This is a genomic window from Streptococcus sp. HMSC056C01 (assembly GCF_001811305.1).
Classification (GTDB): Bacteria; Bacillota; Bacilli; order Lactobacillales; family Streptococcaceae; genus Streptococcus.
Genome location: NZ_KV804201.1, coordinates 70,098 through 127,768 on the forward strand (window position 1 = coordinate 70,098; position 57,671 = coordinate 127,768).

The 57,671-nt window shown below is 37.8% G+C and carries 46 protein-coding genes, 2 tRNA genes and 1 pseudogene (1 of these 49 only partly in view); 11 read left to right on the forward strand and 38 right to left on the reverse strand.

The annotated features are described in order from the left end of the window. Nucleotides 1-203: 203 nt before the first annotated feature. From HMPREF2795_RS05625 to HMPREF2795_RS05655, 7 genes are all read right to left on the reverse strand, one after another. Nucleotides 204-1,691: an ABC transporter substrate-binding protein gene (locus HMPREF2795_RS05625; protein ID WP_075228422.1), complete on the reverse strand. Its 1,488-nt coding sequence runs from the start codon at nt 1,689-1,691 to the stop codon at nt 204-206. Nucleotides 1,692-1,800: 109 nt separating this feature from the next. Continuing rightward, nucleotides 1,801-2,721, reverse strand: a complete 921-nt coding sequence (locus tag HMPREF2795_RS05630) for a carbohydrate ABC transporter permease (RefSeq protein WP_001074703.1) — start codon at nt 2,719-2,721, stop codon at nt 1,801-1,803. A 13-nt stretch (nt 2,722-2,734) separates the two neighbouring features. Then, a complete protein-coding gene (locus tag HMPREF2795_RS05635; protein ID WP_049530327.1) occupies nt 2,735-3,664 on the reverse strand; it encodes an ABC transporter permease in 930 nt (309 codons plus the stop codon). A 206-nt stretch (nt 3,665-3,870) separates the two neighbouring features. Further along, nucleotides 3,871-5,751 carry a beta-N-acetylhexosaminidase gene (locus HMPREF2795_RS05640; protein ID WP_075228423.1) on the reverse strand — a complete coding sequence of 627 codons (1,881 nt, stop codon included), beginning with the start codon at nt 5,749-5,751 and terminating at the stop codon, nt 3,871-3,873. Continuing rightward, on the reverse strand, nt 5,745-6,614 hold the full coding sequence (locus HMPREF2795_RS05645) for an ROK family protein (protein WP_075228424.1): 870 nt from the start codon (nt 6,612-6,614) through the stop codon (nt 5,745-5,747). Before HMPREF2795_RS05645 ends, HMPREF2795_RS05640 begins: the two co-directional genes overlap by 7 nt. Before the next feature lie 84 nt (nt 6,615-6,698). Then, entirely contained in the window at nt 6,699-9,344 is a 2,646-nt protein-coding gene (locus HMPREF2795_RS05650) for an alpha-mannosidase (protein ID WP_075228425.1), read from the reverse strand. A 76-nt stretch (nt 9,345-9,420) separates the two neighbouring features. After that, nucleotides 9,421-10,701 (reverse strand): glycoside hydrolase family 125 protein, encoded by a 1,281-nt coding sequence (locus tag HMPREF2795_RS05655; RefSeq protein ID WP_075228426.1) that lies wholly within the window; start codon nt 10,699-10,701, stop codon nt 9,421-9,423. 171 nt (nt 10,702-10,872) lie between these two features. Here HMPREF2795_RS05655 and HMPREF2795_RS05660 point away from each other — a divergent pair, with 171 nt between their 5' ends. Beyond that, a complete protein-coding gene (locus HMPREF2795_RS05660) occupies nt 10,873-12,957 on the forward strand; it encodes a GH92 family glycosyl hydrolase (protein ID WP_075228427.1) in 2,085 nt (694 codons plus the stop codon). 425 nt (nt 12,958-13,382) lie between these two features. Continuing rightward, nucleotides 13,383-14,831, forward strand: a complete 1,449-nt coding sequence (locus tag HMPREF2795_RS05665; RefSeq protein WP_075228428.1) for an APC family permease — start codon at nt 13,383-13,385, stop codon at nt 14,829-14,831. 116 nt (nt 14,832-14,947) lie between these two features. Here the strand turns inward: HMPREF2795_RS05665 and polA are convergent, their stop codons facing one another. From polA to HMPREF2795_RS05710, 9 genes are all read right to left on the reverse strand, one after another. Beyond that, entirely contained in the window at nt 14,948-17,581 is a 2,634-nt protein-coding gene (gene polA, locus HMPREF2795_RS05670) for a DNA polymerase I (RefSeq protein ID WP_075228429.1), read from the reverse strand. A gap of 64 nt (nt 17,582-17,645) precedes the next feature. Next, nucleotides 17,646-18,779 (reverse strand): N-acetylmuramoyl-L-alanine amidase family protein, encoded by a 1,134-nt coding sequence (locus HMPREF2795_RS05675; protein WP_075228430.1) that lies wholly within the window; start codon nt 18,777-18,779, stop codon nt 17,646-17,648. Nucleotides 18,780-18,880: 101 nt separating this feature from the next. Further along, complete coding sequence (locus HMPREF2795_RS05680) at nt 18,881-19,147, reverse strand: Veg family protein (protein WP_000128621.1); 267 nt, start codon at nt 19,145-19,147, stop codon at nt 18,881-18,883. Then, nucleotides 19,144-20,502, reverse strand: a complete 1,359-nt coding sequence (dnaB, locus tag HMPREF2795_RS05685) for a replicative DNA helicase (RefSeq protein ID WP_000852500.1) — start codon at nt 20,500-20,502, stop codon at nt 19,144-19,146. Before dnaB ends, HMPREF2795_RS05680 begins: the two co-directional genes overlap by 4 nt. A gap of 42 nt (nt 20,503-20,544) precedes the next feature. After that, complete coding sequence (gene rplI / locus HMPREF2795_RS05690) at nt 20,545-20,997, reverse strand: 50S ribosomal protein L9 (protein WP_000864204.1); 453 nt, start codon at nt 20,995-20,997, stop codon at nt 20,545-20,547. Beyond that, on the reverse strand, nt 20,994-22,967 hold the full coding sequence (locus HMPREF2795_RS05695; RefSeq protein WP_000739181.1) for a DHH family phosphoesterase: 1,974 nt from the start codon (nt 22,965-22,967) through the stop codon (nt 20,994-20,996). The genes rplI and HMPREF2795_RS05695 overlap by 4 nt, the downstream gene beginning before the upstream one ends. A gap of 148 nt (nt 22,968-23,115) precedes the next feature. Continuing rightward, complete coding sequence (hpf, locus tag HMPREF2795_RS05700) at nt 23,116-23,658, reverse strand: ribosome hibernation-promoting factor, HPF/YfiA family (protein ID WP_000599097.1); 543 nt, start codon at nt 23,656-23,658, stop codon at nt 23,116-23,118. 79 nt (nt 23,659-23,737) lie between these two features. Continuing rightward, nucleotides 23,738-24,400 (reverse strand): ComF family protein, encoded by a 663-nt coding sequence (locus HMPREF2795_RS05705; protein ID WP_000649950.1) that lies wholly within the window; start codon nt 24,398-24,400, stop codon nt 23,738-23,740. Further along, the gene (locus HMPREF2795_RS05710; protein ID WP_000867727.1) at nt 24,397-25,695 is read right to left on the reverse strand and encodes an ATP-dependent helicase ComFA; all 1,299 of its coding nucleotides are present in this window, start codon (nt 25,693-25,695) and stop codon (nt 24,397-24,399) included. Before HMPREF2795_RS05710 ends, HMPREF2795_RS05705 begins: the two co-directional genes overlap by 4 nt. Nucleotides 25,696-25,750: 55 nt before the next feature. Between HMPREF2795_RS05710 and HMPREF2795_RS05715 the strand changes: the two genes are divergently transcribed. From HMPREF2795_RS05715 to cysK, 3 genes are all read left to right on the forward strand, one after another. Beyond that, on the forward strand, nt 25,751-26,386 hold the full coding sequence (locus HMPREF2795_RS05715; protein ID WP_000456747.1) for a YigZ family protein: 636 nt from the start codon (nt 25,751-25,753) through the stop codon (nt 26,384-26,386). Between the two features lie 16 nt (nt 26,387-26,402). Then, nucleotides 26,403-26,846 (forward strand): PH domain-containing protein, encoded by a 444-nt coding sequence (locus HMPREF2795_RS05720; protein WP_075228431.1) that lies wholly within the window; start codon nt 26,403-26,405, stop codon nt 26,844-26,846. A 96-nt stretch (nt 26,847-26,942) separates the two neighbouring features. Next, nucleotides 26,943-27,869: a cysteine synthase A gene (gene cysK, locus HMPREF2795_RS05725; RefSeq protein WP_001029455.1), complete on the forward strand. Its 927-nt coding sequence runs from the start codon at nt 26,943-26,945 to the stop codon at nt 27,867-27,869. A 119-nt stretch (nt 27,870-27,988) separates the two neighbouring features. On the opposite strand, the gene tsf is transcribed toward cysK, so the two are convergent. The 13 genes and pseudogenes from tsf to yfmF form a co-directional block, all read right to left on the reverse strand. After that, nucleotides 27,989-29,029: a translation elongation factor Ts gene (gene tsf / locus HMPREF2795_RS05730; RefSeq protein ID WP_075228432.1), complete on the reverse strand. Its 1,041-nt coding sequence runs from the start codon at nt 29,027-29,029 to the stop codon at nt 27,989-27,991. A 78-nt stretch (nt 29,030-29,107) separates the two neighbouring features. Beyond that, complete coding sequence (gene rpsB, locus HMPREF2795_RS05735) at nt 29,108-29,890, reverse strand: 30S ribosomal protein S2 (protein ID WP_000268462.1); 783 nt, start codon at nt 29,888-29,890, stop codon at nt 29,108-29,110. Between the two features lie 435 nt (nt 29,891-30,325). Further along, nucleotides 30,326-31,541, reverse strand: a pseudogene (locus HMPREF2795_RS10920) (aminoacyltransferase). Between the two features lie 198 nt (nt 31,542-31,739). Beyond that, nucleotides 31,740-32,957: a peptidoglycan hydrolase PcsB gene (gene pcsB / locus HMPREF2795_RS05745; RefSeq protein WP_000726993.1), complete on the reverse strand. Its 1,218-nt coding sequence runs from the start codon at nt 32,955-32,957 to the stop codon at nt 31,740-31,742. Between the two features lie 91 nt (nt 32,958-33,048). Next, entirely contained in the window at nt 33,049-33,543 is a 495-nt protein-coding gene (gene mreD, locus HMPREF2795_RS05750; RefSeq protein WP_001237921.1) for a rod shape-determining protein MreD, read from the reverse strand. Continuing rightward, a complete protein-coding gene (gene mreC, locus HMPREF2795_RS05755) occupies nt 33,540-34,361 on the reverse strand; it encodes a rod shape-determining protein MreC (RefSeq protein ID WP_001078962.1) in 822 nt (273 codons plus the stop codon). The genes mreD and mreC overlap by 4 nt, the downstream gene beginning before the upstream one ends. 21 nt (nt 34,362-34,382) lie before the next feature. Then, nucleotides 34,383-35,177 (reverse strand): energy-coupling factor transporter transmembrane component T family protein, encoded by a 795-nt coding sequence (locus tag HMPREF2795_RS05760; RefSeq protein ID WP_000369587.1) that lies wholly within the window; start codon nt 35,175-35,177, stop codon nt 34,383-34,385. Further along, nucleotides 35,170-36,009, reverse strand: a complete 840-nt coding sequence (locus tag HMPREF2795_RS05765) for an energy-coupling factor transporter ATPase (protein WP_000511391.1) — start codon at nt 36,007-36,009, stop codon at nt 35,170-35,172. Before HMPREF2795_RS05765 ends, HMPREF2795_RS05760 begins: the two co-directional genes overlap by 8 nt. Next, nucleotides 35,994-36,821 carry an energy-coupling factor ABC transporter ATP-binding protein gene (locus HMPREF2795_RS05770; protein WP_075228433.1) on the reverse strand — a complete coding sequence of 276 codons (828 nt, stop codon included), beginning with the start codon at nt 36,819-36,821 and terminating at the stop codon, nt 35,994-35,996. The genes HMPREF2795_RS05765 and HMPREF2795_RS05770 overlap by 16 nt, the downstream gene beginning before the upstream one ends. 2 nt (nt 36,822-36,823) lie before the next feature. Next, entirely contained in the window at nt 36,824-37,363 is a 540-nt protein-coding gene (gene pgsA, locus HMPREF2795_RS05775; protein ID WP_000711962.1) for a CDP-diacylglycerol--glycerol-3-phosphate 3-phosphatidyltransferase, read from the reverse strand. A gap of 11 nt (nt 37,364-37,374) precedes the next feature. After that, nucleotides 37,375-38,199, reverse strand: a complete 825-nt coding sequence (rodZ, locus tag HMPREF2795_RS05780) for a cytoskeleton protein RodZ (protein ID WP_001227967.1) — start codon at nt 38,197-38,199, stop codon at nt 37,375-37,377. A 37-nt stretch (nt 38,200-38,236) separates the two neighbouring features. Then, nucleotides 38,237-39,520, reverse strand: a complete 1,284-nt coding sequence (yfmH, locus tag HMPREF2795_RS05785) for an EF-P 5-aminopentanol modification-associated protein YfmH (protein ID WP_000197955.1) — start codon at nt 39,518-39,520, stop codon at nt 38,237-38,239. Beyond that, nucleotides 39,517-40,767 (reverse strand): EF-P 5-aminopentanol modification-associated protein YfmF, encoded by a 1,251-nt coding sequence (gene yfmF, locus HMPREF2795_RS05790; RefSeq protein ID WP_000424581.1) that lies wholly within the window; start codon nt 40,765-40,767, stop codon nt 39,517-39,519. Before yfmF ends, yfmH begins: the two co-directional genes overlap by 4 nt. Before the next feature lie 161 nt (nt 40,768-40,928). On the opposite strand from yfmF, the gene yaaA reads away from it, so the two are divergent. Together yaaA and recF are read left to right on the forward strand one after the other, a co-directional pair. Continuing rightward, nucleotides 40,929-41,297 (forward strand): S4 domain-containing protein YaaA, encoded by a 369-nt coding sequence (gene yaaA, locus HMPREF2795_RS05795; RefSeq protein ID WP_000455869.1) that lies wholly within the window; start codon nt 40,929-40,931, stop codon nt 41,295-41,297. A gap of 2 nt (nt 41,298-41,299) precedes the next feature. Then, complete coding sequence (gene recF / locus HMPREF2795_RS05800; protein WP_000266314.1) at nt 41,300-42,391, forward strand: DNA replication/repair protein RecF; 1,092 nt, start codon at nt 41,300-41,302, stop codon at nt 42,389-42,391. Nucleotides 42,392-42,442: 51 nt separating this feature from the next. On the opposite strand, the gene guaB is transcribed toward recF, so the two are convergent. Both guaB and trpS read right to left on the reverse strand, forming a co-directional pair. Further along, a complete protein-coding gene (gene guaB, locus HMPREF2795_RS05805; protein WP_000073399.1) occupies nt 42,443-43,921 on the reverse strand; it encodes an IMP dehydrogenase in 1,479 nt (492 codons plus the stop codon). A 161-nt stretch (nt 43,922-44,082) separates the two neighbouring features. Then, a complete protein-coding gene (gene trpS, locus HMPREF2795_RS05810; RefSeq protein ID WP_001039668.1) occupies nt 44,083-45,108 on the reverse strand; it encodes a tryptophan--tRNA ligase in 1,026 nt (341 codons plus the stop codon). Between the two features lie 206 nt (nt 45,109-45,314). On the opposite strand from trpS, the gene HMPREF2795_RS05815 reads away from it, so the two are divergent. Both HMPREF2795_RS05815 and HMPREF2795_RS05820 read left to right on the forward strand, forming a co-directional pair. Then, complete coding sequence (locus tag HMPREF2795_RS05815; protein WP_000958799.1) at nt 45,315-46,937, forward strand: ATP-binding cassette domain-containing protein; 1,623 nt, start codon at nt 45,315-45,317, stop codon at nt 46,935-46,937. A 61-nt stretch (nt 46,938-46,998) separates the two neighbouring features. After that, nucleotides 46,999-49,548: a YfhO family protein gene (locus HMPREF2795_RS05820; RefSeq protein ID WP_075228434.1), complete on the forward strand. Its 2,550-nt coding sequence runs from the start codon at nt 46,999-47,001 to the stop codon at nt 49,546-49,548. 31 nt (nt 49,549-49,579) lie between these two features. Here the strand turns inward: HMPREF2795_RS05820 and HMPREF2795_RS05825 are convergent, their stop codons facing one another. Then, entirely contained in the window at nt 49,580-52,243 is a 2,664-nt protein-coding gene (locus tag HMPREF2795_RS05825) for a YhgE/Pip domain-containing protein (protein ID WP_000472054.1), read from the reverse strand. 128 nt (nt 52,244-52,371) lie between these two features. Between HMPREF2795_RS05825 and HMPREF2795_RS05830 the strand changes: the two genes are divergently transcribed. Continuing rightward, nucleotides 52,372-52,914, forward strand: a complete 543-nt coding sequence (locus tag HMPREF2795_RS05830) for a TetR/AcrR family transcriptional regulator (protein WP_001158257.1) — start codon at nt 52,372-52,374, stop codon at nt 52,912-52,914. A gap of 218 nt (nt 52,915-53,132) precedes the next feature. Here HMPREF2795_RS05830 and HMPREF2795_RS05835 read toward each other — a convergent pair. The 6 genes from HMPREF2795_RS05835 to rlmH all read right to left on the reverse strand — a co-directional run bounded on the left by HMPREF2795_RS05835 (nt 53,133) and on the right by rlmH (nt 56,313). Then, nucleotides 53,133-53,206: transfer RNA gene (locus HMPREF2795_RS05835), tRNA-Asn, on the reverse strand. Between the two features lie 120 nt (nt 53,207-53,326). Beyond that, entirely contained in the window at nt 53,327-54,079 is a 753-nt protein-coding gene (gene comE / locus HMPREF2795_RS05840; protein WP_000866056.1) for a competence system response regulator transcription factor ComE, read from the reverse strand. Next, nucleotides 54,076-55,395 (reverse strand): competence system sensor histidine kinase ComD, encoded by a 1,320-nt coding sequence (comD, locus tag HMPREF2795_RS05845; protein WP_001054986.1) that lies wholly within the window; start codon nt 55,393-55,395, stop codon nt 54,076-54,078. Before comD ends, comE begins: the two co-directional genes overlap by 4 nt. 30 nt (nt 55,396-55,425) lie before the next feature. Further along, on the reverse strand, nt 55,426-55,551 hold the full coding sequence (locus HMPREF2795_RS05850) for a ComC/BlpC family leader-containing pheromone/bacteriocin (RefSeq protein WP_007555225.1): 126 nt from the start codon (nt 55,549-55,551) through the stop codon (nt 55,426-55,428). A 165-nt stretch (nt 55,552-55,716) separates the two neighbouring features. Beyond that, nucleotides 55,717-55,790: transfer RNA gene (locus HMPREF2795_RS05855), tRNA-Arg, on the reverse strand. Between the two features lie 43 nt (nt 55,791-55,833). Then, nucleotides 55,834-56,313 carry a 23S rRNA (pseudouridine(1915)-N(3))-methyltransferase RlmH gene (gene rlmH, locus HMPREF2795_RS05860; protein ID WP_000695941.1) on the reverse strand — a complete coding sequence of 160 codons (480 nt, stop codon included), beginning with the start codon at nt 56,311-56,313 and terminating at the stop codon, nt 55,834-55,836. A 183-nt stretch (nt 56,314-56,496) separates the two neighbouring features. On the opposite strand from rlmH, the gene HMPREF2795_RS05865 reads away from it, so the two are divergent. Beyond that, a protein-coding gene (locus tag HMPREF2795_RS05865; protein ID WP_000793272.1) for a serine protease HtrA crosses the window boundary here: on the forward strand, nt 56,497-57,671 show its 5' portion. 10 nt of this gene lie beyond the right edge of the window; the window shows 1,175 of its 1,185 coding nt (coding positions 1-1,175); it begins with the start codon at nt 56,497-56,499; the stop codon falls past the right edge of the window.

Genomic DNA, 57,671 nt, shown 5'->3' on the forward strand with positions numbered 1-57,671 from the left:
AGTTTGCTCTTTGATTTTCATTGAGTATAAGATGGTATTTTTTCATATGTCTATAACCAATGTTAAATGTAAGAGCAAAACTCTGAACAAAATACAAATAATTATATGTATTTATTATAAAAAGAATCACCACCTTATCTAGAAGGCTCTAGACAAGGCAGTGATCGCTCTTTTTAGGAATGAATACACGAAATCAATCTATCTTATGATTTTTTGCTTTTCAAGAATTCGTCGTATTGTTTTTGCATTTCATCCAATACTTTTTGGTAAGCACCTTCAGATTTAAGTTTTTCCATCAATTCTGGAATAGCTTTTTCTGGGTCTACAGTACCAGTGTTGATAGCTGTATCGAATTGTTGCATAGTGTTAGTGATAGCTGAGATTTCAGATTTCACATTGTCAGTGTTAAAGATGAATCCAAGCGCTGGAGATTCTTTTGCAGTTTCCAAGTCTTTCTTAGATTGTGCAATTTGCTCATCTGTTACGTTTTCGTTGATGTAAAGAATCCAGTTGTTACCAGTGTTCCATCCTGACATGTGAGTGTTTCCTTTGTATCCATCAAGGACTTTAACACGATTTTCTTTACCTGCAACTTTCTCCCAGTTCTTGCCTTCTGGTCCATAAACAAGTCCGTTCAAGAGTTCTGGGTTAGTGTTCAAGAGGTTCAACACTTCCATTGCTTTTTCTTTGTTCTTAGAGTTGTTAGAAATTACAAAGTTAGCAACTTGAGTTGTTTGGTTTTTCTTGATGAAGTTAGTAAATGGTTTGATTTGGATGTTTCTGTTAGCAACACGAGAAAGCAAGCTGCTACCGTAGTCAGCTGGTCCTACTGTTTCTTCGCGAGCAAACCAAGTATCTTGAGTAAGGTCATATGAAGTTTCGCTTGTTGCTACGTCTTTTGGAATGTATCCTGCTTCATAGAATTTGTGAAGAGTCTTCAAGTGTTCTACGAAACGAGGCACTTCGTAACGGTTAACGATCTTAGTAGTGTCGCCTTCAAGGTCGATGACGAATGGAAGTCCATTTGCAACTGGGTAGTCAAAGTTTTCTGATGGAATAAAGTTTTTACCAACAGCGAATGGCATTACATCTGGAGCTTTTTCTTTGATTTGTTTCAAGACTGGTTCAAGTGTTTCGTATGAAGTTACACCTGAGATATCGATTCCATATTTTTCAAGAAGTGGGCCGTTGAAAGCAAAGTTTTGTGAAGATGCAACGTTAGCTGCAACTGGAACTGCATAGATTTTACCGTTTACAGTGTTACCTTTGATGTAAGCTGGGTCAAGAGCTTTGTAAAGGTCAGCTCCTTCTTTCTTGTACAATTCTGTCAAGTCAGCATAAGCACCTTTTTGAGCGTTTACGACATAGTTATCTGCAAAGGCGATATCATAGTTTTCACCTGATGAAGTGATAACTGACATTTTCTTGCTGTAGTCACCCCAACCAAGGTATTGGATATCCAATTTAGCGCCAACTTTTTCTCCGATGATTTTGTTTGCATTTTCTAGCAATTCATCCAAGTTATCTGGTTTGTCACCGATTTGGTACATTTTGATAACAGTTGTATCACCTGATGACGATGATTCAGCAGCTTTTTGGTTGTTTCCTTTAAGGTTTCCACAAGCAGCAAGGCTAGCAGCTAAAGCGACAAGGCTAGCAGATGCAAAAGCATATTTTTTCCAGTTTTTCATTATAAAAACTCCTTTTTTTATTTTTAAAGTTATTAACAAATTGAGATTGTTGATTTTCCTTTGCCAGAAAAATCAGAGTTAGAGAAGAAACATTGTTTCTTAGACTTCCTTACTCTTTAACACCACCGATAGTCAAACCTTTTACAAAGTAGCGTTGGAAGAATGGGTAGAGGATCGCAATCGGAACAGTCGCAACTACGACCATGGCCATACGACCTGTTTCTTTTGGTAGGGCAACCGCAAGTTGTCCTGACATACCAACTGACTTAGCAATGTAATCCATGTTGTTTTGAATTTGCATGAGCAAATATTGCAATGGATACAAGTTGTCACTCTTGATGTAAAGAAGGGCGTTAAACCAGTCATTCCAGAATCCAAGCGCTGTCAATAGTGTAATCGTTGCGATACCTGGTAGTGAGAGCGGTAAACAGATTTGGAAGAAGATACGAGCTTCACTAGCTCCATCGATACGAGCTGATTCGAGGATTGCTTCTGGGATGGTTTTCTTGAAGAAGGAACGCATCAACATGATGTTGAATGGTGATAGAAGCATTGGAACAATCAAGGCCCAAATAGTATCACCAAGGTGAAGCAATTGAGTCACCACGATATAGCCTGGTACCAAACCAGCATTGAACAACATACTAAGAAGAGCGAAGATTGTAAAGAATTTACGATACTTAAATGTTGAACGTGAGATGGCATAGGCGTAAGTTGTAGTGATAAAGACGTTTGTCAATGTACCGACAACTGTCACAAATACTGAGATAAAGAGCGCTTGTAAAATCTTATCTTTGAACTGAGCCAAAAACTCAAAACCATCTAATCCAAATTGTGATGGGAAGAAGCTATATCCATATTGAACGATACTCTTCTCATCTGTAATCGAGATAATGATGACAAAGATGAAAGGCAAGATACAAGAGAAGGCCAGCAAACCAGAAATGATACTAAAGAAGATATCTGCTTTCTTGCTGAAGGAGTGTATGCCAACATTATCAATTTTTTCTTTTTGAATTTTTTTTGCCATATGCTCCTCCTTTCTAGAATAGTGCTGAGTTAGGATCAACACGTCTTGCAAGTAAGTTTGATAGGATAACCAGAATCAAACCGACGACTGACTGATAGAGACCGGCTGCTGAAGCCATACCGATGTCTGCTGTCTGTGTCAAACCATTAAAGACATAGACGTCCAATACGTTTGTTACGCTATAGAGCTGACCAGCGTTGTGAGGGATTTGATAGAAGAGACCGAAGTCTGCACGGAAGATGTTTCCGACTGCAAGGATGGTCAATACTGTCACAAGTGGTGTCAACTGAGGGATGGTTACGTTGCGAATACGTTGCCATTTGCTAGCACCGTCCACTGTCGCTGCTTCGTAGTAAGTTGGGTCAATACCCATGATTGTAGCGTAGTACATAACACTACTGTATCCGAAGCCTTTCCAGATACCTAGGAAAAGGAGGAGGTAAGGCCAGATACTGATGTCTGCGTAGAAGTTAATCCCTTTCATTCCGAGAGCTTCTAAGGTGTGATTGATAAGCCCTTTATCGATATTTAGGAAAGCATCTGTAAAGAAACTGATGATAACCCAAGATAGGAAGTAAGGGAACAACATAGATGTTTGGTAGATTTTAACCATTTGCTTAGAGCGAAGTTCACTAAGGATAATAGCGATACCAACTGACACGATCAAACCGATAAAGATAAATCCAAGGTTGTAAAGGACAGTGTTTCGAGTGATGACAAAGGCATCTTTGGAACTAAACAAGAATTTAAAGTTATCTAGTCCGACCCATTTACTATTTATAATACTGTGAACGAATCCTTCACCAGTCATATGGTAGTCTTTGAAGGCAACCACATTTCCAAATACTGGGATGTAGAAGAATAAAATCAACCATAATGTCCCTGGTAAAACCATTAAGAGAAATATCCAATTATCTCTCAAAGTTTTTGAAAACTTGTTCATAATTTCCTCCCTTTTTATTTTTCTAAAACTTGATAATCTCATAATTTTTAGATTTGATAACGTTTACAAAAATAGTATACTCTTATTTTAAGGATAGTTTAAACTACTAATTATAGAAAAAACTCCACAAATTATTTTATGTGGAGAACTTTTTTTATAATAAGAAGTGTGTTTCACGAGAAACTTTCTTCCTGAATAGAGTTTTTCTAGGTCGTATAAATGGTCGAAGCTGTCGCAATGGTGTGCCACTGGTTGGCTGTCGTTGCTGCGAAGTCCTTATCTCCGTAGAAATCATTAAATGGCAAGATGTCTACTTCTAGTTCTTCGATGCGGTCAATTTGACCAGCAAGATAAGCCTCGATACGACTTTCTGCTCGCTTGATCCGCTGCAAGAGTCCACCCATACGGATGTCCACTGTATCCAAGCCAAAGACCTTGTTCTCTTTTAGCCATTGTTGGCTAAAGAGCTTGTGGAAGTTTTCAATCTGGCTTCGGAGTTTTGGTAATTCTTCTCTGGCAATTTGTTTCAAGCTGTCTTTATCATCTGCTTGATAGGCTTGGCGAATGCGTCGTCCCACATCAACCTTGCTGCTTAAAATCTGGTTCAACTGAGCCTGAGTTTCGAAAAGATACGCGTAAACTCCAGCTTTTTCTTTAATGTCAGAAAGAGTCTCAGCTGCCTGGGCAAAGTGAGGCTTGTCCTGTTCAGGTGTCATGTGCTGATCAAGAATTGGGCAAAGAACATCCTGATAAAAGGTATAGCGGTTAGGGTTGATACCACTAAGATTTCCTGGTAGGTCTGGCAAAAGATTAGCAAGGTCAAGTTGCATGAAGTCCTCAACCGATAGACCAGTATTAGTTTTGAAGTGTGCAGATAAGCGCTCTAAATCATTGCGATAGCTGAGTTCCGCCCAGATTTGTAGACTTGGCAGAATAGAGAACTGGGCTGTTTCACCACCATTATCTCCCCAACCAGTCACAATGACTTCTTTAATCTGATTGGCACGGCAGGCTTTATTAGCCTCAATAGCTACTAGACGGCTGAAATGGTTGTGAGGCGTAAAACCGATCCATTTCCAAGCCCCACCTGCAAAGGCGATATCTTGGCTAATCTTGTGGTGATTGCGGAAGTTACGGTTGTATTTTTCTTCGCTATCCTGATAATAATCCCAGTAAACCAAGGTCACACGGTCTTTAAGACGATCTAAGTAAATACGAGTTTCTTCTGGAATTTCCACATCACGGTCGTACTGTCCATCTGCTGACATTAGCTTGAAGAACATATCGCTCCACATCTGACAATGGAAACCATACTTATCTGCGATATCTAGCACACGCTCCAAGTGTTGGCACATAAGGAGGCTACGATCAACAACGCCATTTAGGATGAGGTAGCGTCCCAAACCAACCAAATGGGCTTCGTCCATACCGATATTGACCTTGCGAGTTTGCAGTTTAGACAGAGTCGCAAACATGCCGTCAATCAGATCGTAGACTTTTTCTTCGCCGATAAGGAGGATGTCCTCTACATCACGAAGTTGCTGGACTTCTTTGACACCCCATTTGACAAAGGCTGACAAGTGAGCCAAGGTCTGAATACAAGGAACAAAAGTCATATCAAACTGTTGGGCGTAGGCTTCAATTTCCTGTAACTCTTCAGCTGAGTATGCTCCACGGAAATAGCCAAAGTATGGTTGCCCCTCGATTTGATAAGTGTCTTCCATGTAGAGCTCAAAGGTTGAATAACCCATCAGAGCTAAGACTTCAATCATCTGCTTGGCAGATGCGACATTGAGCACGGCATTGCGCGAACAGTCAGCCATATAGGCTAAATCTTCGTAAGCAGCCTGTTCTTCAATCTCTACTTTGTCTCCTTCTGTTAAAGCTGTTGCTAGCACAGACAAGGCACGGTAGAGTTGATGAGGTTTACGGTAGGTCAGTTGATACTGCCCATTCTCACCCTTGATAGAGATAGAAGCTTGGTCAGACTGAGCAACTGCCACTTCTACATCCGGTAGAGAAATGTGATTTTTTAAGACTTCGATAGCTTGGGCTTGTTTGGGACTAAGTCCTGTAAAACTTACCATTGGTTTTCCTCCTGTAACCAGTTGACAAGGGCACCGTATAGATTGGCATCTGCATGATAGGTGCAAGCTTGAATGACTGGAGCGATAGTATATTCTTCATATCTTTCCACAAAGGCGTCTACTGCTTTTTGAACGCCTTTGATAAAATCTGGGTTCTGACTGATAGAACCACCTAGGCTAATGACATCTGGGTCGATTAAGTACTGGATATTGAGCAGGCCTTGAGCTAGGTTACGGTTCATGCGTTCAATGGCTTCTTGGCAGAGGGCATTTCCTGCTGCAGCCTCTTGGTAAATCTTACGGCCATCCCAGTCAGACTGACCTGATTTCTCAATCACATAACGAACCATGTTTCCCGTAGAAGCTAGTAGCGACCAGTTGTTGAGCTTTTCTGCAGGCTCGATGGTTGTCATGTAGCCAAACTCACCGCCCAAGCCATGACGACCTCGGTGAAGTTTTCCATTGATAATCATGGCTCCACCGATTCCTGTGCCAATCACGACACAGGCTGCATTTTCAATCTCAGGATGAGCTAGCAATTCACTGAGCCCAACACAGTTGGCATCATTTTCTAGGTGGACAGGAAGCTTATGATGAGCAAGGGCCTCATACCAAGAAAAACCATGGATGTAAGGAATGGCGCTAATTCCCTCAATCACTCCTGTTTTTTGGTTAACTGCACCTGGCACACTCATAGCAATCCCACGATAGTCTTGTTCTGACAAACGTTGGTCCAACCAAGCAAGCAACTCTTCTAGAGTCTCTGGGGTTGGTGTGCTGTTCTTATCTAAAATCTTTCCATCAGGAGTTAGACTAGCAAACTTAATGCCAGTTCCTCCAATATCAATGGTTGCAAGGGTCATGGCTTTCACCTGTAAAAAGGAGCGAATCAGCAGTTGGTTCTTACTTTTTCGCTCCTCCTTTCTGTTTATGTTTTCTTTTTGAAATTAAATTTCTTCTTTTTTAATCAATTCTGTACGAATTTCTTGTGGCGCCAATAGTCCTGAATGAACTGGATATGGTCGTTCCAATAAGTCAAGAATGGTTTGTTGTTTGTCAGACACGCGAACATTTTCTTGACTCATATTGTAATAACGAAGGACGTAGCCTTCTTCATTTTCGGCAACTTTAAAGGCTGTTGGGCAGACTTGTGGCAAGTTCAGTGCCGCATGATTGAAGAGACTACCTGTTGCTGCGACGCTACCTTCTTGTTTTGCAACTTGAAGAGCTGTAAATGGCACCTGGAAGGCTTTGGCGCGACGGAAGGCTGAGAAACGTTCGCCTGCTTGATGGCATTCTACTGCAAACTCAACTTCGATATCGCGCAAGCACTGGGCTTCTGGCGTTGGGAAGTAGCCCCAGTCACCTAGCTCACCTGAAGCACGGAGAAGAGTTACAGCCATGGTGTCGTCTCCAAGGATTTCGTATTCGTGCAATCCTTTATTGGATACGGTCACTCCTTTTACATCATCATACAAACTGACAAAGGCTTGTTGGTGTTGTGGATTTTCAGGATTTTCCCAAGAAGCTGCCGGTTTATTTGGTCTTGTCACAACTTCATAGATGCTTTCAGAATCATTACTTGGGCGTGTGTTATGAGTTTTGACCAAGAGACGAATGCGGTGGTCTTTGGCTGTATTGGTAAAGCGAGTCTTGAAACGAATCTGTGGATTGTCCACAAAGACAGTCATCTCTGTTTCAAGAGGAATGGTTGTCAACTCTTCTGAACGACCTGCGTCTCGTTTCATGAATTCGATGATTCCTCTTTGTTCAGCATCCAATTTTTCATCTGCACTGACTGGGATAGTCAAGTCGTGTTTGAGCAAGACCTTAGCATAGCGAGCATTGTTTTCTAGAACTTCATAACCTTTCAGTTGCGCAAAGATTGGCTCTGTTCCTTTTGGTTGGAAGTAAATGTACTCGTTACCGATATCACCACGGTCCTCAAATTGGATGAAATCTTCATAAGCTTCGTTTGTAGTCTTGTCGTAGACTGTAATTCCTTGGTCTACACTCACAGTTACGAATGGTGTATCAATGACTCCATTTTGGTAAATACCATCACGGTGATTTACTTGACCTTCAACCAATTGGAAGCTTGCCCAAGAAAGAGGAGCAAGGTGAACTGGGATTGTCACGCGCACTTGACGTGCAATATATGGCTGACGGAATTTATCCTTTGGCAAAGTATAGCCAAAACTTGCTCCCAAGTCTTCAATCTTGGCTTCAATGACATGACCATCCAAATCTTCAACGTGATAATCTGGCAAGGTCACAGCTGCCATCTTCTTGTAGCCTTCAGTCGGATGCAATTCTTTGAAATCACAAGTGACAACATCCACTACAACACTAACCGTATCAACCTTGTCATGTAAAGCTGTGTTGACAACGGTAAAGAGGTGGTCACTTTGCGCTTCTTGAGTTGCTATTTTGTGTTTCCATTCATTGAGAAGGTTTGTTTTGACAAAGTTTCCGACTTGATTGACCTTGGCAAAGCGAGTTTCCATTTCACGGTGTACTTCATCAATACTACATCCACAGATGCTATCGTGTGGTGCATTTTGCAAAAGTACTTTCCAAGCATAAGTTAATTGATTCTTGTGGTTATGTCCACCTGTGAGAATAGTCAACGGTTCCACGATCTGCTCTAACAGGTTGCTGTTTTCTTGGAAGGCTTGTTTGAGATAAACGCGTGAAGAAGAGGTGTTAGCAAGAGTGTACCAACCATCTGTTTCTTGGCTAGTCAACTCACCTGTAACTGTTGATAGGTGTTCAGGAAGTGCACTTTCCACTGCTTGAACGTATTCATCAAAGGAGCTGTGAATAAAGGTCACGTCTGGGAAGAGTTCATTGGCCACACGAATAGCTTCACTAATATTTCTCTGTACTGGTTGGTGGTCACAACCATTCATCATCAACCATTGGTTAGTAGAAGCATAGTCACGTACGTCTGCCAATTTTTGTTTCCAGAAGGTCAAGGCTTCATCTTTATCCACTGGAATTTCGTTCCCGTTACTGTACCAGTTAGCAAAGAGAATACCAAGCACACGGCTACCATCAGCACCCTGCCAGTACATCTCAGAAAATTGAGAGGTGAATTGCTCATCTTCGAGAACTTGGTTGTCAAATCCGATTGGTTTAACACCGCGACCAAAGGCTGCTACGTGAATGCCTGATTTTTGAAGAATTTGAGGAGCTTGCCCCATATTTCCAAAGGTATCTGGGAAGTAACCAATCTGCGTAGATTTGCCCCATTTAGCACATTCAGCTTGTCCAATCAAGGTATTGCGGACGTTAGCTTCGCTGGAGATCAAATAATCATCCTGCAAGATATAGAAAGGACCAATCTTGAGCTTGCCTTCGTCGATATAGCGCTGAACCTTGTCACGGTTTTCAGGGCGAATTTCTAAATAGTCATCAAGGACAATGGTTTGTCCATCCAAATGGAAACTCTTGAACTCAGGGTCATTTTCAAAAAGATCAAAAAGATTGTCAAAAAGTTCCACCAATTGCATACGATGACTTTCAAAAGGTAAGTACCACTCACGATCCCAGTGGCTGTGAGAGATAATATGTACAACAACATTTTCCATGAGTAAAACCTCATTCTAACTTAAATTTAAAAATATATTTGTGATTCTGTACAAGAATCTGTCGAGCAAAAGCTCATTAGCGGATATCCAAGTAATCCAAGACTAATTCGCAGAACATCATGTTGGCCCATGAGAACCATTCGCGTGAGTAGAGTGTCGGGTCGTCTACGTGGAAGCTTTCGTGCATCACACCTGTTCCACCATCACAGGCAACCAACTGATCTAGCAAGAATTTCTTCTCTGCCTTATCCGTCGTTGTCAATCCTTGGATAGATAGAGCAATCGGCCAGATATAACGGTAGAAGGTATGTGAACTTCCGAGTCCACTTGCGTACTCTCCTTGGTAGAAATATGGATTTTCAGGGCTCAGGATAGTGCGACGAGTTGCTTGATACACTTCATCGTTAACATCACAGTAACCCAGATACGGAGCCGCCAATAAGCTTGGCACGTTTGGATCATCCATGATACTAGCATTTCCTAAACCGTCTACCTCAAAGGCATAGATTTTCTCGCCCTTACTGTTTGTAGTGTAGGAGTAGTTCTCAATTCCTTCTTGAATCTCAGCTTGGAGTCGTTTGGCATCAGCAATGATGCTCTTGCTATCAGCTAGATTCAATTCTGCAAAGATTTCTTGGACATAACCTAAGACAACCACTGCAAACATATTTGATGGAATCAAGTAGCTGTACTGACAGCAGTCATCACTTGGACGGAAGGCTGACCAAGTCATCCCTGTTACGGCGAAGTCTGGCCCAAAACCATCATTTACCAAGGTATCTTCCTTGCGATCAGTATCACGGACAAAGCGATAAGGAGAGTTCTTGTGGTCTTGTTCTACCGTCCACAGATGAAGAATTTCCTTGGTCGCTGTAACAAAGGTTTCATCAAATTGGCTAGTTTCACCAGTTTCTTTCCACAGAAGATATGCTAACTGCAAGGGGTAGCAAAGCGAATCCACTTCATACTTGCGCTCCCAAATCCAGCCATTGAGGTCTGTATGATCTGTCTCGTGGTGACCCTTCCAGTTCTCCTCAATATTGAAAGAATTAGCATAGGGATCTTTGAGAATCAAAGTCATCTGGCGTTTGACCAAACCTGCAATAGTCTGACGTAAACGAGGGTCTCTTTTTGCCACATGAAGGTATGGTCTAAGCTGAGCAGTCGAGTCCCGAAGCCACATAGCTGGGATATCCCCCGTCAGCACAAAGGTCGAGCCATCTTCTAAGATTTCAACTGTATTGTCTAAAGTGTCTGTGTAACAACGTTCAAAGACATCCACCCATTCCGGATGATCTTTAGCACGCTCTGCTACCTCATCTAGCCACTCTCTGACAATTTCTTTTGAATAAACCATAAACTATTTTGCCTCTTTCAAACAAATTTTCATTTTCAGTATATAGCTTTTAGTCCAGAAAATATATACACAAATGTTAGTCATTATTCTACAAAATTGTTATATTTGAAAGTCATTTTCTAAAAGTATCCTTTTTCTGATATAATGTAGAAAACTACTGAAGGAACTACTATGAAACCTATACTTGAAACCATTGATACGCGTTTTGGAACAGCCAGTAAACACGCTTTTTCGCGAGGAAACACCCTACCCTACACAGGTGTTCCTTTTGGGATGAATTACTTTGTACCCCAGACTAGTGACCAGGAAGGATCTTGGTTCTTTGATCCCCATCTTCCTATCTTTCAGGGTATTCGACTAACCCACCAACCTAGCCCTTGGATTGGCGATTACTCCTGGCTCTTGCTGACACCAATTACAGGAGAAATCAGCGGCGATACTCTCTTTCATCGTCAATCTTCTTATAATCTTGAATGTGCTATTTTTAATCCTCATTTTCTAAAGATTTTTTCTGAGCGTTACCAGATTGAAACGCAACTAAGTCCTACTTGCTATGGTGCTTCCCTTCAGATAAGACAAGGACAAGGAAAGAACCTCTCCCTCTATCTTCATGCCGCAGATGAACTGACAGTCGAACAAGTCCATAAGCGTACTCTGGCCCTGAGACAAGCAGGAGAAACCGAAACCAATAAAAGTCCCCTAGCCATGTTCACTGCCCTCACATTTTCAGTAGAAATCTTATCTATCAAGCAAGAGGGACAGGACTGGCGTATTGACTTGGCTGGAGCGGAAGCTCAGGTTCAACTGGCGACTTCCTTTATTTCCAAAGAACAAGCCCTCTTTAATCTTCCTAAACAAGATTTTGAAGAAACGAAAATAAACGCTAAAGCGAGTTGGGAAGATCTTCTAGATCGTTTTGATGTCGTGGAAACTGGACCAGTAGATCGAACATTTTTTGATCACTGCCTCTACAGACTTTTCCTCTTCCCACAAACCTTCTATGAGGTAAATGAGCAAGGCGAGACTATTCATATAGACCTTGCTTCAGGAACGATCAAGCCTGGTCTACTCTTTACCAATAATGGTTTTTGGGATACCTTCCGTACTTCATTCCCACTCTTTGCCTTGATTATTTCGGAATACTATCGCCAATTTCTTGAGGGCTTCCTCAATAGCTATCGTGATACTGGATATCTGCCTAAGTGGCTTGCCCCTGACGAAAGAGGAATGATGCCTGGAACCCTGATTGATGGCCTTATTGCAGATAGTGCTTGCAAAGACATGGCGCCTGAGCTTGAGGATGAATTTCTCAAAGCCATGATTGAAACTGCTACTAAGGCAGATCCAAAAGCTATCAACGGGCGACACGGCCTGGCCCAATATCAAGAACTTGGCTACCTATCCACAGATTATCATGAAAGTGTCAGTCACACACTAGACTATGCTTACAGTGATTTTTGTATCTCTACTTGTGCAGCAAGATTAGGTCAAGAAGAAATAGCCCAAACTTATGCTCAATATGCTAAGAATTATCAGAACCTCTTTGACTCTGAAACAGGCTACATGAGGGCGCGTGATGTAGATGGCAACTTCCGTCCTGACTTTTCTCCTTATAGTTGGGGGCGGGACTATGCCGAATGCTCAGCTATTCAAGCCAGTCTCGGCGTCTTGCACGATATTTCTGGACTTGGTCAACTAATGGGTGGAAAAGAAGCCTTTAGCAACTATCTCTTAAAAACTTGTCAAAGTCTCCCACTCTTTGAAACGACGGGTTATGGATATGAAATCCATGAGATGAGCGAAATGGCAACAGCGCCATTTGGGCAACTAGCCATTTCAAACCAACCAAGCTTTCACATCCCTTATCTCTTCCGCTATAGCAATTATCCTCAATACACCAGTCTCTTAATCAAGACTCTCCGTCAAAAAGCCTTTCGAGCTGGCTGGGATGCTTATCCAGGAGATGAGGATAACGGTAGTTTATCGGCTTGGTATGTCTGGTCTGCTCTTGGGCTTTACCCAACTTGCCCAGGAAAAGCAAGCTATGATCTTGGGATTCCACTCTTTGGCCACCTTCGTATCTATCTGACAGAAAAAAATCAGTGGTTGGATATTCGTACACAACAAAATCATGAACACTTCCACTTTGTAAAAAACTGTCATCTTGACGGAAAAGAGAAACAAAGCATCAGCCATCAGGAACTGCTCAATGCCAAGACTCTTGACTTTACCCTCAGCTGGTTACCAAATCACTAATAGTTCAAATCCCTTTGTCATGTACAAGGGGATTTTCTGATTTATACCAAATCCTCCACAAAGTTATCCACAGATTGTGTATAACTTTCAATTAACTTTCAAATCAATTTCATGTACTTACAAACGATTTCTCTCAACTATTTTTTTGACATCCTAAACTAAAACACCCTCAATATCCTGTTCTATCAGTCTTTATAACCGACTAGCTTAGTACCCAACTCATACATTCTATCTCTTTTTTCTAAACTAACATTTGGAAAACAATTTTTTATTTCACAAAGTTATCCACAGATTGTGTATAACTTTTACTCAAGTACAAACTCCAGCTGATAAATTCCCCCTACATTTTTTATAGGAAATTTCGGATTTTGTTAGGCGCTTTCAAAAAAACATGATATACTGAAACTAATAGAAAAGGAGACATTATGAAAAAAGATCAACACCAACTTAATTGGCTGATGGTTTCTCTGATTGCCTTCAACATGGTTTGGGGGCTAGGAAACGTCGTCAACAACTATTCTCAACAGGGAATTTCAGTCGTCGTATCTTGGATTTTAATCCTCGCACTCTACTTTATCCCCTATTCCCTCATCGTTGGACAACTAGGTTCTACCTTTAAGGAAAGCGGAAGCGGTGTTAGTGACTGGGTTGAAAAAACATCAACCAAACGTCTCGCCTACTTTGCTGCTTGGACCTACTGGGTTGTGCATATCCCTTATCTCGCACAAAAACCTCAAGGAATTCTAATTCCACTTGGTTGGGCCTTACAAGGTAACGGACAATTCCTTAAACAAATCGACATCCACTGGATCGTTATTCTCTGCTTGCTAATCTTTGGACTTTTCCTCTACCTTTCTACAAAGGGATTGGCAACTCTAAAAGTCATTGGTAGCTTGGCAGGAAGTGCTATGTTGATTATGTCTTTACTCTTCGTGCTTTTGGCTGTCGGTCTGCCTTTCATCAAGCCAGATATTCAGTTTGCGACACCACACATGGATCAACTAAGCACCTATATTCCAAACTTTGATTTTTCTTATTTTACAACGATTTCACTACTGGTCTTTGCAGTTGGTGGTTGTGAAAAAATTTCCCCTTATGTGAATCAAACTCGCAACCCTGCAAAAGAATTTCCAAAAGGTATGATTGTCATGGCCATCATGGTGGGGCTCTCTGCTATCCTCGGATCAGTTGCCATGGGAATGCTATTTGATGGCAATAACATCCCTGAAGACCTCATGCGTAATGGCGCTTATCAAGCCTTCCAAATGTTAGGAAATTCTTGGGGAGTTGGAAACCTCTTTGTCGTGATCTACGCTCTTACAAACATGGTCGGACAAATCGCTGCGCTTGCCTTCTCTATTGACGCACCATTGCAAATCCTTCTCAATAACGCTGATGAAAACTATATCCCAAGCTGGCTTCGTAAACGTACTGAAAAAGGTGTCCTCATTAACGGCTACCTTCTTACAGGTATCCTCGTTAGCCTTATCATCATCCTTCCAATTTTTGGTATTCAGGAAATTGACGGACTTGTAAAATGGATGACCAACCTCAATTCTATCGTAATGCCAATGCGTTACCTCTGGGTATTCCTTGCCTACATGATGCTTAACCGTGCTTGGAAGACATACAAAAATGCCGAATACAAGTTTGTGAACAATCCTAAACTTGGCTTTGTTATCGGTACTTGGTGCTTCCTCTTTACAGCCTTTGCTTGTATCCTTGGTATGGTTCCAAAAATTAACTACGCTGAGAATCCAACAGCTTGGCAATTCTCTCTACTTACAAACATCTTGACTCCAATTATTCTGATTGGATTAGGTGTGATTCTACCAGTACTTGCCAAAAAAGAACAAAAGAAACAAATCAAATAATGCTACTATTAGTTAGATAAAATCGATTTTATCTTTGCTTACAAAAATTTTCTCAGCAAAAATCCCCTTAAACGTTACTGTTCAAGGGGATTTCTTTTTGTTTAATAGTCTATTTTCTACTTGGCCTCATACCAAGTTGCGCCTTCATTTTCATCAGCAATGAGGGGCACACTGAGTTGAATAGCTTCTTCCATGGTTTGCTTGACGAGTTTTTTGATGGCAGCTAATTCTGACTTAGGCACTTCAAGAACGATTTCATCATGTACTTGTAGAAGCATCTTAGTCTGATAACCACCCTCTACCAAGGCTTTATCTAGCTGAATCATAGCGATTTTGAGAATATCTGCAGCTGATCCTTGGATAGGTGAGTTGATGGCTGTACGTTCCGCAAAACCACGAATGTTAAAGTTGCGCGAATTGATATCTGGCAACTCACGACGACGTTTGAAGAGGGTCTCTACATAACCCTTATCACGCGCCTCACGTACCACTTCATCCATGTAGTTTTTGATTCCTGGGAAGCGTTCAAAGTAGGTATCAATGTAGGCCTTAGCCTCTTTACGGCTGATACCTAGATTATTCGATAAACCAAAATCTGAAATTCCGTAAACCACTCCAAAGTTAACCGCCTTGGCATTACGACGGTCGTTTGGAGTCACATCCTCAGGACGTTCAATTCCAAAAACCCGCATGGCTGTTGAAGTATGGATGTCAGCCCCCTCTTGAAAGGCCTTAATCAAGTGCTCATCTTTAGAAATATGGGCCAAAACTCGTAGCTCAATCTGTGAGTAGTCCGAGCTGAGAAGGACACTATCCTCCCATTCTGGCACGAAAGCCTTACGGATAAGTCGCCCTTGCTCCAAACGAACAGGAATATTTTGCAAGTTTGGATCCACACTAGACAGACGCCCTGTCTGAGTCAAATCTTGTACATAGCGCGTGTGAATCTTGCCATCAGCTAAAATCCAGTCCTGTAAACCAATCACATAAGTGGATTGAATCTTAGCAATCTGACGGTAATCGAGAATTTTCTTGACGATTGGTGCAATAGGAGCTAGACGCTCCAATACATCCACGGCTGTCGAGTAGCCCGTCTTGGTTTTCTTGGTATATTCGAGAGGGAGACCTAGTTTTTCAAAAAGAAGGACACCCAACTGTTTAGGTGAATTGATATTAAATTCCTCACCTGCTAGGTCATAAATCTCTTGCGTCAGCTTTTCAATGACAAGCTCATTTTCGGCCTGCATCTCAAGCAAGGTCTCTTTTTTAACTTTAATTCCAGCGATTTCCATCTTAGCAAGGACAAAGGCTAGAGGTTGCTCCATATCATAAAGAAGGTCAAGTTGTCCGTTTTCGCTTAATTTTTCAAGTAAAATAGGCTCTGTCTCAACCAATACAGCAACCTTACGAGCCAAGTGCTCCAAGAATTTTTCTCGCTCTGGAATAGCTTTCTTAACGCCCTTACCATAGAAGGTTTCATCATCGACCAAGTATGTTTGACCGTAGAGACTAGCAATGGTTGAGATTTCATTATTCTCGACTGTTGATAGGAGATATTTTGCTAAGCGGCTGTCAAAAGCAGGAGCCTGCAAATTCAAACCAAAGCGATTTAAGAGAACTTTTGCTTTCTTAAAATCATACACTTTCAGAGCTGTTTTTTCTAGAAAATCCTTAAGAATCGGCTCCTGCAAGAGTTCCAGCTTTTCTGTAGCATAGAGTTTGTCTCCGCACGACCAAGCAAAACCAATCAAGTCATCTGTATGGTAGTTTTCTCCAAAGAGTTCAAAGTGGAAGATGGAGTCCGCGCTTAGCATATCTTGACTGACTTGGTCAACAATAGTAAAGTCCAAACTCTCAGCCACATCAGCTGATGATACATTTAAAGCCTGCTTGAGTCGTTTGAAGCCCATCTCATCGTAGAATTTCCCAAGATTTTCCACATCTGGACCGCTATAAACCAAATCATCCAGTCCGATCTCAATCGGCGCTTTCGTGTCGATGGTAGCCAGTGTTTTAGATAGGAAGGCTTGTTCCTTGTCGTTAATGAGATTTTCCTTCATCTTAGAAGCCTTCATCCCATCGATATTTTCATAAATACCTTCGAGCGAGCCATGTTCTAGCAAAAGCTTGATCCCAGTCTTTTCACCAATCTTAGTTACACCAGGGATATTATCTGACTTATCTCCCATGAGGGCTTTAAGATCAATGAACTGAGTTGGTGTGATGCCCATCTTTTCCATGAGATATTCTGGTGTAAATGCCTCAAACTCAGCTACACCTTTCTTAGAAATCTCAACCACTGTATGTTCATCTGTCAACTGGATCAAGTCCTTGTCTCCACTGACGATCGTCACATCAAAAGAATCCTTCTCAGCCAAACGACCAAGAGTCCCGATGATATCATCTGCTTCATACTGGGCTAACTCATAATGACGAATCCCAAGATGATCTAGCAACTCACGAATAAAAGGGAATTGCTCACGAAACTCATCCGGAGTTTTGGCACGACCACCCTTGTAGTCTGCATACATCTCGGTACGGAAAGTCGTTTTACCCGCATCAAAAGCAACCAAGATATGACTCGGTTGAACACGCTCCAACAGGTGATTTAGCATCAAATGAAAACCGTAGATTGCATTGGTATGTAGTCCATTGTCATTTTTAAAACGATCCAGTTGCTGGTAAAGTGCAAAAAATGCTCGGAAAGCAACTGAAGAGCCGTCAATCAATAATAATTTTTTCTTGTCCATACACCCATTATAAAGGAAAGCAGGGAAAAATACCATTAGGAAGAGCCCAAATGCTGAATAACACTTATGAGACTGGTTTTTCTACTCGAACTCCATCAGCATCAACTTGAAATCCATCGATAGTCGTATTTACTGCCAATTCTCCAGATGCATTTACATAGTAATGTTTTCCTGAAACCTGGAACCACTGACTGGTTTTCATAGCTCCAGAACTTTCCAGATAATACCAAATACCTTTATCCTTTAACCAACCTGTCTGCATTTCACCAGATGACTTCAAGTAATACCAATTCGAACCTTCTTTTAACCAGCCTGTCGTCATTCTACCATCAGCTTGCAAATGATACCAATTCCCATTAATCTTCTTCCAACCGACTGCTTTTTGACCATTGTCATAGTAGTACCAACTTGTTCCCTCTTTTGCCCAACCATTTTTAGAGCTACCTGTTTTAGTTAAGGGGATATAACGTCTGTTTCCACTTCGTGAAATATAACTAATCCATTTATAGCCTTCTTTTTCAAAGGTTTGATCATAATGAACACTCATTCCAGCTTCGTAGTAATCAATGACAGTAGCTGTCAGTGTCGGCTGATCCATAATAGCTGCTTTTTCCGTAAAGTAATGTGTCCCACTAGAAGCTAGTAGAGACTGATGATGCCCTACACTAGCATTCCCAACATCTTTAAAGTGAATAAAACCAGTCATAGAACTCGCTTTTACAATTCTACGATGATACGTTTCTGTATAATCGTAATTGTACTCCTCAATTTCAATCATGTCTCCAATCACGTTAGATACCCAAGCTACGTGACCATATTGCCCTCTTGTACTCCAAGCAATCGCACCAATTGCTGGTTGCTGGTCCACACGATAGCCTTCTTTTTGGGCTCGATAACCCCATTGATTAGCATTCCCATAAGCAGCTGGTAGCTCAAAACCATTGACGCTACTTAAACGAAAAGCAGCAAAAGAGGTACACTGTCCTGAGTACATGCGCCACTTATCAATTTTTTGACTTCCATTTTTATAATAATAGGGATAATCATCTCCACGTGCCTGTGATCCATTGTTTGCCTGGTTGGCATGAACAGTTCCTCCACCAAATAAAAAAGCTCCTGCTAGTAATAGTGAAGCTGATCCTACAGCTGTCTTTCTGAGAAAAATTCCCTTTTTATGTCCTGCTTTAGTAAATGTCATTCATTCTCCTTCAAATAATTAGATTTTTGAGGTTGACCTCATCTATATCATTCGAAAGAAAATAAAAAAAGTGAGAAATCTTCTCACTTTCATGATTATCCTTAATCCAAATAATGAATTAAGTTCTTTTCTGTCAAAATATCTGAATAGGTGAAAGATTCAACATAGACATTAGCCTGTTTGTCTCCTTCAACATTTCCAAACTCAACGATGAAGAGCGATGGATAAACCTCAATTAGTTTTCCCAAACGATTCTTTTGACGTTTACGACCATTTTCTAAGGTCATTTCCACCACTTGTCCCTCATGCGCCTTAATCTCTTCTTTGATTTTTTTCATTTTAGCCACATCTGTAAATGCGTCTGTCATCTTGGTTCCTCCATCTTAGAAATACTTGAAAATTTATTATATTCTTTTTGGAAAATCAATTCTACCGTTCCGCGAGCACCGCTACGGTTTTTCTCGATAATCACTTCTACTTTATTATTTGGAATGCCTTCCTCCTCTTCACCACCGCGCTCATAATAGTCATCACGATAGAGAAAGGCTACGATATCAGCATCCTGCTCAATAGATCCAGATTCACGAATATCAGACAAAACTGGTCTCTTATCTTGACGTTGCTCTACACCACGAGAAAGCTGACTAAGAGCTATAACTGGAACTTTGAGTTCTTTTGCTAAGATTTTCAACTGACGGGAAATCTCAGATACTTCTTGTTGACGATTTTCTCGACCAGTCCCTGTGATCAGCTGAAGATAGTCAATCAAAATCAAGCCTAGATTACCTGTTTCTTGAGCTAGTTTACGGGAACGAGAGCGAATTTCTGTGATCCGAATCCCTGGTGTATCATCAATGTAGATACTTGCATTAGCCAGATTACCCTGAGCAATCGTATACTTGCGCCATTCTTCCTCAGTCAATTGACCTGTACGGATAGAATGCGACTCTACCAACCCTTCCGCAGCCAGCATACGATCGACCAAACTTTCAGCACCCATTTCCAGAGAGAAAATAGCAACTGTCTTGTCTAGTTTGGTTCCGATATTTTGCGCAATATTCAAAGCAAAGGCTGTCTTACCAACCGCAGGACGAGCTGCCAAAATAATCAATTCTTCCTCATGCAGACCTGTCGTCATGTGATCTAAATCTCGATAACCTGTCGCAATACCCGTGATATCTGAAGTCTGTTGCGAACGAGCTTCTAAATTCCCAAAGTTGATATTCAATACATCGCGAATATTTTTAAAGCCATTTCGATTGGCATTCTCACTAACGTCAATCAAGCCTTTTTCTGCACGAGCAATAATTTCGTCAGCAGGTTGAGAAGCTTCATAGGCTAGGTTTACAGACTCTGTCAACTTAGCAATTAGACGTCTAAGCATAGCCTTTTCTGCTACAATTTTAGCATAGTATTCCGCATTGGCAGAGGTTGGCACCGAATTGACAATCTCAACCAGATAAGACAAGCCTCCGATAGTTTGTAAATCACCCTGGCTATCTAGTATCGTCCGAACTGTGGTTGCGTCAATAGCATCTCCACGATCAGACAAATCAACCATAGCTTGAAAAATCAAACGGTGAGCATACTTAAAGAAGTCCTGTGAATCGATATATTCTCGGACAAAAACGAGTTTAGTCTCATCAATAAAAATGGCTCCTAAAACAGATTGTTCTGCCAGTATATCTTGAGGCTGAACACGCAGTTCTTCAACTTCTGCCATCAGACTTTCCTTCCTTTTACAATATTGTCAACCAATCGTAAATTAAGCTTCCTTGACACGAAGATTGATTACACTTGTTACATCTTGATAAATCTTAACCGGAACATCAATCAAACCAACTGCTCGGATTGGTGATTGAACTTGAATGTGGCGTTTATCAATTTTAATACCAAATTGTTTTTGCAATTCTTCTGCAATCTTCTTGTTAGTAATTGACCCAAAAGTTCGTCCGTCTGGACCAACTTTTTCGACAAACTCAACGATTGTTTCTTCTGCTTCCAGTTTTGCTTTAATTTCCTTCGCTTCTGCAAGCATCTCTGCATGTGCTTTTTCTTCTGATTTTTGCTTACCACGCAACTCACCAATGGCTTGAGCTGTAGCTTCCTTAGCAAGGTTTTTCTTAATTAAAAAGTTTTGTGCATATCCAGTTGGCACTTCCTTAATTTCACCTTTTTTCCCTTTACCTTTAACATCTGCTAAAAAGATTACTTTCATTCTTCTGACTCCTTTTCTTTTGTTTCATTAAAAATAACTGTTTTCAGTTTATCTCCTGCTTCTTGCAGGCTCATATCTGTCAAACGTGCCGCAGCTAAGTTAAAGTGACCACCGCCACCTAACTCTTCCATAATTCGCTGGACATTGATCTTACTTCTGCTTCGCGCAGAAATGGAGATTGCTCCTTGACTATTCTTAGCAACTACAAAGCTGGCCTCTATACCAGACATGGCAAGCATAGCATCAGCAGCCTTACTAATAACAACCGTATCGTACTCTTTATCCTCCAAAGCTTGAGCAACCAGGATTGATGGCTGTACCATTTGCCCCTGCAAAATGAGTTCATTTACCAATCGATATTCTTCAAAATCAGTGGCCGAAATTTCCTGAATGACAATGCTATCACTCCCTCTCGTTCTGAGATAACTTGCAACATCAAAAGTTCGACTAGTTACCCGAGAGGTGAAATTTTTAGTATCCAACATCATTCCCCCCATAAGAACACTAGCCTGAATGCGACTCAAACGTTTCTTATTAGAGTTTTGAAATTGAATCAACTCCGTAACCAGCTCGCTGGCACTGCTAGCACCGCTCTCAATATAGGTAATGACCGCATTATCTGGAAAATCTTGGTCCCGACGGTGATGGTCAATAACAATCGTCTGGGTAAACAAGTCATAAAACTCTTTGGATAGGGTTAAAGCTGTCTTGGAATGGTCAACCATCACAAGCAAAGAACGTTTGGTAACCATTGTCATAGCCTGTCCTAAAGGAAGAAGTTTTGAAACACCCTCCTCTTCCAAATAGTTGATAGCTCGAGCAATGTCTGGAGACATCTGTGTAGGATCATAAACCACATAACTATCTTCTAGAACATTACTCGAAAACAACTGCATCCCAACCGCTGAGCCAAGAGCATCCATATCCAGATTCTTATGACCAACAACAAAAACTCGATCAACACTTTTAAGTTTGTCTGAGATAGCTGTCATCATGGCACGAGTTCGTGTCCGAGTTCGTTTAACAGATGCTGCTGAACCGCCTCCAAAGTAGATTGGATTTTTGGTTTCATCATTCTCTTTTACAACTACTTGGTCACCACCACGAACTTCGGCTAAGTTGAGATTGAGGAGAGCAACCTTCCCAATCTGGTCATGATTCCCATCACCATAGGAAACTCCTATACTCATCGTTAGTGGTAAATTCCGTTGCTTAGCTTCCTCACGAAAGGTATCAATTACAGAAAACTTATCCTGCATCAAGTGATCAAGTACAGTGTAGTCAGTAAATAGATAAAACCGATCCATACTCACTCTACGAGAAAACATGGCATGTTTCCCAGCAAATTCTGAAACAAAATTTGCAACAAAGCTATTAATATGACTAATGTCTGATTCAGACGTTTCATTTTCCAAATCATCATAGTTATCAACTGAGATAATCCCGATTACCGGTCTACTTGTCACAAGCTCAGCAGTCGCCTCATACTCACCAGAAACATCAAAAAAGTATAAGACACCTGAATTTCTATCTAAATGCACTGCATAACGTTTCTCCCCAATAATGGCATAAGCCCCTGGAGTAGAAATCGAACTCTTTAAAATCTTTTGAAATTGAGGAAAATCAATTTCTCCATCCTCAGTTGTTAAAATTAATTCCGCATAGGGATTGAACCATTCAATCTCACTGCTGTTCATGTTTAATTTAACAACTCCGACAGGCATTTGCTCTAGGAGGGCACTCAAACTGTCCGTAGCCTGATGATTGACATACTGGATTTGCTCGATATCCGTTTTTTTGTAATATTTTTTCTGGAAATTAAATAGCAGAACATAGAATACGATAAATAAAAATAGACTTGCTATAGTGATCAGATTATCCTTTACTAACACAATCAAAATGGTCATAATCGTAAAGGTTACTATAGCAATCAGATACATAAAAAAGGGATTTATTTCATTTTTTTTCATTACAAACCTCTTGCGCATTATTATACCATAAATGTAGCCAAAATGCGACTTTTAAAGAGGAAACACTATTTTCAAATAATAGTAAAACATCCAAACTAAAAAGTGGTTTACACTAGTGTAAACCACTTTCAAAGACTAATTTTTTTGATTATTTAACTTCTAGAAGACCAATATCTCCATCTTCACGACGATAAATAACATTTGTTGTTTCATCTTCAACATCTACATAGATAAAGAAATCATGTCCCAATAAATCCATCTGTAAGATAGCTTCTTCCAAATCCATTGGTTTCAAATCAATTTGTTTTGAACGAACAACTTTTGGTTGTGATACATCTAAGTCCTCAACTAAAACATCTGTAAAGAGTTGACTTGTAGATACTTTATTTCTGTTCTTACGTTCAATTTTAGTTTTGTTTTTACGAATCTGACGCTCAATCTTATCTGTCACCAAATCAATAGAGCCGTACATATCTTGAGAAATATCTTCTGCACGAAGAGTAATAGATCCAAGCGGAATAGTTACTTCTACTTTAGCAGTCTTTTCACGGTAAACTTTCAAGTTAACACGTGCATCCAATTCTTGGTCTGCTTGGAAGTATTTTTCGATCTTTTCGAGTTTAGAAACTACATAATCACGAATTGCTTCTGTTACTTCTAGGTTTTCACCACGGATACTATATTTAATCATATAAGTACCTTCTTTCTAAACATATTTGTTTTTCTAACTATATTATAACGCTTTCATATTTTTTTTGCAAACTTTTTCCTTATCTTGCGAGGGAAAAAGTTTTAATATTCTGACAACCAGCCTCTAATAGCATACTTTTAAGACGATTCAAGGTAGTTCCAGTTGTATAAATATCATCAAAGAGTAAGATATTTTCTGGGGGCTTCACGCCATCTTTCAATAAAAATGGAAACTCTGTAAGTAAACGATCAGATCGATTTTTTGAAGAACTAGCCTCCACTTCTTTTTTAACCAAAATATCCAGATATGTTAACCCTGTCTCCTTTATCAAACCTTCAACTTGATTAAATCCTCTGCTTTTTAAACGCTGGTAACTCAGAGGAACAATCACAATATGATAGTCCTTATACTTCTTTAACTCTTTTTGCAATATCTCAGAAAATATCTTTCTAAGAAGATAATCACCATCAAATTTATAGCGACTAAAATATTCTTTCATAGCCTGATTATAGGAATAAAGAGCCACATGATCAACCTTTACACCTTTTTTACACCAAAATTGACAATCTTGACAGATGATTGACATTCCTTTTTTAAAACAAGTAGGACAATGATTACCACCAATGCTCTCGAAAGACGAAATACAGGATTCACAAACTAGTTCCTCCTCCTTTTTAAAACAGAGCAGGTTAGTAAAAGTTATCTCTGTTTGCAAGCTTTTACCACACAATAAACACTTCATACTCCTGCCTCCTGATTCATTTGCTTAATCTCCTTTATGGCTTTCTTAATGGACAGATTGAATCCGTCATGGAAAAATATCAGTTCTCCAGTAGGACGATCCATGCTTCTTCCAACTCGCCCACCAATTTGTACTAAACTTGACTTGGTAAAGAGTTGATGATTGGCTTCCACCACAAAAACATCTACACGAGGGAAGGTAACTCCACGCTCTAATATAGTTGTGCTTATTAATATCGTTAACTCTCCATCTCGAAAGGCCTGTACCTGCTCTAATCGGTCTTCCGTAATTGAGGATACAAAGCCTATTTTCTCATTCGGAAACTTCTCCTGCAAAATTTCTTTTAACTTTTCTCCCTTTTTAATCTCAGAGGCAAAGATTAGTAAGGGATAGGCCGTCTTTCTCTGTTTCTCAATGTAAAGTTTTAATTTTGGAGGTAAGTCATTTTTTTCTAAATATCTATTAAAATGCGATAACCAGATTGGCTTGGGAACAATGAGAGGATTTCCATGAAAACGACGAGGTAAACTAAGACGCTTTAACTCCCCTTGTTTAACTTTTCTATCTAACTCGTCAGTTGACGTTGCTGTTAAAAATATTCTCAATCCATTTTCCTTTACACAATTGTTGACAGCATGGTAAAGTACTGGGTTATCAACATAAGGAAAGGCGTCCACTTCATCCACAATCAATAAATCAAAAGCTTGATAAAATTTTAATAGTTGGTGAGTGGTTGCTACAACTAAAGGTGTACGAAAATAGGGATCTGACTCCCCATGTAGTAGCGCAATCTCACATGCAAAATCATTTTGTAATCGTTTATGGAGCTCTAGGCAAACATCAATTCGTGGACTGGCCAAACAAACAGCTCCACCTTGATCAATCACCTTGGCAACAACTTGGTAGATCATCTCAGTCTTACCAGCTCCTGTCACTGCATGTACCAAGGTAGCCTCCCTCTTATCTACCGCCTGAAGGAGTCCTTGTGATACCCGCTCTTGAAATGGAGTCAGTTGACCTGACCATTTTAGTACATCTTGCTGTGGAAACCTTTCTTGCGGAAAATAATAGAGATTTTGATCACTTCTTATTCGCTTCATAATCAAGCATTCTCGGCAATAAAAAGCACCAATAGGCAAATGCCATTCTTCTTCTATCTGACTACCACAACGCTGACAATATTGTTGACCCTTTTCTTTTTTCATGGATGGAATTTGTTTTGCTTGTTGTCTCTCCTCATGACTTAATTCTTGCTCGGTAAAAAGGCGACCGAGATAATTTGGATTTACTTTCATATTTCTTTATTCGTAAAATGTAGAACTTTACGCTATTTTTTAGTACAATAAAAATATGGAATACAGAACTATAAAAGAGGACGGACAAGTCCAAGAAGAAATCAAAAAATCACGCTTTATCTGTCATGCCAAACGTGTCTATAGTGAGGAAGAGGCTCGTGATTTTATCACAACTATTAAAAAAGAACACTATAAAGCTACCCACAACTGCTCTGCTTTTATTGTCGGTGAGCGTAGTGAAATCAAGCGAACTAGTGATGATGGAGAACCTAGTGGGACTGCTGGCGTTCCTATGCTAGGAGTTCTGGAGAATCACAACCTTACTAATGTCTGTGTTGTAGTTACTCGTTATTTTGGTGGTATCAAACTAGGGGCTGGTGGTTTGATTCGCGCTTATGCTGGTAGTGTTGCCCTAGCAGTTAAGGAAATTGGCATTATTGAAATCAAAGAGCAAGCAGGGATACAGATTCACATGACCTATGCCCAGTATCAAGAATATGGGAATTTTCTTAAAGAGCATAATCTCATAGAATTAGAGACAAACTTTACAGATCAAGTTGACACTATGATTTTCATTGATAAAGAAAAGAAAGACGGTATCAAGGCTGATCTCATTGAATTTTTCAATGGAAAAGTTACTCTAACCGACAAAGGTTTACGTGAAGTTGAAGCACCTGTAAACCTATCGTAAAGAAAGGAAATATCATATGGCTTTTGGAAGATTAATTCAGGGACTCGCTGGAAACTTCAGTGAGCAAAGTAAAGTAGCTCTTACCAAGGAGTTTGGACAATATTTATTAGAAAATGAAGAAATTCAAAGCGGATATAAACTCATTCGTGATTCAATTATCTTTACTAATATCCGAATCATCTTTACAGATAAACAAGGGGCAACCGGACGGAAGATGTCTATCAAATCAATTTTCCTCATGAACATCGTCAATGTTGAAATGGAAACTGCTGGACTTGGGATTGATGATAGCGAGATTACGATTACTTATTTAGAAAATGCCTTTTTAAAATCTCACAATGAGCATTTTAATTCTCACAAATTTGAATTTCCAAAGAAAACTGATATTGTACCTCTTTACACCTATCTATTTGACTTAGCTTATCATAATCGTTTGAATATGAATGGTTTGAATCACTGATATAAAAAAATCCTATCACTCCGATAGGATTTCTATATTTTACAAAAGTTAAAGTTAGCGTTATACTAGTAGCATCTTATATAAAGAGGTGCTAATATGGCAATTTATAACAATATCACAGAACTCATCGGTAGAACACCGATTGTTAAATTAAATAACATTGTACCAGAAGGTGCAGCAGATGTTTATGTAAAACTTGAAGCTTTTAACCCAGGATCGTCAGTTAAGGACCGTATCGCCCTAAGCATGATTGAAAAAGCAGAACAAGAAGGTAAATTGAAACCAGGTTCTACCATTGTAGAAGCAACTAGTGGGAACACTGGTATTGGTCTCTCATGGGTTGGTGCCGCTAAAGGTTACAAAGTTGTTATCGTTATGCCTGAAACAATGAGCGTGGAACGTCGTAAAATTATCCAAGCTTATGGAGCTGAACTAGTCCTCACTCCTGGTAGCGAAGGAATGAAAGGTGCGATTGCAAAAGCGCAGGAAATTGCTGCTGAGCGTGATGGTTTCCTACCATTACAGTTTAATAACCAAGCTAACCCAGAGGTTCACGAAAGAACAACAGGAGCTGAAATTCTAGCTGATTTCGGAGCTGATGGTTTAGACGCCTTTGTTGCTGGTGTTGGTACTGGAGGAACTATTTCTGGTGTTTCTCATGCTCTTAAAACTGCTAACTCAAACATTCAAGTTTTTGCTGTTGAGGCAGACGAGTCAGCTATCTTGTCTGGTGAAAAGCCAGGTCCTCACAAAATTCAAGGTATCTCTGCTGGATTCATTCCAGATACACTTGATACAAAAGCTTACGATGGTGTCGTTCGTGTAACATCAGATAATGCTCTTGCACTTGGCCGTGAAATCGGTGGAAAAGAAGGATTCTTAGTCGGTATTTCTTCTGCAGCAGCTATCTATGCAGCAATTGAAGTCGCTAAAAAACTTGGAGCAGGTAAAAAAGTCCTTGCGCTTGCACCAGATAACGGAGAACGTTACCTATCTACAGCACTCTATGAATTCGAAGTGTAGTCTCCTAAATACACTAAGCCCTTGTATAGGGCTTTTTGTTTACCTTTTAAAATAAAAAAAGGATTCCTATGAATCCCCTCTAACAAAAGAAAAGGAAGCAAATTAGCTTCCTTACTTTTTTAGTTATTCAAGGCTGCTGCCATTGTAGCTGCAACTTCTGCTTCAAAGTCGTTTGCAGCTTTTTCGATACCTTCACCAACTTCAAAGCGAGCGAACTCAACTACTGAAGCGTTAACTGATTCAAGGTAAGCTTCAACTGTCTTGCTGTCATCCATGATGTAAACTTGTGCAAGAAGTGTGTATGCTTGGTCAACTTTAGTGTTGTCAAGCAAGAAACGATCCATTTTACCTGGGATGATTTTATCCCAGATTTTTTCTGGTTTGCCTTCTGCAGCCAACTCAGCTTTAATATCAGCTTCAGCTTGAGCAATCACTTCATCAGTCAATTGAGCTTTAGATCCGTATGCCAAGTGTGGAAGAGCTGGTTTGTTAACCATAGCACGGCTTTCGTTTTCTTGGTCAATTACGTGATTCAATTGAGCCAACTCATCTTTAACAAATTGCTCATCCAATTCTTTGTATGAAAGAACTGTTGGTTTCATCGCAGCAATATGCATTGAGATTTGTTTAGCAAGTGCTTCGTCTCCACCTTCGATTACAGAGATAACACCGATACGTCCACCGTTGTGTTGGTATGCTCCGAAGTGTTGTGCATCTGTTTTTTCAATCAAAGCAAAGCGACGGAATGAGATTTTTTCTCCGATAGTTGCTGTTGCAGACACATAAGCCGCTTCAAGAGTTTCACCTGAAGGCATTGTCAAAGCAAGAGCTTCTTCGTTGTTAGCTGGTTTTCCTTCTGCAATCGCTTTAGCTGTTGCGTTTACCAACTCAACAAATTGAGCGTTTTTCGCAACGAAGTCAGTTTCAGCATTTACTTCAACAACTGCTGCAACGTTACCGTCAACATAAACACCAGTCAAACCTTCTGCAGCAACACGGTCAGCTTTCTTAGCTGCTTTTGCCATACCTTTTTCGCGAAGCAATTCGATCGCTTTTTCGATATCGCCTTCAACTTCAACCAATGCTTTTTTAGCGTCCATAACACCAGCACCAGATTTTTCACGCAACTCTTTAACAAGTTTAGCTGTAATTTCTGCCATTTTGATTCTCCTATATTTTTTAAAAATAGGAGAGCCGGGCTAAGCCCCGCCCTCCTAGGTAATTACTATTTATATGAATTAAGCGTTGTCGCCTTCTACAACTTCAACGATTTCTTCGATTGAGTCTGCTTGAGCTTCTGAAGCTGCAAATTCTGCTTCAACTGCTGCAACAGCATCTTCACCTTGGCGACCTTCGATGATAGCATCTGCCAATTTAGCTGTAATCAACTTAACTGCGCGGATAGCGTCATCGTTAGCTGGGATGATTACATCGATATCGTCTGGATCTGTGTTTGTGTCAACCATCGCTACAACTGGGATTCCCAATTTTTTAGCTTCTTTAACAGCGATTTGCTCTTTATGTGGGTCAACTACGTACATTACATCTGGAATACGAGGCATATCTTCGATACCACCCAAGAATTTTTCAAGACGTGCACGTTGTTTGTTAAGAAGTGCAACTTCTTTCTTAGGAAGAACTTCAAAAGTTCCATCTTCTTCCATACGTTTGATTTCTTTCAAACGAGCGATACGTTTTTGGATTGTTCCCCAGTTTGTAAGAGTTCCACCCAACCAACGGTGGTTGATGAAGTATTGACCTGAACGTACTGCTTCTTCAGCAACTGCGTCAGCTGCTTGCTTCTTAGTACCAACAAACAATACAACTGCATCGTTAGCTGCAGCATCACGCATGAAGTCGTATGCTTGGTCAGCGTATTTTACAGTTTGTTGCAAGTCGATAACGTGGATTCCGTTACGCTCAGTGAAGATGTACTTAGCCATCTTAGGGTTCCAGCGACGAGTTTGGTGACCAAAGTGTACACCAGCCTCAAGAAGTTGTTTCATTGAAATTACTGCCATGAGTATTTCTCCTTTTTGTTTTTTTCCTCTTCTTGATTTCAGCTTGCAAAACGACCCGAAGGCAACAGCTTCACAATTCATCAAGAATGAGTATTATCGTTTACACGACAAGTTACATTGTATCATAGTTGAGCCTTTTTTTCAAGTAATTTTGCTAGTTTTTCCTTCATAACCTAACTCCCCAACTGAAATTTTAAAAAAATTTATTAACTTTAAATAAAAAAACATCCCAACATAAATTGTTACTGCTAAATGTGCAATAACCGCTTATGTTGAGATTCAGATAAATACAAAATATTTCGAGTTGATAACTTAAATATTTTGATATGAAAAAATCTACTTTATATTTTTTATAGCAAGTATCATATCTCCATACTCAATGTTAGCAAAAAAACAATTACTAAAGATTAAACTTGACAATAAGTTTTTGACTTTCTACTTGCTACTTCGAAGTTTCTTACGGATTTTATAGGCTATATTAAACAAGAAATACAATGAGCTAGTTGGGAAATTAAACTCACCAGCAAATTCCTCGATAGTGGGATTAAACTTAGATTTAAAATTAAATAACCCACCCTCTAAATTATTTTCAATTCCACCCATATTATGAGTCTCTGCTCCACGGTCAAATGAATGCTGAGCAGTCTCAAACCATGTAGGAATAGCAGGTTGATAATGTCTAAATTCCTCATTCATTCCAGCATATAAGTTTTCAGAAGTTTTCCCAAATTCAATGGTTAAAGTTCCAGACAATGGAACAACACTGTCTCCTCTATCAATATGGCTCTTAAGAAAAGAAATTTCTTCCTCTAATCGTTTTCTCTCTTGCTGATTCTCTTTTATTTTGCCTTCTTTCGTTTTATCAGTAAATTTCTGCGCTATTTTAAGATTCTTTTCGAGTTGCTGCTCAACTTCTTTCAGTCTATTAGGTAAATCTAAGTAGCTCAGTGTGATAAAAGAGTGATCAGGATAAGTAGTCAGTAACTTCTGATAATAATCTTTGCCTCGTAAACTGATATTCTTACGAGACTCTGTTTTCTTCATTAAAAATGAAAATTCATCTAATAAGTCGAGTCCACCGAATTTCACTTCCAATCCTTTATTTCTTGCAGTTCGGATTGCCTGTCTAGTAGACTTGGATAGTTGATCTAGCGAGAAGTTTTCTTTATGAATATTAGCTTGAAAACGAGGTTGTATGTTTTCTGCCATATCCTTTGTCAAACCTGTCCAATGAACTTTGTTTTTTTTGCAATTCCTCAACAATTTCAAAAGTTTTAGAATTTTGAATAGTTTCTTGGTCGATAAGACTTCGACTGATAAACAAACTTGGATCAAATTTAACCATTATTGCATGGCTTTTTTTAGCAAGTTTTTTCAATGTTAAAAGCACAAATTTCAGAAGTTCTTTATCTTCATAATTAATAACTGGGCCTCTTGGAATATAGAACATGGAAAATCCTAATGGAAGAGGCTGAATTAAGATGTTCGCTACTCCAACTAGTTGATTCTCTTTATAAAATCCAACTCTCTCATTCCCCCAAGTATCCTTTATCTTGGCCCAATCACTACTCTGCAATAAATTCCCTTGAGGATGATTTTCTAAAAATAAATCCCACTCTTGAACATCAACATTCATTTTATAAGTAAACATAATTCCAGTACCAACTCTCTTAAAATCTTATTATTATTTCGTTAGATAAACATATTTATTCTAGCTACATATCTGATAATTTTCATCCCATCTTTCATTCCATAATGACAAAAACATTCTGATGAAAATTTTTTATTAATACTATACAAAGGGTGAGATTCATAAAACCTCACCCTAAATTTAATAATAATTAATATGTTAGTTTGGATAAATGTATCTTACTGTACCACGTGATGCTGTAGGATTAAACCATCCACGATAATTTCCGATTGGTTGAGTTCCGCTACCATCATAGTTACATTCTGAAACTTGAATACGCGTTGTTGATTCAACAGCTGTAACAACCGCTACGTGTCCATATCCACCATCATCCCAACAAGCAATCGCACCAACTTGTGGTGTAGAACCTGTACGGAAACCTGCTGCTGCTGCACTAGTAGCCCACTGACCACCATTACCCCAATAATCACCAGCCCATGGAGCCAAAGTCTTAGCACCCCATGTACATTGACCTGTAGGGTAACTTGAAGCATTTGAACTATAAGTTGGTCGTTGACTTACAGTAGTTGCTGCAGGTGTGTAGCTTGATTCATCATCTGATGATGAAGATGATGAAGAACTTGAAGTTGCTTGTACTTGTGCTGCAAAAGTTGTGTTAGCTGAAGCTGCAAGTGATTGTTGTTGACTTGCTTGTTTAGCTTTATAAGCTGCCTCTGCCTCTGCTGCTGCTTTAGCTTCTGCCTCTGCTGCTGCTTTTTTCTCTAGCAAGCTAGCTTTTTCGTTTTCTGCTGTAGCTTTTTCAGCTGCAAGATTTAACTCAGCTACTTTCAATTCTGCTTGTTTTGTTGTCAAAGCTTGAGCATCGTCAGCAAGTGTTTGTTGGTTAGCAATGACTGTATTGATTGCTTCGTTGTTTGCAACTTGTTTTTCAGAGATAGCTTTCTTATCTTCTTTTTGTTGCTGCAACATTTTATTGTTTGCTGATACGATTTCACTCATAGCTGCTACACGAGAAATAGCTTCTGTAATTGAGTCAGAGTTAATAATCGTATTGATGTAACTTGTAGCAGTTCCGTTTGTTTGTGCACTACGAGCTTGGTTTTCAAGCGATTCGTTACGTGCTACGATGTTTTTTGAAAGCTCTGCGATTTCACCTTCAAGTTTTTTAGATTCTTCTTGAAGTTTTTCGTTTTCAGATTGTAATTTTTCTTGCTCTGATTGAATAGCTGAAACTTTAGTTTGAATTTTGTCTACTTGTTTTTGAGCTTCTTTCTGTTGAGCTGTCAAGTTACTAATTTTACTATCTTGAGCAGCAATCTTTTCATCTGTTGTATTTGCTTTAACACTTGAAAGAACAGCTCCTTGTGAGACCAATACTGTACTTAACAAAAGTGATGCTAGGATTTTTTTCTTCATAAGTGTAAATACTCCTTCTTTTAAGACAATACTAGTATATCAAAAAAAGGCCTAATAAATATTACGCCTTTATTACAGTTTTGTTTCTTTCTTATAGATATATTTTTTCAAAAATAAACTGGAAAACTAACATCCAGAGACAGTTTAATATCATTGACGGAACTAGACCATAAACGATAAAGACTGTTATATTTTCAGCAGTTAAGCCAATCATTTGCGCTAGAAGAAAACTACCAAATTCAAAAGAGAAAGTCATCATTAAAATAGCTAATAGTCGAGTCCATCTATTTGACAAAATAACTGAGTTGCTTTTATACACTATTGCTCCAATAATCACAAATAGAAGACTAGCGATTCCAATCAAATGGAAGAAATAAATATCGTATATAAGCCCTAGAACTAGACAATAAGCTAAAAACAGATACTCAGATACTTCTATTGTTTCAAACAACAAGAAGATGAATATAAAGTGGCTCACAATTTGAAAATGTGGAAAAAAACTATTTACAAATTGCCCTAAATGACTGTCTATTAAGACAACTATAGGCAAGAGTAAAAACATCCCTATCTGCTTCAACAGTCTCATAATGGATTCCCCACTAACTCTACGACTTTTAGGTTCATTGGATCGGCATGGAGTTTAACCATAACTTCTCTTGTGAGATAGTCACTACTATGGGTAACTGATACAACCTCCCCTACTGGAATATCTGTTGTTTTAAAGTTGCCCAGACCTCCTGTAACTACCTTGTCTCCTTGGCTGATATCACTACTACTATTTAACTGGCTTATTTTAAGCAAGTCTTTTTCTTTGTCGTACCCAATGATAATGCCATATATACTAGTAGAACCGTGTTGGATTTTAACGGATATTTTCTCCGTATTTTCCGCATTGGTCAATAAGTTGACCACAGTAGAGTTATCTTCAACCTTTCCCACGCTTCCAATCAGTCCTCCACCAGCAATCACAAGCATATTACTGGTCACACCTTGTTGAGAACCTGCATCAATTGTCAACTCTTGTTTCCAAGTTGCAGGAGTTCTCATGATGACGTCAGAAGCAATTAACTTGGTTGCATTCAATTTTGACTTCATATCCAATAACTGACGTAGTTGCTCATTTTCTTCCTTGAGACTGTCTGCTTCATTCGTTTCCTTCTTCATCTGATAGAGTTCTTTTTTGAGAGTTTCATTCTCGTTATAGGTTCTGGTCAAACGACCTAAATCAGATTTTACGGAAGAAAGCCATTGAAAAGGCTTTTGCACTATTCTATCGACTAATGAAATTCCATCTCCAGCTTTTGTTACAACTGCACTTGATTGTGTTGTCACTAAAAAAACGGATACTACTAATACAACGACAAATAGAACAATGATATATTTTGATTTTTTAAAACGGTTCATACCTCTACCTTATATTACATTCTAAGATTTTAGCAAAAATAGAATTGCACCCAATACACAAACAAATAATAGCGCTATACTATCTCTGTTCATCCAATTTAACTGTCGATACTGACTGCGTCCATTTCCACCTTGATAGCCTCTAGCTTCCATGGCTGTAGCAAGAGAATCCGCTCGTTTCAAACTCGTAGCGAATAAAGGAATCAAAATAGGAATCATAGCCTTAACTTTTTGGATTACATTTCCTTCTCCAAAATCAACACCACGCGCCTTTTGAGCATTCATAATGCGAATCGTATCATCCATCAAGGTTGGTACAAATCGCAAACTCATAGACAACATGAGCCCAATCTCATGAACTGGAACCTTAAATCTTTTTAAAGGTCCAAGCAAGGATTCAACTGCTGTTGCCAAACTTAGTGGCATAGTCGTCAAGGTTAGCAAAGTTGAGAAAAAAATAATCAACACAAAGCGACAAAAAATGATTCCAGCCTGCTCAATACCATAGCTTGTGATTTTTATAAATCCCATCTCGAACAAGACGTGACCACCAGAGATAAAGAACAGTTGAAAAAGGGTTGTAAAAGCAATCAGAAAAAACATAGATCGCAAACCTTTTATAAAAAAAGATAAGGGAACTTCTGATAAAACAACAAATATGCCTGTTGCAATGAAGAGTATGAGATTTGTAATTGGATTATTGGCCCAAAAAGCGATAATGATCAATAAAATCATTGCTACTAACTTACTACGAGGATCTAGACGATGAATAATCGAATTTCCTGGTATGTATCGACCTAAAATCATATTATCCATTGATAAACTCCTTAAACTCCTCTATCGTTATCGGCAATTGTTCGAAAGAAATTCCTCTGTCAACTAGCCTTTGAGCAAATCGTGTGATTTTAGGAACACCCAATTGGATTTTTTCCATAAATTCGACATTTTGAAAGACCAGACTTGGCTTCCCACCCTTAACTAGTTTCCCTTTTTCCATCACATAAACTTGGTCAGCAAATTCGGCCACATCATCCATAAGGTGGGTTACTAGAACAATTGTTATGCCATCTTGATGAAGCTTTTTAAACAAGGCCATCAACTCTTTCCGACCAATTGGGTCCAAACCAGCTGTTGGCTCGTCTAAGACCAAAATACTAGGCTCCATCGCCAAAATTCCAGCAATAGCAACCCGTCTCATTTGTCCACCTGAGAGTTCAAATGGACTTCGTTCAAAGAGTGATTCATCGATTCCTACTAAAGCTAGTTTTTCACGCGCGATAGCTTCTGCCTCTTCTACAGAAACTCCAAAATTTTGAGGTCCAAAAGCCACATCTTTTAGGACAGTTTCCTCAAAAATTTGATTCTCTGCAAACTGAAATACCAACCCAACTTGTTTACGAATTTGACGAATTTGCTTATTGACGGATGTTGATGTAATCAATGTATCAAAAACACGAACACTTCCCTCTGTAGGAACCAACAAACCATTCAAAAGTTGAAGGATTGTAGACTTTCCGCTTCCTGTATGCCCAATAATCGCAGTATAAGAGCCATCCTCTATTGACAAACTGACATCTGACAACGCGGATGAAGCAAAGGGTGTTCCTTCCTGATACGTATAACTAACATTGTCTAGAATAATTCCCATAAAGCCTCCTCAAGCTCCTCCTCGGTCAGGTAGTGCTCTGGTAATTTTAAGCCATTATCACGCAGTGATTGTTTTAATTGGTTGACAAAGGGTTGATCTAAGCCAATTTGATCTAAATCCAATCTAGAAAATAATTCTCTAGGAGTACTTGTTGACTCGACTTCTCCTTTTTTCATTACCAAAACACGGTCACTCATAGCAACCTCATCTAAATCATGCGTAATGGAGATGACTGTCATCTGATGGTCTTTGCGAATCTTCTGGACTATCTTAATCAACTCTAATCGTCCCTCAGGGTCCAACATACTTGTAGCCTCATCCAAGATTAAAATATCTGGTCGCAGAGCAACAACCCCTGCAATAGCTACTCTCTGTTTCTGACCTCCTGACAAGCGAGCTGGTTCCTTTTTAGCAAATTCAGCCATCCCAACCAATGATAAAGCCTCAGAAACACGTTTCTTCATCTCTTCAAGTGGGATTCCTTGATTTTCCAGTCCAAAAGCAACGTCGTCTTCAACAGTTGTTCCTACGAATTGGTTATCAGGATTTTGAAAGACCATACCAATCTTACGTCTTTTTTCCCAGACATTTTCTGGAGTTAGGCAATCACCGTCTATCCAAATTTCTCCAGATTCCGCTTCTAGCAAACCGTCAATCAAGCGAACAGTTGTTGATTTTCCACTACCATTATGACCAACGATAGACAACCATTCTCCACGTTTCACGTGAAACGAAATGTTATGAACATCATAGTGTTCTTGATCTGCCTGGTATCGAAATGACAGATTCTTAATTTCAATAATCGATTCCATATCTAGCGAAAGGTTCCTTTAAACAAATATGCACTTCCCTTGAAATAATCATAACCAGAATAAACTGTGAAGAACAAGGCAATATAAAGAGTTATCTGACCAAGCACATTCCAGTGAAGCAACAAGAAGATAATCGCAAACATCTGACTAAATGTCTTTATTTTCCCAGGCATTGCAGCAGCTAGAACAGTCCCGCCTGTTTCGACTAAGAGCAGGCGCAACCCGGTAACTGCAAGTTCTCGACAAATAATAACTGCTACCACCCAAGCTGGTGCCATATTTAGCCCAACTAGCATAATAAAGGCTGACATAACTAACAACTTATCTGCCATTGGATCTGCAAATTTCCCAAAATTGCTAACTACCTGCCATTTTCTAGCCAAATATCCATCCAAATAGTCCGTGATGCTAGCAATAGCAAAAATAATTGCTGCTGTTATATGTAATACCGGAGACGGTCCAAATGATAGAAGAAGAACAAAAATGGGAATAAATAAAATTCTACCAATCGTTAGTATGTTAGGAATATTCTCTTTTTTCATATTATCCTTCCTTAATTTGAACTCATTGTCAGTTTAATCCAGCCAGTTTCCCCAGCCAATTTTGAAGTATCGATTTCCTGATTATCGATTTTCACTGTTACTCCTTTAACAACTCCCAATGTAATTGTTACAGGATTGTCTTTCGAAATCGTTGTTTTAGCTGTTTTATTATTAGGTTCGAGAGTCACTCCTCCTGCCAAGTCAGTATTCGAAACACTGATCCAGCTCGTTACATCGGTAACAGAGAATTGAAGCTCAACTGAATCTTTAGAAGTTTTGTATTCTGCTGCTATCGTATCTCCCTGACCAGAAATGATCACAGAAGAGGCATCACTCGAACTTGATGAACTAGTAAATTGGCTACTACTTGATGGCTCACTACTGGAAGTACTTGTTGAACTCACCACACTATAACTTGCTGTAGCTGGCGTAGTTGGTTGGGTTTGAATGTAATTCCACACATAGTAGGTTACAAAAATTAAAATTGATAAAGACAAGAGAACAAAGTAAAACAGCGGGAGAAATGAATTCTTCTTGCGATTAGAACGTCTACGTCCTGAAAGCTCAATCTCATCAACATCTACTTCTTCATAGGTAATCATACTACCTGAATCATAGGCATCTAGAACAATATGTTCATCTAATTCAACTGCCCAAGCATATTTTCTCAAAAAAGATCGAGCATAAAAAGTACTCGGTAGTTTGTCAAAATCATCTGTTTCCAGTGCCTCCAACAAATCCAGTTGAATATCCGTCTTTCTGTGTAATTCCTCCAAGCTCAGTCCTTGGTTAATTCTAGCAAGGCGTAAGACCTCGCCAATTGTTTTTTTTCTCATACTTAACATTCCTTCTTTCTAGTGTATTTTCTAGCGATTATATCGGAAAAATTGTACAATCAACCATGTCGCTATTATCTATCAAATCATGTCCTGCTTCTAGAACATTCTCTAGAGTAATTTCCTGCAAAAGTTTAGGAAGGTCAAACAGGGTCGAACCTGTCTTAGTTGGATGATACTGAGTGGCAATATATTCTAAGAAATCCATACTATGAAGAAATTCTCCATACATCTCAGTTTTTACAATATCCAAGTGATCCTCAGTGACATCCTCATCTTTCATAAAATTACGAATAGCTTTACGAAATTGATGAGAAAGTGCCACAGGTTCCTTTGTATCCATTGTTAATATCACAAAATGGAAACGATGATCCACTTCTATTTCTAGAGACAAGGAAGCATCCAGTTTACCAGACTCATATAATCTTTGAAATCTTTGTGAAGTCCAACCAAACATCATTGTAAACAACAATTTCAATAAAAGATGATAACGATATTGATCTCGATTTCCGATTTCTTTATTCCCTCTAATACCGATCGCTAATTTTGGAGAAGCAACGTCCATCCGTAAACTTTCAGTAGTCTTTACATGATGTAAAGATATTTGTTCTCTTTTAAACTCATATTTTTTTTCTTGCAGATAAGATTTCTTAGCAAAATAATCTTCAAGAAGTTCAAGTTTAAAATTACCGACCAAAAAGATATTACTATTGACAGGTCTGTAAAACTCTTTAAAGTTCTCTTTTAAATCCTCCAAACAAATAGCATCAATAGAGTTTTCACTACCAACAATATCTGAAGCTAAAGGACTTTCTGGATAGAGATTTGCCAAAGTCTTGAAAAATAGACAAGAATCCGGATCATCCTGATACATCTCTCTTTCCTGCTGAATGATATCCTTTTCGCGCTCCACAGATTCTTCAGTCATATTGAAAGTAGTGACAAGTTCTTCTAGCAAATCTAAACACTCTAGAACATTTTCAGAAGTCGAGAAAAGATAGTTAGTGTTCGTAAAGCTCGTAAAGGCATTACTTTCAGCACCCAACTCTGTAAAAGCTGCCATAACATCTCCAGAATCTTCTCTTTCAAAAAGCTTATGTTCTAAGAAATGAGCGATTCCTTGTGGATATTGTTGTAAGTCATTACCATCCACTGTAAACCTTGTGTCAACAGAACCAACTTGGACACTTACAACGCCATAAACCTCGTTAAAGTCCTTTTTAGGTAGTAAAGTAACTGTCAAACCATTTTCTAAGCTAGTTTGATACAAAGTTTCTTTTACAGCAGGATAATATTTCTTTTGAAAAGTAGGTCTGGTCATTCTGCTCCTTCCATAAAATAAATAGCCTGCAACTTAAAACTGTTTGCTGCTTCACAAATTGCTTCTCTATCAACTTGTTCAAGCTTATCGATTAAAATTTTTGTGTCAAGATTCGCCTTCCCAAAAAAAGTTGACAGATAATATTTATCGACAATAGAATCTTGATTATCCTGAGCTAGTAGTAAAGATCTACGAATCATTTGTTTGGTCTGATCAATCTCCTTATCTGTAAACTTGCCATTTTTTATGTCAAGCAACTGATGATTCATCAATTTTCTTACCTTGTTTCGATTTTGCCGATCAATTCCAGCAAACAATCGTAAAAATCCACTAAAGAGATCCAAATGACTTGATACCGTATAGGCCAGTCCTTCTTTTTCTCTCACTTGGGTAAATAGTTTCGAATGAGGAAAGGCTCCTAAAAGACCATTGACAAGAAGCACTGCCATCTGTTCTTCATCACCATATGCCACTGAACTATGGTAGCCCATCTCTAAAACAGACTGTCCTAATCTCTTTCTAACAATACCTTCTCTAAAAATATTAGAATAGGGTTGCTGATATTGAATGTTTACAGCTGATTTACGACCTGTTAAAGGAAATTTATGTAAAAACTCTAAAACTTCAATTTCATTAAAATCACCCAAGAAGAAAATATCTATTTGGTCTTCTTTTAGCATTTTTTGATAGCTTGAAAAACATGTTTTTGAAGTCTCTTCTGAAATTCTAGAAATCAAATCTTTAGGAACTAGCTTCATTGATTCTTCTTGGAAAAACAATTGATCTAACTCTTTATGAGCAAAGAAGAATGGGTCTTCTAATTCTGATTCCAGCCTTGATAAGATCTGTTTTTTCTCGATGTCAAAAGCATTTTTCTCAAATTCATCCTCATCCGACAATGGTGTAAACAGAACCTGATGCAGTAATTCTAAAATTTGAGAAGTTAATACGTTTTTCTTACTTAAAAATTCATCACGCACATAGGTAATATTCAAATCCACAAGATGACTTTGTCCTCTTCGATAGGCGTGCGCTGACAAATCAGTTCCATACAAGGTTGCTAAACGTTTTCTAAACAGTTGAGCAGTTGGATAACTTTGGTTGGCAGTTTCAAGCATACTGGCACTTAACATGCGACTTGAAATTGAATCCAAAGACAATGGAGCTGTGAAACGCACAGTAATTTTATTAGTTTTAAATTTTTTTGATTGGATAAAATGCACTGTAATTCCAGGTACTAACTCCATCTCTTACCTCCTTCTACATAGAGTTCTATTATACCATGAAAAGAGAAAATTTTCTTGTTCTCTTTACCCCTTTTAGAATTAAAATCGCTTTCATTTCTAACGAATTTACCTCTGCCATTTCAAGGTAAAATATGGTATAATACCAAAGATTGAGGTGAACTATGGAATACAAATTATTTGAAGAATTTATCACTCTCCAAGCTCTCTTGAAAGAACTTGGTATTATACACAGTGGCGGAGCTATTAAATCCTTTTTAGCTGAGCATCATGTCTACTTTAATGGGGGATTAGAAAATCGTCGTGGGAAAAAAGTAAGAATCGGAGACTCTATCGACATTCCTGACATGAAAATCCAAATCATTCTGACGCAACCGAGCTTAGAAGAACAGGAAGAATATCTCCAAGAAAAACTTGAGAAAGAACGTGTGGCTAAACTTGTCAAAGAAATGAATAAGACGGTCAAAAAAAAGCCAACAAAAAAGACCCCGAAAGCTAAAACAAAAACTGCACCACGTTTCCCAGGTAGATAAGTATGTGGCTAAAAAACTTATCCATCAAGCAATTTAGAAACTATCAGAATACCGAAATTGAATTTAATCCTAAATTAAATGTATTTGTGGGTCGAAATGCTCAAGGCAAAACTAATCTTCTGGAAAGTATTTACTTTTTAGCTTTAACTAGAAGTCATCGGACAAAGACAGACAAGAATTTAATCCGATTTGAAGAAGAGCAGCTTCAAGTTTCTGGAATTCTTCAAAAACGAACGGCTACTGTACCACTTGAGATTGACTTGACTCCAAAAGGTCGGATTACTAAGGTCAATCACTTAAAGCAAGCTCGGCTATCTGACTATATTGGACACATGAATGTTGTTCTATTTGCACCCGAAGATTTACAACTTGTCAAAGGAGCACCTGCTATCCGACGTAAGTTTATAGATATGGAGCTAGGGCAAATCAAACCCATATACTTGTCAGACTTGTCAAGCTACAACCATGTGCTCAAACAAAGAAATACCTACTTAAAGTCAGCAAATCATATCGACGAAACATTTTTATCTGTTCTCGATGACCAGCTAGTCGACTACGGTTGTCGAGTGATGATTCACAGAGCAGAATTTATCAAAAAAATGGAGTCTTTTGGTCGTGAAAAGCACTTTGATATCTCAGACCAATTGGAAGAGTTGTCAATACGTTATCAACCATCTGTAAACTTCACTGGCAAGGAACATCTAGCAGAATCTTTCTATACAGCACTTCAAAAAAGTAGAGCAAGAGATTTATTTAAAAAGAATACTGGAGTTGGTCCTCATCGGGATGATATGATTTTCTTGATCAACAGTATAGATGCGAGTTTTGGCAGTCAAGGACAGCATCGTAGCCTTGTCCTCTCTATCAAACTAGCTGAAATCGAGTTGATGGAAAACATCACCAAGGAAGCGCCTATTCTTTTACTTGACGATGTTATGAGTGAACTTGACAATAATCGTCAACTTAAATTATTAGAGACTATCTCTCATAACATTCAAACCTTTATTACTACCACTAGTTTAGAGCATCTTCAAAACTTGCCTGATAATCTCAGTGTATTTACAGTAAAAGATGGTCAATTATCTGTAAACTAATATTTACAACATTGTAAATAAAAAATCTCCTGTTCAACAGGAGATTTTTTATTACATTGAGTAGTTTGGTGCTTCATTTGTGATTTGCACGTCGTGTGGATGGCTTTCTTTTAGACCAGCACCTGACATTTCGATAAATTGAGCATTGTCATGCAATTCTTTAAGGTTAGCAGCACCACAGTAACCCATACCAGAACGGATACCACCAATCATTTGGAAGACAATATCAGCTGCTGCACCTTTATAAGCAACACGACCTTCAATTCCTTCTGGAACAAGTTTGTTTGCTTCATTGACAGAACCTTGGAAGTAACGGTCGCTTGAACCCTTCTTCATAGCAGCGATTGAACCCATACCGCGGTATGTCTTGAACTTACGTCCTTGGAAAATTTCAGTTTCACCTGGAGCTTCATCTGTTCCCGCAAACATTGATCCAAGCATTACTGCATTTCCACCAGCAGCAAGAGCTTTTACAATATCTCCAGAATACTTGATTCCACCATCAGCGATGATTGTTTTGCCATATTCACGCGCAACTGCTGCCGCATCATAGATAGCTGTAACTTGTGGAACTCCGACACCTGCGATAACACGAGTTGTACAGATTGAACCTGGCCCAATACCAACTTTAACAACGTCAACTCCTGCGTCATAAAGGGCACGAGCTCCTTCAGCAGTAGCGATATTTCCGGCAATCAATGTACGGTCTGGGAAGTGCGCACGGATTTCAGCGATTTTACGGAGAACCCCTGCAGAGTGACCATGAGCAGTATCGATGACAATTGCATCTGCTCCCGCTTCAAAGAGGGCTTCTGCACGTTCAAATGTGTCAGAAGTAACACCTACCGCACCTGCAACTAGAAGGCGACCAAACTCATCTTTTGCTGCATTTGGGAATTCAATTACTTTTTCAATATCTTTGATTGTGATCAAGCCAGAAAGACGACCTTCTTCATCAACCAAAGGTAGTTTTTCAATACGGTGTTCTTGAAGAATGCTCTCAGCTGTTTTTAAATCTGTACCAACTGGTGCAGTAACCAAGTTTTCGCTAGTCATGTGTTTTGAAATTGGTTGGTTGTAGTCAGAAATAAAGCGAAGATCGCGATTTGTTAGGATACCAACCAATTTACGATTTTCAAGAGTTTCAACCACTGGAACACCACTGATACGGTAACGTCCCATGAGTTCATCTGCTTCTGCAATTGTATGCTCTGGAGTCAAGAAGAATGGATCAATGATAACACCATTTTCAGAACGTTTTACCTTACGAACTTCATCTGCTTGTTGAGCAATTGACATATTTTTATGGATAACTCCAAGACCACCTGCACGAGCAATAGCAATAGCCATTTGGCTTTCTGTTACAGTATCCATGGCTGCTGTAATAATTGGGATATTTAAAGTCAAATTATCTGCCAATTTTGTTGTTAAATCCGCATCATTAGGCAATACATGACTCTCTGCTGGAATAAGCAATACATCATCAAAGGTAAAACCTTTTTTCAAAAATTTAGTGTCCCAATTAGACATTGAAGTTTCCTCTTTTCTTTCTTTTTGAGCTTGACGCTTTTTGTATTGTATCTATCATACCATTCTATGAAAATTTGTCAATTATATTGATAATAGATAATGTAAAAAACTATCCCTTTAATTTTAAAGAAGAGATAGTTTTAGAGTTCGTATTTTATCTATTAATGAAAGTAATTTAGACCCATTGCCGATTTTACTTCTGATAGCGTTTGGCCAGCAACTTCTCGAGCTTTTTCACTACCTTTTTGTAACATATTATACACTTCACCCATATCTTTAGCATATTCTAGGCGACGTTCACGGATTGGACCAAGTTCACGTTCTAGGATTTCAAGTAGATACCGTTTTGTCTTAACATCACCTAGACCTCCACGTTGATAATGCTCTTTCATGTCAGCAATTTCTTGAGAATCTTCAGGACGTCCGAATACGTCTAAGTAATGGAAAACCATATTTCCTTCAATCTTACCTGGATCCTCAACACGAATGTGATCTGGATCTGTATACATACTCATTACTTTCTTACGCAAAGTATCTGCATCATCTGACAAGTAGATACCATTATTAAGCGATTTAGACATTTTGGCATTTCCATCAAGACCAGGTAAGCGACCTGCTCCTTCATTTTCAGGATAAATTCCTTCCGGTTCTACTAAAACATCACAATTATAGGCATGATTGAATGAACGCACAATCTCACGCGTTTGTTCAATCATCGGTTTTTGGTCTGTACCTACAGGAACATAGTTAGCCTTAAAAGCTGTGATATCTGCTGCTTGAGCAATTGGATAAACTAAAAATCCAGTTGGAATACTTTCTCCAAATCCTTTCTGAGCAATTTCTGTCTTTACAGTAGGATTACGCTCCAGACGAGCCAAAGACACTAGATTCATGTAATACATAGACAACTCTGCCAATTCTGGAATTTGACTTTGAATGAAAATCGTTGATTTGTTAGGATCCAATCCCACTGCAAGATAGTCCAAAGCAACATTCCCAATAGACTCTACAATAGTTTGTGGATCTTTTGCATGGTCAGTTAAAGCTTGCTGGTCAGCCAAAAAAACAAACATGTCATATTTATCTTCTTGCTGTAATAAGACACGATTTTTTAAGCTACCAACGTAGTGCCCAATATGTAATTTCCCCGTTGGACGATCTCCTGTTAAAATAATGGGTTTATTCATCTTATTCTCCTTTGATATGGTCCTTTCAATTATAGCATTTTTTTGATAAAAAGACAGGTAATTTTTTTTATCAAATAATTACGATTTCAACTCCTTAACTGTAAATTATCTGTAAACTCCCTTTACAAATAATTGACAGATAAAAATTTGAATATTTGCTGATTTTCTAGTAGAATTAGAGTATTACATATAATAGGAGAAAAAAATTGCTAACAGTATCTGATGTTTCACTACGTTTTAGTGATCGCAAACTTTTTGATGAGGTCAACATCAAATTTACAGAAGGAAACACATATGGTTTAATTGGTGCTAACGGTGCAGGTAAATCAACATTTTTAAAAATCTTAGCTGGGGATATTGAACCTACAACTGGTCATGTTTCTCTTGGACCTGATGAACGTCTTTCTGTGCTTCGTCAAAATCACTTTGACTATGAGGATGAACGTGTTATTGATGTTGTTATCATGGGTAATGAAAAACTATACAACATCATGAAAGAAAAAGATGCTATCTATATGAAAGCAGACTTTACTGATGAAGATGGAGTTCGTGCAGCTGAGCTTGAAGGAGAATTTGCTGAACTAGGTGGTTGGGAAGCTGAGAGTGAAGCTTCACAACTCTTGCAAAACTTGAATATCCCTGAAGATCTTCATTACCAAAATATGAGTGAACTCGCAAATGGAGACAAAGTGAAAGTACTCCTTGCTAAAGCTCTATTTGGTAAACCAGATGTCCTTCTTTTGGATGAGCCGACCAACGGTTTGGATATCCAATCTATTACTTGGTTAGAAGATTTCTTGATTGATTTTGATAACACCGTTATTGTTGTGTCCCATGACCGTCACTTCTTAAATAAAGTATGTACTCACATGGCCGACCTTGACTTTGGAAAAATCAAACTCTATGTCGGAAACTACGACTTCTGGAAAGAATCTTCTGAGCTTGCTGCTAAATTGCTAGCAGACCGTAATGCTAAAGCAGAAGAAAAAATTAAGCAACTCCAAGAATTCGTTGCTCGTTTCTCTGCTAATGCTTCTAAATCAAGACAAGCAACATCACGTAAGAAAATGCTTGATAAGATTGAACTTGAAGAAATTGTGCCATCTAGTCGTAAATATCCATTTATCAACTTTAAAGCTGAACGTGAAATCGGAAACGATCTCTTGACAGTAGAAAATCTATCTGTCAAGATTGATGGCGAAACTATTCTTGACAACATCAGCTTTATCTTGCGTCCAGGTGACAAGACAGCTCTTATCGGTCAAAACGACATTCAAACAACTGCATTGATTCGTGCTATTATGGGTGATATTGACTATGAGGGAACTGTCAAGTGGGGGGTTACAACTAGTCGCTCTTACTTACCAAAAGACAATTCAGCTGATTTTGCTGGGAGTGAATCTATCCTTGACTGGCTCCGTCAATTTGCAAGTAAAGAAGAAGATGACAATACCTTCTTGCGTGGTTTCCTTGGCCGTATGCTCTTCTCTGGAGATGAGGTTAACAAACCTGTAAACGTCTTGTCAGGAGGAGAAAAGGTGCGCGTGATGCTATCGAAACTCATGCTTTTGAAATCAAATGTTCTAGTACTTGACGATCCTACTAATCACTTAGATTTGGAATCTATTTCAAGTTTGAACGATGGATTGAAAAATTTCAAAGAATCAATCATCTTCGCCAGTCATGACCATGAATTCATTCAAACATTGGCTAACCACATTATTGTCCTATCTAAAAACGGTGTAATCGACCGTATTGATGAAACCTATGATGAATTCTTAGAAAATGCTGAAGTACAAGCAAAAGTTAAAGAACTTTGGAAAGACTAAATAATACTTTAAAACTCAGTTGGATTAACCAACTGAGTTTTCTATCATTCTATGAGGTAACATGAAAACATTTTTTAGAAACTATTGGACCTATTTTATTTCTTTCATCATTCCCCTAGTAATTATGTTCGGAGTCTATCTTTCTCAATGTATCTACTGGAACAGTGATACTTCACCTTTATTAGGGGATGGATTTCATCAATATGTTATTTTTGATCTTAATCTTCGTAATATTTTACATGGGAGTGATAGTCTATTTTATACTTTTACCAGTGGTCTAGGTCTCAATTTTTATGCCTTGTCCAGTTATTATCTTGGTAGTTTTCTATCACCTCTTGTTTATTTTTTTGATGTATCAAGCATGCCAGACGCAGTTTATCTATCAACCTTGTTGAAATTTGGTTTGATAGGTCTGTCAACCTTTTTTAGCTTGAGTAAACTATTTAAAAATATACCAGCCCCACTTAGATTAGCTCTATCTACCTCATATGCTTTAATGAGCTTTACAGTTAGTCAACTTGAGATTAAAACCTGGTTAGATGTTTTTATTTTAATTCCCTTAATTTTAACTGGTTTACATCTACTCGTAGCGGAAAAAAAACGGATTCTATACTTTACAAGTTTGTCAATATTATTTATCCAAAACTACTATTTTGGTTATATGACTGCCCTGTTTTTGGTAGTTTGGTATTTTTGCCAACTTTCCTGGGATTTTAAAAGTCGCAAGTATTCTTTCCTTGATTTTTTCCTAACATCCTTACTCGCTGGTTTAATAAGTTTCATCATGACACTCCCAACCTTGTTTGATTTAAGAACTCATGGTGAAAAACTAACCGCTATTACAAAAATAAAAACAGATGCCAGTTGGTATCTAGATCTATTCGCTAAACAATTCATTGGTGCTTTCGATACAACTAAATATGGTTCCATCCCAATGATTTTTGTTGGCCTCCTTCCTTTTATCTTAACAATTGTATTCTTTACATTAAAATCAATTAAGTTTCACGTGAAACTATGCTATGCAACTCTACTCATTATCATCATTGCTAGTTTTTATCTAGAAGCCTTAGATTTATTTTGGCAAGGAATGCACGCACCAAATATGTTTCTTCATCGCTATGCTTGGATTTTCTCTACTCTCTTGATTTATATTTCAGCAGAAGTTTTAAATAGATTTAAGGATATTAAATTATGGAATATTTTATTCTCAATGACCTTCCTTTTATTTGGCTATCTGGCAACCATTTATTTTAAAAATCATTATTCATTTCTAACTAAATTAAATATACTCTTAACGATTGAATTCTTAGTGGTATACTTACTGTTATTATTAGCACTTATTAAAAAACTGATTTCTCTAAAAATCTTTTCAATCCTTATTTTGATCTTTACAATAAGTGAAATTAGTTTTAATGCTTCATCTCAACTAAATGGAATTACGAAAGAATGGGGATTTGCTTCTCGTAGTACCTATGATAAAGATATTCCAAGTATGGAAGCTATTTTGGAGTATACCAAACAGCAACCAGATACATTTACACGAACTGAAAAGTTACAAACTCAAACTGGAAACGATAGCATGAAATTTAACTACAATGGCATCTCACAATTTTCATCTGTTCGTAATCGTTCTGCAAGTACAACGTTAGATAAGTTGGGTTTTAAATCTTCAGGTACCAACCTTAATCTTCGTTATGCAAATAATACTATCATTGCAGATAGTTTATTTGGAATCAGCTACAATATTTCTGAAACCTATCCAGATAAATATGGTTTTCATCCAAGCTATCAAAAAGATAATCTAACCCTTTATAAAAATCAATTCGCTCTCCCAATTGCTTTTGCTACACAGTCTCTTTACAAAGATGTCACTTTTAACGACCATACTCTTGATAACCAAACTCAATTTTTAAATCAAATTGCTGGCTTAAATGAAGAGTACTTTTATCCGATAAATCATCATACAGACTCTGGTGACAACGTTGTCAATCTAAACGGAACTGATACTGAAGATGCAACTACCAGCTACAGCATTGAAGTACCAGATAATAGTCAGGTTTACCTTTCCATGACCAAGCTAAATTTTTCAAACGATAAGAAAAAGCAAGTTGACATCATTGTCAACGGTGAAAAAAAATCCTTTACCACAGATAATGCTTTTACATTTTTTAATCTTGGATATGCAGAACATAAACAAACTTTTGATATCCAGGTTAAGTTCCCAGGAAATGCTCAAGTATCATTTGAATCTCCAACTTTCTATCGCTTAGATACTAAGAAATATACGGAGGCTATACGCAAAATAAAAGAAAATCCAGTAGAAGTGAGCTCTTATAAAAACAAGGTCACTGTAAATTATAAGGTAAAGAATGATACATCAATCTTTTTCACAATTCCTTACGACCGAGGATGGTCTGCTTACCAAAATGGTAAAAAATTACAAATTCAACAGGCACAAACTGGATTTATGAAAATTGATGTTCCTGAAGGTGAAGGAACTATTACCCTTTCCTTTATACCAAAAGGATTTGTTGTTGGTGCAAGTTGTTCTCTTATAGCTATTATTGTCTTTATTTTTTATGATATTCAAAGAAAAAAATATTCTAGATAAAAAAACAATCGACCGAATTGGTCGATTGTTTTTAGTCTTCTTCAGCTTTTTTAGGTTGATAGGCTAGCATTCCTAAAGCAACAAAAATCATTATTGTAAAGATAAGGAAAATAATCTGACTATGAATATTACCTGTCATAGAAATGGTTTGTCGAAAACCTGAAACTGAATAACTCATAGGTAACCATGGATTAATAGTTTTAAAGAATTGATTCGTCAAAGCTAAAGGATAAGTTCCTGCACTTGATGCTAATTGAAGGAGTAATAAAATTAAAGAGAAGAAGGCGCCTAGGCGAGAATTCCAGGTTGTCAATGCTGTTACCATCGCCATGAAAGCAAGGCTGGTTAAAATGATCAAAGCTAAAGTTTTGAATTCGTGAACTGCAGTAAGTCCAATTAAATGTACTCCACCATAAACTAATACTCCTGCCAAACCAGCAATGATACCGTTAATTTCAAAGCGAGACTTAAACCAAGCCCAGCGACTTTCTGGATGGCGCCCAGAAGGCAATTTAGCAAAAATCATATTAGTAGAAATAGCCGCAACAAAGAGAGCAACTGATATCATATATGGAGCCATGGCAATTCCATTAACTGCTACTTGATCCGTATCAGTTTTTGAAAGACTCAAAGGATCAGCCAGTAAGTCTGCATTTTTTGGTTCAGTTGAAGCCTTATTCAATTGTTTATCAGCATCTGTCAACCCTTGATTTAATTGACTTGAACCATCACTTAATTTTCCGAGTCCTGATTGTAAAATTTCAGATCCTTGAGCAAGTTGATCTGCTCCACTAGCTATTTTTTCAGAACCATTAGCCAGTTGATTTGCTCCTGAAACTAGCTGGTCTGATTTATCAGCTAATTGTTGAGAACCCGCTTGTAATTGATTAAATCCAGCAGTTAAATCTGATGTTTTATTGTTTACTTGGTTGACACCTGATGCAAGTTTATCAATTCCTGTTGTTAATTCTGGCCCATTCGCTGCTAATTTAGCAGTAGCACCTGTCAATGTAGAAGATTTTTCTGTCAACTGATTAGAGCCTTGTAGCAACTTATTGAAACTTCCTGTCAAGTTCGAATTTTTCGAACTCAACTGACTTGCTCCTAAAGCTACTTGGTCTACAGATTTTGTATAGCTGTCAATACCAGATGCAAGAGTTTGACTAGCTGGCAATAACTGACCATCAATTGCTGTTTGAACCTGTGTTAATCCACTTGACAAACTTGTCAATGTTGAAGAAGCAGTTGGTAATAATTGACTTGAATGATTCTTTAATTGAGTTAAACTATTTGTTTGAGTGGTTACATTTTCTAAAGAAGATTGTAACGTTTGAACTGTAGTTAAAATTGTTCGTGCTGACTCACTGGCAGAAGATGATGGATTAGAAACCACAGAAGTTATCTCTGCCTGTTGGTCAGGAGTTAAGCTTTGATAAGCACTAGTAGATTGAATAGCTGATAAAGTAGTTTCTTTTTCAGATTGATTTGAAGTAATGATGCTCTGTGCTGAATTTGCAATCGTTGATAGACTACTAGAAAGCTGGTTTGTTACTTGTGTTATCTCTCCACTATCTGCTGTTTGAATATTTTGAATAGCTTGATTAAATTGCTCTAAACTAGTTGCTAATTGTTTAATCTGATCTTTCTGTTGGTTTGCCCCATCTAATTGAGTAGAAAGTTCTTGAATACCTTGATTAAGTTGTGTTAGTCCTGTACGTAGAGTCTCTGATTTAGTAGAAATCTGATTTGCACCTGATGATAGACTTTGAACTCCATTTGTATAAGTATCAATACCAAGTGAAAATTGATTTAATCCTGAATTAAGTTGAGAAACACCACCTGTATAGGCTTGTGTGCCTGCATCAAGTTGAGTCAATCCTGATACCAGTGCCGGTGTCTGTGAATTCAGTTGGTTTAATCCATTATCAATTTGTGAAATAGCACTGGTATATTGATTTAAACCAGTATTAAAATTACCAAGACCAAGATTTAACTGATTTACACCAGCTGTATAGGTTCCTAAACCTGTAGATAATTGATCAGCACCATTAGAAAATGTGAGACTCGATTGAGCTAGGGTTTGAAGATTGGTTGTTAAGGTTTGACTCCCATCCGAAAGTTGATTCGAACCATCAGCCAACTGTAAACTTGCATTTGCCGCTTGAGATAAACCAAGTTTTAAATCACCCATCTTCTCAAATAAAGCTTTGGTATAAGATTGAGTAACATTAGTAGCCACAGTCTGTTTGATTTGTGTCATGGCAGAATCACTCATCTTGCTTGCAATAAAACTATGACCACTTGATGTCTGATAGTCAATCTTCATCTGTTCAGGATGATTTGTAAGGATAGAAGAAGCTTTCTCAGAAAGATTACTTGGCAACGTTACAACCATATAATAATCTCCATCCCGCAGTCCTCTTTCTCCCTCACCTTCATCTACAAAATGAAAATCCAGGCTATTACTATCTTTTAAATTAGACACCATGTCTTCACCAATAGTGAGTTTTTCATCATTATAAGTAGCAGCTTGATCCTTATTAACAATTGCTACAGGTAACTCCGAAAGTTTACCATATGGATCCCACATTGATGATAAGAAAATGATATTGTAAAGAGCTGGAATTAAGGAAATTCCTATCATGACAATAATAAATGTCGGTTTTTTAAAGATTGCTTTCCATTCTTTAAACATATTGTCTCCTTTTTTAAACTACTTGTCTAAATTTTTGATATAATAGATTATACATAAAAAAATTAAAAAGACAAGATAAAAAAACTATTTTTGAACACATTGTCTAAAAATGTTCATCTGGAGGGAACATGCAAGAGAGTAATAAACGATTAAAAACCAAGCGCATTATCGAAAATGCTATGGTAGAATTATTGATGGAACAACCATTCGATCAGATTACAACTGTTAAATTAGCACAAAAAGCTGGAATTAGCCGCTCCAGTTTCTATACTCATTACAAAGATAAATACGATATGATTGAACATTACCAAAGTAAACTATTTCATACCTTCGAATATATCTTTCAAAAACATGCTAATCACAAACGAGATGCCATTCTAGAAGTATTTGAATACTTAGAATCAGAACCACTTCTAGCAGCTCTTTTATCTGAAAATGGAACCAAGGAAATTCAAAATTTCTTGAGAAATAAACTTCACATCCTACTGAGCACAGACCTTCAAAAACGTTTTATGCAACTCAAACTAAATGAAGTAGAATTAGAATACAGTAGCGTCTACCTAACAAATGCTCTCTTTGGAGTCTGTCAAACCTGGATTGCCCACGGAAAAAAAGAAAGTCCACAAGAAATCACGGACTTTTTAATGAAAATGTTAGGGGATACAAATTAATAAAAAGCTCTATAATAGTTATAGAGAATCAACCCCCTATGGATATTATGGAGCCTATTTTGTTGTTCTTATTAGGCTAATACTAATGCAATACAATTTCCTTAGTTTTATTTTCGGACACAAATCATTATCTATCCGTATGTTAGGTATGCCTCCCCTCATTACATCGGACAAAGAATCAAAAAAAGGAACACCAAATTAGTGTTCCTTTCATCCGACTCCGCCAGTAGGACTCGAACCTACGACATCATGATTAACAGTCATGCGCTACTACCAACTGAGCTATGGCGGATTAAATAGTCCGTACGGAATTAGAACCCGTGTTACCGCTATGAAAAGACGATTTCTTAACCAACGGACCCTCTACCTGTAGCAGATATAACCATTATATCAATTTATCAAAAATTGTCAATTACTTTTTTTGGTTTTTAGCCATTAGTTCTCTCAATTTTTTAGTTTTTAGGCGAGAGATAGGACAACGATGATCTTCATAAAATACAACTTCCATTTTTTTACGATCAATTTCTCTCACATTACCAATATTGACTAAAAATGACTTGTGAGCTAGATAAAAACGTTGGGGTTCCTTATCCTTTTCTTGAATATCTGTCATTGTTCCATAGAATTCTTTGGCAAAATTCTTACCTACAATTCGTAATTTATGAGAAGTTCCAGTTGTCTCAATGTAGAGAATATCATGATAAGGAATACAAAGATCATTTCCTTTATAACTATAATCAAAATAATCAACGACTGATTGGTTTTCAAGTAAAGTAGTCTTAGTGTAAAGCACACAGTCGGCAACTCTATTTTTAAAAACTTGATCACTGGTTTCTTTATCAATGAAATCCAATGCTGAAACTTTGTATTTATAAGTCAAAGTAGCAAATTCAGATCGACTTGTAATAAAAACAATAATGGCATAAGGATTGCGATGACGAATAAATTGAGCAACCTCAAATCCTTTTCTCTCAATCCCATTGATATCAATATCTAGAAAATACAGCTGATTGACTTCATCATGCTCTACATATTCCATAAACTCTCTTACTTTTCCTGTTGTTTTATAGGAGATAGGAATATTTGTTTCCTTAGAAATTTTATTTAGAGTTGTTTCCAACCTTACTTGGTGTTCTATAATATCTTCTAAAATCAATACTTTCATATCAGTTCCCTCTTAAATCTAATTACTTGTTTAAATACATCATTATCAATTTCTGTTTCTAAAATAACATTGTCATATTTTCCTAAAATTTCTTTAACATTATTGAGTCCAAGTCCTCTATGTCTTCCTTTAGTTGAAAATCCTAATTCAAATAAATCTTCGGATTTTACCTTTCTTTTTTTACAAGAGTTTTGGATGACAACTAAGGTTTCAAGATCCAACTTGATGATAGCTACCTCTAGTTGTTTCTGATAGCTTTCAACTGCCCCTTCAACAGCATTATTGAGCAGAACGCTCATCACGCGCACCAAATCTAACAGTTCCATAGACAAAGGGGTAATGATATCTTTTACCTCTAATGTGTACTCTACATCATTAGTTTTCGCATTGACAATAGATTGAGCAATCAAACTACGAAGTGCTGAATCCTCAATATTGTTCAAATCGAAATAGGTATACTTGTCTGAACGTAATTTTTGATTCGCCTTTACAAGTACTTCACTGTAAACTCTGTCAATTTCTTGTAAATCTTTACTTTCAATCGCCATTCTTAAGCTGACAAGCATACCTGTATAATCATGGCGAAAACCACGAATTTCATTATATAAGGTAACAATCTCATCTGTGTAAGTTTGTAAATGTTTTTGCTCAAACTTCTTTTGTTCCAATTCGATTTCTTTTTCTATCTGAACTTTGTGAGAATTCATGGAAAAGAAGGTCAAAAGTAGACAAACAAAAACAATAGAAGATAAAATACTTCCAAAACTGTTTAAATTGGGAAAAGTACTCACAATATCTGAAATAAATAAGAGGATATGTAAGGTGAAGAAAGCAACTAGCACATTTTTTAAAAATGGATAGAGGTAGTCTTTATCAAAATAGGTCATTTCCAAGTGGAAATAAGTAATGATTTTTTTGATTGCAAAATAAGTTAATGATAGAACTACAAAAAAGAAGAGTTCTTCATGCTGTATTACTAATTGATCTCCTATTATAGATGATAAAGTTACAGATATAAATGTATGGCTACTATTATATAGTAATGACAGTAGTATACTGATAAATCCTGCTTGATACTTATCGTATTTTTTAAAAATTTTTAGATATGCGTAGAGAAAAATAGGAAATAAAAATTTTTCAAATCCTAATCCAGATAAGGAAATAAAATCAAAGCAAAATTCAGCTAAAAGTTGGAATAAAAATAGATAAATTCCAAACCAATATCTTTCTTTTCTTGCTATCTTACAAATTATTCCATAACTAATTGTTAGAATATAGATATGAAGAAAAATTGTTCCTAATATAACTAAATTCATTATAGCTCCCTATCTTACCACTATTTTATATTATTTTGAAAATAATTTTTTTATAATATGAGGTAATCTTATATCCCCACCTCTGATTTCCTGCAGTTCTTTTTCGTTCAATTCTTGGAAATCTTTCATTTGAGCAAAATCTGTATTCTTTTTCATAATATAAACTCCTATAATGTTTTTCTTGTAAATTAACTTACAAAAATATTATATAAAATCTACGATACCTATAGAGAATTATTTCTCAAATGCTCAAATTTTATTCTGAAATGTCAAATTTTTACAAAAAAAGCTGGGGTTTTTTCCCAGCTTACGATTTAACACTGATCCCAGCAGGATTCGAACCTGCGACCGTTCGCTTAGAAGGCGAATGCTCTATCCAGCTGAGCTATGAGACCTTACTAATCTATCTTATCAAAAAAAGCTAGCTTAGTCAATCATCTATTTATGATAGGGAGAGCCCTGTTGAATCGAAAACGCTCTATAAATTTGTTCTACTAAGACTAATCTCATTAGTTGATGAGGAAGCGTCAATCTCCCAAAACTAACAGAGAGATTGGCTCTTTTTTTCACCTCTGGAGATAGTCCTAAACTCCCACCAATGATAAAAGTGATTGTCGAAAATCCATTGATAGAAGCCCTTTCAAGCTGCTTACTGAACTCTTCAGAAGAAAAAGTTGTTCCTTCAATAGCTAAAACAACTACAAAATCACGTTCCCCTACTTTAGCAAGAATGCGGTTCCCTTCCAACTCCAAAATCTTTTGATTTTCAGATTCGCTGGCCCGATCTTGTGTTTTTTCATCAGCCAACTCAATAATTTCTAGATTAGCAAATCGTGAAATTCTCTTGGAGTATTCTGCTATGCCATCTTTGAGATATTTTTCTTTCAGTTTTCCAACTGTTACCACTTTAATTTTCATTCTTCTATTCTAACATATTCACACTCAATTTCACATCTTATTCACAGATAAGATTTTGAAAAACTTCAATAAATTCACAGGTTTTCGAAAGTTATCCACAAGTTGTGAAAAACTTTTTGTTTTTAAGCTTGGATTAAGCTAGCTATTTTATACTTTCATTGATAAAAAAACATGGAGGCTTCTATGAAAAACTTAAAAACTAGTTCCAAAAAATGGGGACAACTTTTAGTAGTCATTCTCATTAGCTTTTTTAGTGGTATTTTAGGTACTTTTACCACATTGCAGCTCAGTCAAAAACAAAATAGTGGTACGACAACTACAACGACTGTCAGCAAAACAGCTGTAAAAAATGAAAATTCAACTACACAAGCAGTTGATAAAGTTAAAGATGCTGTTGTATCTGTCATTACTTACTCATCAAACTCTCAAAATAGTTTACTCGGATCTGATGAAACTGATACAGATACCAATGCTGAACAAGTATACAGCGAAGGTTCTGGTGTCATTTATAAAAAGGAAGGGGATACTGCTTACCTTGTAACCAATACTCACGTTATTAATGGTGCTAAAAAAGTTGATATTCGTTTAGCAGATGGCACAAAAGTCCCTGGTGAAATTGTGGGTTCTGATACTTATTCAGATATTGCCGTTGTAAAAATTGCTGCAGATAAGGTCACAACAGTAGCCGAATTTGGTGATTCTAGTCAACTAACAGTTGGAGAAACAGCTATTGCAATCGGAAGTCCTCTAGGTTCTGAATATGCCAATACTGTGACACAGGGGATTGTATCAAGTTTAAATAGAAATGTATCTCTAAAATCTGAAGACGGACAAGCTATCTCAACCAATGCTATCCAAACAGATACAGCTATTAACCCTGGGAACTCAGGTGGTCCTTTGATTAATATCCAAGGCCAAGTTATCGGTATTACATCAAGTAAGATTGCCTCTAATGGTGGAACATCTGTCGAAGGTCTTGGTTTTGCCATTCCTGCAAACGATGTAATTAATATTATCAAGCAGTTGGAAAAAGATGGAAAAGTAACTCGACCTGCTCTTGGAATCCACATGGTTAACTTATCAAATCTTAGTACAACTGATCTTCAAAAACTAAAACTTCCTGGAAATGTTACTTCTGGTGTAGCTGTTCGTTCTGTTCAAAAAAATATGCCTGCCAATGGACATCTGCAACAATATGACGTCATTACAAAAATAGATGATAAAGCTATTTCTTCCACTACTGAATTGCAAAGTGCTTTATATAGTCATTCTATTGGAGACAGTATGACTGTTACTTACTACCGTGATGGTAAGGAAGAAACAACAACTATTAAATTAGATAAAAGTACTAGTGATTT

Bases quoted from the DNA above. Each gene is read 5' to 3' on its own strand.
- HMPREF2795_RS05625 (WP_075228422.1), bottom strand. From the start codon at position 1,691: ATGAAAAACTGGAAAAAATATGCTTTTGCATCTGCTAGCCTTGTCGCT.
- HMPREF2795_RS05630 (WP_001074703.1), bottom strand. From the start codon at position 2,721: ATGGCAAAAAAAATTCAAAAAGAAAAAATTGATAATGTTGGCATACAC.
- HMPREF2795_RS05635 (WP_049530327.1), bottom strand. From the start codon at position 3,664: ATGAACAAGTTTTCAAAAACTTTGAGAGATAATTGGATATTTCTCTTA.
- HMPREF2795_RS05640 (WP_075228423.1), bottom strand. From the start codon at position 5,751: ATGGTAAGTTTTACAGGACTTAGTCCCAAACAAGCCCAAGCTATCGAA.
- HMPREF2795_RS05645 (WP_075228424.1), bottom strand. From the start codon at position 6,614: ATGACCCTTGCAACCATTGATATTGGAGGAACTGGCATTAAGTTTGCT.
- HMPREF2795_RS05650 (WP_075228425.1), bottom strand. From the start codon at position 9,344: ATGGAAAATGTTGTTGTACATATTATCTCTCACAGCCACTGGGATCGT.
- HMPREF2795_RS05655 (WP_075228426.1), bottom strand. From the start codon at position 10,701: ATGGTTTATTCAAAAGAAATTGTCAGAGAGTGGCTAGATGAGGTAGCA.
- HMPREF2795_RS05660 (WP_075228427.1), top strand. From the start codon at position 10,873: ATGAAACCTATACTTGAAACCATTGATACGCGTTTTGGAACAGCCAGT.
- HMPREF2795_RS05665 (WP_075228428.1), top strand. From the start codon at position 13,383: ATGAAAAAAGATCAACACCAACTTAATTGGCTGATGGTTTCTCTGATT.
- polA (WP_075228429.1), bottom strand. From the start codon at position 17,581: ATGGACAAGAAAAAATTATTATTGATTGACGGCTCTTCAGTTGCTTTC.
- HMPREF2795_RS05675 (WP_075228430.1), bottom strand. From the start codon at position 18,779: ATGACATTTACTAAAGCAGGACATAAAAAGGGAATTTTTCTCAGAAAG.
- HMPREF2795_RS05680 (WP_000128621.1), bottom strand. From the start codon at position 19,147: ATGACAGACGCATTTACAGATGTGGCTAAAATGAAAAAAATCAAAGAA.
- dnaB (WP_000852500.1), bottom strand. From the start codon at position 20,502: ATGGCAGAAGTTGAAGAACTGCGTGTTCAGCCTCAAGATATACTGGCA.
- rplI (WP_000864204.1), bottom strand. From the start codon at position 20,997: ATGAAAGTAATCTTTTTAGCAGATGTTAAAGGTAAAGGGAAAAAAGGT.
- HMPREF2795_RS05695 (WP_000739181.1), bottom strand. From the start codon at position 22,967: ATGAAAAAAAATGAAATAAATCCCTTTTTTATGTATCTGATTGCTATA.
- hpf (WP_000599097.1), bottom strand. From the start codon at position 23,658: ATGATTAAATATAGTATCCGTGGTGAAAACCTAGAAGTAACAGAAGCA.
- HMPREF2795_RS05705 (WP_000649950.1), bottom strand. From the start codon at position 24,400: ATGAAGTGTTTATTGTGTGGTAAAAGCTTGCAAACAGAGATAACTTTT.
- HMPREF2795_RS05710 (WP_000867727.1), bottom strand. From the start codon at position 25,695: ATGAAAGTAAATCCAAATTATCTCGGTCGCCTTTTTACCGAGCAAGAA.
- HMPREF2795_RS05715 (WP_000456747.1), top strand. From the start codon at position 25,751: ATGGAATACAGAACTATAAAAGAGGACGGACAAGTCCAAGAAGAAATC.
- HMPREF2795_RS05720 (WP_075228431.1), top strand. From the start codon at position 26,403: ATGGCTTTTGGAAGATTAATTCAGGGACTCGCTGGAAACTTCAGTGAG.
- cysK (WP_001029455.1), top strand. From the start codon at position 26,943: ATGGCAATTTATAACAATATCACAGAACTCATCGGTAGAACACCGATT.
- tsf (WP_075228432.1), bottom strand. From the start codon at position 29,029: ATGGCAGAAATTACAGCTAAACTTGTTAAAGAGTTGCGTGAAAAATCT.
- rpsB (WP_000268462.1), bottom strand. From the start codon at position 29,890: ATGGCAGTAATTTCAATGAAACAACTTCTTGAGGCTGGTGTACACTTT.
- pcsB (WP_000726993.1), bottom strand. From the start codon at position 32,957: ATGAAGAAAAAAATCCTAGCATCACTTTTGTTAAGTACAGTATTGGTC.
- mreD (WP_001237921.1), bottom strand. From the start codon at position 33,543: ATGAGACTGTTGAAGCAGATAGGGATGTTTTTACTCTTGCCTATAGTT.
- mreC (WP_001078962.1), bottom strand. From the start codon at position 34,361: ATGAACCGTTTTAAAAAATCAAAATATATCATTGTTCTATTTGTCGTT.
- HMPREF2795_RS05760 (WP_000369587.1), bottom strand. From the start codon at position 35,177: ATGGATAATATGATTTTAGGTCGATACATACCAGGAAATTCGATTATT.
- HMPREF2795_RS05765 (WP_000511391.1), bottom strand. From the start codon at position 36,009: ATGGGAATTATTCTAGACAATGTTAGTTATACGTATCAGGAAGGAACA.
- HMPREF2795_RS05770 (WP_075228433.1), bottom strand. From the start codon at position 36,821: ATGGAATCGATTATTGAAATTAAGAATCTGTCATTTCGATACCAGGCA.
- pgsA (WP_000711962.1), bottom strand. From the start codon at position 37,363: ATGAAAAAAGAGAATATTCCTAACATACTAACGATTGGTAGAATTTTA.
- rodZ (WP_001227967.1), bottom strand. From the start codon at position 38,199: ATGAGAAAAAAAACAATTGGCGAGGTCTTACGCCTTGCTAGAATTAAC.
- yfmH (WP_000197955.1), bottom strand. From the start codon at position 39,520: ATGACCAGACCTACTTTTCAAAAGAAATATTATCCTGCTGTAAAAGAA.
- yfmF (WP_000424581.1), bottom strand. From the start codon at position 40,767: ATGGAGTTAGTACCTGGAATTACAGTGCATTTTATCCAATCAAAAAAA.
- yaaA (WP_000455869.1), top strand. From the start codon at position 40,929: ATGGAATACAAATTATTTGAAGAATTTATCACTCTCCAAGCTCTCTTG.
- recF (WP_000266314.1), top strand. From the start codon at position 41,300: ATGTGGCTAAAAAACTTATCCATCAAGCAATTTAGAAACTATCAGAAT.
- guaB (WP_000073399.1), bottom strand. From the start codon at position 43,921: ATGTCTAATTGGGACACTAAATTTTTGAAAAAAGGTTTTACCTTTGAT.
- trpS (WP_001039668.1), bottom strand. From the start codon at position 45,108: ATGAATAAACCCATTATTTTAACAGGAGATCGTCCAACGGGGAAATTA.
- HMPREF2795_RS05820 (WP_075228434.1), top strand. From the start codon at position 46,999: ATGAAAACATTTTTTAGAAACTATTGGACCTATTTTATTTCTTTCATC.
- HMPREF2795_RS05825 (WP_000472054.1), bottom strand. From the start codon at position 52,243: ATGTTTAAAGAATGGAAAGCAATCTTTAAAAAACCGACATTTATTATT.
- HMPREF2795_RS05830 (WP_001158257.1), top strand. From the start codon at position 52,372: ATGCAAGAGAGTAATAAACGATTAAAAACCAAGCGCATTATCGAAAAT.
- comE (WP_000866056.1), bottom strand. From the start codon at position 54,079: ATGAAAGTATTGATTTTAGAAGATATTATAGAACACCAAGTAAGGTTG.
- comD (WP_001054986.1), bottom strand. From the start codon at position 55,395: ATGAATTTAGTTATATTAGGAACAATTTTTCTTCATATCTATATTCTA.
- HMPREF2795_RS05850 (WP_007555225.1), bottom strand. From the start codon at position 55,551: ATGAAAAAGAATACAGATTTTGCTCAAATGAAAGATTTCCAAGAATTG.
- rlmH (WP_000695941.1), bottom strand. From the start codon at position 56,313: ATGAAAATTAAAGTGGTAACAGTTGGAAAACTGAAAGAAAAATATCTC.